This window comes from Chelatococcus reniformis (genome assembly GCF_014640075.1).
Classification (GTDB): domain Bacteria; phylum Pseudomonadota; class Alphaproteobacteria; order Rhizobiales; family Beijerinckiaceae; genus Camelimonas; species Camelimonas reniformis.
Map to the genome: position 1 here is coordinate 340,961 of NZ_BMGG01000009.1, position 57,671 is coordinate 398,631.

Genomic DNA, 57,671 nt, shown 5'->3' on the forward strand with positions numbered 1-57,671 from the left:
TCGGCCGTGAGCTTCGGCGCTCTCATCGGGCCAGCTCAGGTCGGGGCGCGGGTGCTGGAAATGGCGGGGCGCGGCCGGCACCATCCGCTGTGGACGCTGACCATGGCGATGGGCCTGATCGCCATCGGCGTGGGCGTGCTGGCCTTGGGGCTGCCGGCCGTCGCGCTGGCGCTGATTCTCTACGGGGCCGGAAACGGCATCTATTCCATTGCGCGCGGAACCGTGCCGCTGGCGCTCTTTGGCGCTGAGGGCTATGCGCCGCTCATGGGCCGCCTGGCCCGGCCGGGGCTGGTCGCCGCCGCGCTTGCGCCGCTTCTGGGCGCATTCGTGCTGGCGCACGGCGGCGCGGACGTCCTGTTGACGGTCCTGGCCGGGCTCGCGGCCGCCAATGCTGCATTGGTCGGCCTGCTCTGGCGCGCCACGGCCGCAGCCGGATCAGGGTGACGGAGCGCGCGGCGCCATCGACCGGAAGGGACGCCTCATAGCCCACCCCTCCGCACGGCACCGTTCTCGCCAAAAACCCGCCGGCTGTCCGCACACCCGTCGATCGTGTCGGCAAGCTCCCGCGCTTTACGGTTGGAGCGTGCCTTGGCCGCGTAGCAGCCCTTGCCGTCCCGAATGGCGAACACCAACAGCCAATCGGTATCGTCTCGGCGGCGGGCGCGGATGATGGCGCTGCGAGGCTGGCCGCGCTCGAGGCGCCATTCGACGGTCGGTCCGAAACCCTCGTCCCGCGCCGGGAACATCACGGGAGCACCTCCGCCGACCGACACGTCGACCATGTTGCCTTCATCGGCGAATTGGATGGAGACGCCGCCTGGGCCGCGGCACGACCAGATCCTCATCCACGCTTCGCCGGGCTTGATGCGGGCCGGATCGGCATCGGTCCTGCAGCCCTTCGCGCCGAAGTGCACGGGTTGGAACACGGCCCGCGGCTCCGCCGCCACGCTCGTACCGGCCGCCGCCATGCTGGCGAGCGCGGCAATTGCGGCCATCATGCACGACCTCGAGCCCATAGCCGAAGGGAACCACGAGAGCCGCGCGTCTGTCGAGGCGGCTCATCTGTCCCTGCCGCGGTGGCGCGCTACTTGAAATCGGTACCGATCGTGGAGTGGACCTATTCCATGCGCGCACTGATCATTGCCATCGTTTTGATAGCTCTGCCGCCGCCCGGCGGCATTGCGCGGGCGCTGGACGCCTCGCCGGCGAACCCAGCCTTCACGCTCTACCGGAAGGGCACGGTGAACTCCGGCGAGCGCGTCCGCTGGGCGACATTCAATGCGGGCCAGCCGGGCAACGACAATCTGGCCAACTGCGAGCTCGCCGCTCGGTTGCTCAACATCAACCTGGCCCAGGCCCAAGGGGCCGAGCAGGTTAGCTTCAGCGTGTTCTGGTGCGAACGCGGCGACGATCGGCCGTAGGCGGCGTGGTGCGGTCCGCCAACCGGCCCCAGCGGTGGCCACCTCGTTCGGGCGAGTAAGGTCGCCCTCGTTGGCCGGAGGCCCGGTGGACCCACAGGCGTAGCGATCTTGCCCGAGGAGCGCGTTGCGTCGGCCTGCAACACGAAAACGCCCCCGAAGCGAAGCGCCACCTAACCCGCTGAAAATGACTGAATTTTTAGTTTGGCTGGGGGACCTGGATTCGAACCAAGACTAGCGGAGTCAGAGTCCGCTGTTCTACCATTAAACTATCCCCCACCGAAGCACTTGAAATCCCTCAACTTTCGTTGAGTTGCCCGACCATCTCGAGCCAGGGACTTCGGCAGGCCGCCGCAGCGAGGGGGGCTCTATAGCCCCGAATTCGTCGCCGGTCTACCCCCGTTCGAGACTATCGGGGCCATCGGCGGCGCTGCCCGCCGATGGCCCCAGGATATCCGCCAATCGCGCCCGCTCAGTAGCCCCAGCGAGGGTGCGGCCCCCGGCCGCCGTGGGGACGGCCGTAGGCGCGCCCGTATCCATAACCAGGGGGGCGGGGGCGATGGCCGTAGCCATAGCCGTAGCCCGGCCGCGGTGCATAGTGAGGCCTCGGCGCGTAGTACGGTGCCGGTGCATATTTCCACGTGCCAGTGCGGCGTCCAGCCCAGGCCTCGTCCGGGGCGACACTGACGCCCAACGTCAGGGCAAGGGCAAAGGCGGAGCAAAAGCGCAGCATGAGGTCTCCATCGTTGCGATCCGCGGCGCGGGCGGCGCCGCGGTCATTCTGATCCACATCGAACAAGCCTATACCATGGCCGAAGGTTCCGACGGCCCCGTGACTGCGTCGCGCGGCGGTCTACGAGCGGTCGCGCATCGCACCGGTGGTCGTGCCGCGGCTCAAGCCGTCGACGAGGTAATGGAACAGTGAACGGCTGCCGATATGGACGTCGGCCACGATCGTCATGCCAGGGGTCAGCCGAAACGCGTCCGGCGTATCGTGGAAGTCCATCTTCGTGATCCTGGCGCGCGCCTTGTAGAATGGGGCGACCGTCTGGCCGCCGTCCTGCTTCGTGAACGATCCCTCGCTGATCCACTCCAATTCGCCTTCGGCCTTGCCGTGGGAGACGGAGTCGTAGCTGTCGACCTTGATCGTGCAGGGATCGCCGGGCCGAATGTAGCCGACGTCGGACGAGGCGATGTCCATCTCGACCTCGACCGGGCCGTTGAGCGGGGCCAGCGTCATCAGGATATCGCCTTCCTTCAGCACCGAGCCGACCGACAGCTCCGATTCGCTCAGCACCACCGCGTCCTCCGACGCCCGGATCGCGACCAGATCCTTCATGCGGTTCGCCTTGGAGAGCTGTGCCAATGCCGTGTCGCGCGAATTGCGCGCGGTGACGATCTCCTGGCTGAGCTGTGCCTGCCATTGCTGGATGAAGGCGTCGCGATCCGCCGTCAGGCTCGCTACGGAATGGCGCTCTTCGGCGAGCTGCTGCTGGTCGCTTTCCATCGTGCGGAGCATCTCGACCCGTTGGTCGGCCGCGCTGAGCAGGTTGAGCAGGCTGCCGGCCTGTCTTTCCACGAGGGTCGCGCGCATGTCCTCGATCTGCTTCATGATCCGGTCGCGCTCCTTGTAGCGAGCTTCGTCCCCCTCGAGGCGCTGCACGGTCATCTGCGCCTGGTCGATCTTTTCCGTGTAGCTGCGCAGCTGCGCGTCGTACTGGGCCAGCCTCTGCGTGTTGAGGCCGACCTGGAGGGCCACGTAAGGCGCCATCGCCGCGGAGGGCTCGGCCGGAAACTGCGGGGTTTCGCCGCGGCGCTCCGCTTCGGCGCGGATCATCTGGGCGTCGAGCGAGGCGATCTGCTGCTCCAACTGCCCGGCATCGGCCGCCGCGAAGGTGGGATCGAGGGTGGCCAGCAACTGGCCCTTGGCAATCCGGTCGCCTTCGTGGACCTCGACCGTCTTGATGATCGAGGCGTCGAGAGCCTGGATGGTTCTGACGCCGTCGGTCGTGACGATCTTGCCGCTTTCGCTTTCGATGTCGCGGTCGAAGTCGACGACCGTGGACACAGCGATACCGCCGGTCAGGAGCGCAGCGAGCGCCCAGACGATCAAGCCGGACGTTGGCGGGCCACCCCGGTTGATGAGCCGGTGAGTCTCGGATTGAAAGCTGCGGATGATCTGGTCCGTGGTCAGTTTGCGCGGCATGGCGCCTCCTCGGCTGTTCGCAGTACTGCTCCCACCGCGGCTCCGGTCCCCCGGCCCGACTCCCGAGCGCCCGGGACGGCGGCCGGTGGCCTTGGGCTCAGCGCCTCGCGAGCCCGGGCGAAAGGCAGCCATCGTCCCGCATGCGGCTCCCGCCTTGCTAGCACAGCGCCAGCTCGGCGAAGTGTGCAGAGGGCGGGGCCCTGGAATGCGTGACGGCTAGCGCGGGATGATTTTTCGCCGAACCATCGTTTCGCTCGACGTCTTTGTTTCGAGCACGATCTTGTCCAAAAGCCGGCGTCCACTTCTTGGCGTTCCGCCCGAGCGGGTGACCATGGCAACACGTGGGACGACGGCGGCCCTCATGACAGCGGCTGTCGGTCCAGCCGCCAGCCGTCGCACGCGTCGATCTCCGTGCGCAGTTCCACCGCCGGCGCCCACGGCCTGGCGGCGACGTCTTGCGGTTGGGCGCTCGCCGGAACGAAGGTCCCTCCCGCAGCCAGGAGCTCCACGACGCGGACGATGACCTCGACGGCAAGCCCCGCGGGCAGGACGGCGCTGGCGCCGCAATTCATGGCACGGCCGACGAGATCGGCCCCGCAACTGGCGGCCAAGATGGCGATGGCCGGCGGGGCAGGGCGATCCTGCGCCCGATGCAGGCTGTCCCATATGTCGTCCGGCGCGGACCCAACCGACAGGATCAGCACCGACGTCTCCAGCGCAGCTGCATCTCGGTCCCAGGCCGCGATGTCAGCGAACGCGCAGAAGCGGCGGCGGGGCGCCGCGGCTCGCAAGGCGGCGATCGTCTGCGCGCGGAGCGCGGGGCCGCCCTCGATCAGGGCGACGAGATGTCGGGTCCTCCGCTTGTCCACGCGGCGGCCACCGGCCGTCGCACATTCCGTCCGGCTCAAGCGGCGGTCGTCGTTCACGGCACCCAACTGCGCTTTCCCATTACGCCAAAGCTCCCGCCTCCAACCACTCGCCCCGCGGTTTGGGACGATCGATTTAGACGTACAATCGCAGATCATCAAACGCCATCGCATCACCCGTTTGGGGGGTGCGCAGGGATCGGTTCCGACTATCCTGGATTGCGTTCAGCGGGCAGGGGAGTGCCGCCATTCACGAGGTGCGGACTGCGTCGACGCGGCGAGGGACGTGCGACGTCATTTCTAAAGCCGCGACGTGACATCGAAGTGGGACCTCGAGCGCATTGCGGCGGCATTCGCCGAGGCGGCGCTGAACGCGAACCGGTGGACCTTTGCCCTGCAAGTGGCGGGCGAGGCCGTCGGTGCGCGCGGCGCAGCGCTGCTCGGCCTGAATGGCCCGCTGCCCCAGCCCTTCAACAGCCCGTCGCTGCACGAGGCGACGGACGCCTACATCAAGGAGGGATGGGCCGAGCGGGACGAGCGCTACCGAGCCGGCCCGCTCATCGCCCGTCAAGGCATCGCAACGGACCTCGACTTCATCTCGCCGGAGCTGATGGCGAGAAATCCCTACTACCAAGAGTTCCTGGCGCGCTTCGATCTGCGCTGGTTCGCGGGGTTACGGATCGCGAGCGGCGGGGAGCTCTGGTGCCTGCGGATCAATCGCGGACCCGCCGAGGGGCCTTTTTCCCATGAGCAGCTGGCACAGCTCGGCGCGTTGTCTTCGCAGCTGTCGAGCTCGGCAGTCGTGGCCCGCGCCTTGGGGTTCGCGCAAGCCGAGGCGGTGGAGCAGTCCTTCGATACCAGCGGACAGGCCGTTGCCCTGATCGGCTGGCAGGGGGAGGTGATCCGGACGAACCGAACGGCCGAGCGGTACCTGGCGCAGGGGCTGGTCCAGCTGCGACAGAACCGATTGACGGGGACCCATCGCGACGACACCGCCGCCCTCGACCGGGCACTGCATGGCCTCGTTCGGGGGGCGCATGCGCTCGCCTCGCCGGTGGTGCTGCGCCGGGACGGGGCGCGGCCGCTCATTGCTCACGGCGCGCGGCTCGCCTGCTTCAGCCGCAATCCCTTCGCCGCCTGTCGGGCCATCGTCGTGCTCACGGATCCGGAACAGCGCGGCCGGATCTCGGCGGTCCATCTGCGCAAGCTGTTTCGGCTGACCCCCTCCGAGGCGCGGCTGGCGGCGCTGCTGGCGTCGGGAGACAGCCTCGAGACGTTGGCGGCCCAACTGGGCGTCAGGCGCGAGACCACACGCTCGCTGCTCAAATCCGTGTTCCTGAAGACCGGAACCAACCGGCAGGCCGAACTGGTGGCCCTGCTGCTGCGGCTCGGGCTGCCGTCGGAGTGAGCGCGGACCTATCTGCTGCCCACACCGGTCGCGACGGCGCCGGCAAGACGGCTCAGGCGCGAATGGATTCGCTCGGCACGAGGCGTCCACCGTCCGTCTGCGACCACGCCCAGTTCGACCGCTGCGTCCCGCTGCCGTCGAACTCGGCGCAGCAGCGCACGCAGAAGAATCTCAGCGGCCGGGCGTATGGCACTGGCAGGCGGCCGCAGCAGCGGCCTCGAGCATCCAGCTGTCGCGGCGGGTGGCCTTGCGTCATCCTTTCCTCCCGGACGATTGTGACCGTTGCACCTCGATTCGGTGGAGTTTACCGTTGGTGGCCCTTGCTGGGCCATTCGCGCCTTGGTGGTGGGGCTTCACGATGCGGCGAGCCGGCTCTGATCCGGGTCCGGCGGATGTCGCTCCGTCGGCGCGCGCCGGCGATCTGGCGCGGCGCCCGCGTGCAGCCCACATAGGGGACGGAGCAGCCCGGTTGGGTGCTCGGGCGCCGGCTCCGGCGAGTGCCCTGGCGCTGATTGTCCGAGACGAGAGGGACGGGAGTGATGATATGACCACAACGACCGAGCGCGCGGTTCTGGCCGGCGGCTGCTTCTGGGGCATGCAGGATCTGATTCGCCGCTACCCCGGCGTCGTGTCCACCCGGGTGGGCTACAGCGGCGGCGACGTGCCCAACGCGACCTACCGTCATCATGGCACGCATGCGGAAGCCATCGAGATCATCTTCGATCCTGCCAAGGTGTCGTACCGCGCGGTGCTGGAGTTCTTCTTTCAGATTCATGATCCGACCACGCGCAACCGCCAGGGCAACGACATCGGCACCAGCTATCGCTCGGCAATCTACTACACGAGCGAGGAACAGCGGCGGGTTGCCGAGGACACCATCGCGGACGTCGATGCGTCGGGCCTGTGGCCGGGTAAGGTGGTGACCGAGGTCGCGCCGGTCGGCCCCTTCTGGGAGGCGGAACCCGAGCACCAGGACTACCTGGAGCGCCTTCCGCATGGCTATACCTGCCACTTCGTACGCCCGGGCTGGAAGCTGCCGGTGCGGACGGAGCGGAGCGACGTGTCGAGCGCGGCGGGGTAACGACGGCCCAGCCGCCGACGCGCTGTCCGATCCGGCGGAGCCGTCTGTCGAAGGAGAAGCTGATTTCGAACCGCCGGCCGCGGCGAGGCTCGTTTTCGCCGGCGGCACGAACGCTCGTAACCGCGGCGGCGCGCGGCGTTGTTCATTGACGCCGCGGCCACCGTACCGACAGAGCGCTACGCGCCCCGCGGTCCCGACGCGCGTGGCCGCTCCAAGCTCAGATTCCGCTGCCCTGGTCGTTGAACAGCCGGTCGAGGATGCGGCCTTCCAGCGCCGCCAGGGCCGGGTCGCCCCGGTGGCGCGGGCGCGGGGCGTCGATGGGGAGGTCCGCGGCGATCCTGCCCTCGTCGATCACCAGGATGCGGTCCGCCAGCGCGATCGCCTCGGCGACGTCGTGGGTCACCAGCACCGCGGTAAAGCCCTGCTGTTGCCACACGCTCTCGATCAGCCGCTGCATGCCGATGCGAGTCAGGGCGTCGAGCGCCCCGAGCGGTTCGTCGAGGGCGAGCAGCCGCGGATGGCCGGCGAGCGCCCGAGCCAGTGCGACGCGCTGCTTCTGACCGCCGGAGAGCACTGCCGGCCACTCGTCGCCGCGGTCGTCGAGGCCGACCTCGGCGAGAGCGTCCTGCGCCTTCAGGCGCCGCTCCGATGTCGCCAGGCTGCGGTCGAGCCCGACCTCGACGTTGCCGCGCACGCGCGCCCAAGGCAGCAGCCGCGGCTCCTGGAACATGATGCGCGCACCTGACGGGCGCCCCTCTTCGGCGTCGATGAGAACGCGGCCGGCCGTCGCCTGCTCCAGGCCGACGATGAGGCGCAGCAGCGTGCTCTTGCCGCAGCCGCTCTTGCCGACCACGGCGACGAACTGCCCGGCGGGGATATGCAGGTCCACGGCCTTGAGCACCTGCTTGGGGCCGAAGGATTTGGCGAGACCGCGCAGCGTCACCGGTACGCCGCGGGCGTTGCCGTGGGCTTGGACGGGGGCGGCGCTGGGGAAGCGCCCTTCGCGCCGGCTGATGGCGGCTGCGACCGCATTCATGGTGTTGTCCTATCCTTGTCGTTGCAGCGGACCGACGCGGCTCGGCCACATCGCTCCGCTCGCCGTACCCTGTCGATCCGGAAGCCTTCCCTCCGGACGGATGGAGCCTTGAGGCGCGTGCTTCAGCGCCGGTAGGCCGGGTGCCATTGCAGAGAGAGCCGCTCCAGCAGCCGGGCGATGCTGTCCGCCAGCTTGCCGAGCAGCGCATAGATCAGGATCGACAGCACGACCACGTCGACGAGCAGGAACTCGCGCGCCTGCATGGCCATGTAGCCGATGCCCGAGGAGGCGGCGATGGTCTCGGCGACGATCAGGGTCAGCCACATGATCCCGAGCGCGTAGCGCAGGCCGACGAACATGGACGGCAGGGCGCCGGGCAGGATCACCCGCCAGAACAGCTCCCACGAGCCCATGCCGTAGATGCGGCCCATCTCCACCAGCTGCGGGTCGACGCTGCGGATGCCGTGCAGCGTGTTGATGTAGATCGGGAAGAACACGCCGAGCGCCACCAGGAACAGCTTGGCCTCTTCGTCGATGCCGAACCACAGGATGACAAGCGGGATGAGCGCCAGGTGCGGCACGTTGCGCACCATCTGCAAGGTCGTATCGGTGAGCTTCTCGCTCAGTGCCGACAGTCCGTTGGCGAGGCCGAAGATCAGCCCGACGGTCCCGCCGACCACGAACCCGCTCAGCGCCCTGAGCGCGCTGACGCCGATGTTGTGCTGAAGCTCGCCGGACGCGGTGAGTCGCACCGCTGCGGCGGCGACGGCGCTGGGAGCCGGCAGCACGTTGGCGGGGATCTGGCCGAGGCGCGACAGCAGCTCCCAGACGGCGATCAGCAGCGCCGGCACCAGCCAGCCGATGGCGCTGCCCGGCAGCCATCGCGTCAGCGGGCGGCTGCGGGATTTGTCGACCGCCTCTTCGGCAGCCGTCTGCAGGGTGGTGTCGCTCATGATGCCGCCGTCAGTCTGGCGGCGCCGACCGCGAACTCGTTATGAACGCTGGGCCGGTAGCTCGCCGTTTGCCGTTGGATGCCGAGCTGCGGGAACAGGAGCTCGGCGACGCGGTAGGATTCCTCCAGGTGCGGGTAGCCCGAGCCGATCACCGTATCGATGCCGGCCGCCTGGTACTCGCGCAGGCGCTCAGCCACAGTTGCCGGATCGCCGACCAGCGCCGTGCCCGCTCCGCCGCGCACCAGCCCGACGCCGGCCCACAGGTTGGGCGCCACCTCGAGCTTGTCGCGGCGCCCGCCGTGCAGCTCCAGCATGCGCCGCTGGCCGACCGAATCGGAGAGCGCCCGCAAACGGCTTTGCGCATGGGCGATCTGCTCGTCCGAGATGCGGCTGATCAGCCGGTCGGCGGCAGCCCACGCCTCGTCGCTGGTCTCGCGCACGATGAAATGCAGGCGGATGCCGAAGCGCATGCGGCGTCCGCGCTTGGCCGCGGCAGCGCGCACGCGCTCGATCTTGCCGGCCACTGCGTCGACCGGTTCGCCCCACGTGAGGTAGAGTTCGGTGTGCTCGGCCGCCAGCTCGATGCCGGCGTCCGAAGAGCCGCCGATATAGAGCGGCGGATGCGGCTGCTGGGCGGCAGGGAAGTCCAGGCGGCTGCCCGCGACCCGGTAGTGCCTGCCGTCGAAGTCGACGGTCTCGCCTTCCAGCAAACGGCGCCAGATGGTCAGGAATTCGGCAGCCTGGGCATAGCGCTCGTCGTGATCAAGGAAGACGCCGTCGCCGGCGAGCTCGGTAGGATTGCCGCCGACGACCACGTTCAGCAGCAGGCGGCCGTTCGTTTGGCGGTCGAGCGCTGCGGTCTGCCGCGCTGCGAAGGAGGGCGAGACCACGCCGGGCCGCAGTGCCACCAGGAACTTCAGCCGCTCGGTCGCCGCGGCAAGGCCCGCGGCGGTGATCCAGGAATCGACGCAGTTCTGGCCGGTCGGCAGCAGCACGCCCTCGAAGCCGAGGCGGTCGACGGCGCTAGCCACATCCTTGAAGTACCCGAAATCCGGCGGCCGCTGCTGCGTCTCGGACCCCAGATAGGAGCCGTCGCCGTGGGTCGGGATGAACCAGAAGAAGTTCAGTGGATCGGCCGGCCGGGCGGCGATGGGGACAACGGACACGGGATTCTCCACCGAAGGAAGGGTTCGTTTGGTCGACATGGTTCCACGGGGGTCATGCGACGTCGCGGGCCGGCGCCGGGGAGGCGATCGCGAGCGCGGCGAGCTCGGCGGCGGCCTGGTCGAGCCGGTCGAGGATGGTTGCGTCTGTGAGCCTCCCGTCGACGAAGTCCGGGTCGCCGGCATAGACGGCGGTGGGCACCGACAGGGCGCTGAAGAAGCCGAACAGCGGCCGCAGCTGGTGCTCGACGACGAGGCTGTGGCGGTGGCCACCGCCGGTGGCGCCGAGCAGCACCGGCTTGCCGATCAGCGCCGGCGGGTCGACGAAGTCGATCAGGTGTTTCAGCAGGCCGGCGTAGGAGCCCTTGTAGACCGGCGTGGTCACGATCAGCGCATCGGCATTCTCGATGGCGGACAGGATCGCCGCACCGGCCGGCGGCAGTCGGTCGCGGCTGAAGGCGCCGAGGCCGGGGCCGATGTCGACCAGATCATACAGCTCCAGCTGCACGCTGCGCCGGCGTGCCACTGCCCGGGCGGCGGCAGCGGCGAGCTCACGCGTTTTCGACGGGCGGCGGGTATTGCCGCTCAGGGCGACGAGCCTGAGCGCGCTCATCGTACCGCCCCCGCGGCGGGGCGGACGTCGGCGCGCCGGTGGAACAGCCGCCGAGCGGCTCGCTCGGCCTCGGCCGGCGTGCGGAAGCTGTGCCCGTCGATGGCGTTGAAGGGGCCAGCCGCGGCATGGAAGCGGAAGCCGCGGCGATCGGCGGCGACGATGCCGGCGGCCGTCCCGGCAATCTCGATGATGTAGGCGTTCGCAGCGCCCGCCTCGACGGGGGCGGCTGCCTCGGAAATCAAGGTCGACATGGTCTCTCCTGCCGCCGGCACGCACGCGCCCACCGACCAGCGCCGCTGTGGAGGGCGGGGCCTGGATCTGACAGGCGACATGGGCCTGCGGGACGCAGCTCGTGAGCGGCGCTGTACGGTCAAGGTTCTCGGTTCTGCTGTGGTGAGGACCTTACGACCGACAACGATCGCGCGACGTACGAGCCCGCCGCAGGGGCAGCGGCGACGGAGCAGGCCGGGGCAAATCATGCATCAATGCTACTCCGGCTATCGACCAGCTGCGGGCTCTCCGCGCAGGCGCTCGGGTACGTCGCCACCAGCCCGCGGCTCGGTGCGACCGCGTTCATATGAGTACAGGCCACCGCCACCGTCAATAAAAGTTGCGGAGCAATGCGGCCGGACCAAACAATTTGAAAGATAGTCTTGCTCCGCAAGGGCGGCTATAGAGAATTTTTTCTTTAAGACCCTCTCGCGAGAAATTTTCTTCCCGCCTTCACGGGGCCGAGCGGGCCGGGGCGCGTCCATCCGGGCACGTTCGCGCAACCGGCAGCGGGAGCGTCACGGCACCAGGATCAGGCCTTCGTCCGGGCGCAGCGCGATGGTGGCGGCGGGCCGGGCCTCCTCGCGATCGAGGTGGGTGGACAGGATCGCCCGGTGCTGTCCCAGGCCGTCGACCGCCACGGGCTCGTGGCCGAGGTTCAGCACGATCAGAAAGGTCTCGCCGCCGCGGCGGCGGCGATAGGCGAGCACGTCGCCGGTGGCGGCGACGCTCTCGAAGCTGCCCAGCGACAGGGCCTCGTGCGCCCGCCGCAGCGCCAGCAGGCGGCGGTGCAGCGCCAGCATCGAGCGCGGATCGCCCGTCTGGTCCGCCACGTTGGCTTCGTGCGCCGGTCCCACTGGAAGCCAGGGCGTGCCGGTGGTGAATCCGGCGTCGTCCGCGGCCGTCCAGTGCATCGGGGTCCGCTCGGGGTCGCGGCCAAGGCCGAGGCCCGGCTCGTTCTTCTCCCACGGGTCCTGCACGGCCTCGGGCGCGATCTCGCCGTCCGTCATGCCGATCTCGTCGCCGTAGTAGATCGTCGGCGTGCCGCGCAGCGTCAGCAGCAGCATGGCGGCGACGCGCGCCTGGGCGGCCCCGATGCGGCTCGCCACGCGGTGCTGGTCGTGATTGCCGAGGACCCAATTGGGCCAGCCGCCGTCCGGCAGCGCACGCTCGTAGGTTTCGATCAGCTCCGCCAGGCCACGGGCGTTCCAGGCGGAGAGGATGAGCTGGAAATTGAACGGCAGGTGCACGCCGGAAAGGTCATGGCCGTAATAGGCCACCAGCCGCTCGAGCGGCAGGTAGATCTCGCCGATCAGCACGCGGTCACCGTAGGCCTCGATCGTGGCCCGCATCTCGGCGATGACGTCGAAGACCTCCGGCTGGTCGGCGGAGTGGACCGGCAGGACGCGGGCGATGTCCGGCTGCCCCTCGGCGAAGCCGGGGTTATCTGGATTGTCGCGGAATCCGGCGTCCTTCATCAGGTGCCAGATCACGTCGACGCGGAAGCCGTCGACACCGCGTTCGAGCCAGAAGCGCAGCACGTCGTTCATGGCTGCGCGCACCTGCGGATTGCGCCAGTTGAGGTCGGGCTGCTCCTTCAGGAAGGCATGATAGTAGTATTGGCCCGACGCCTCGTCGTATTCCCAGGCGCTGCCGCCGAAGTTGCTGGCCCAATTGTTGGGGGGGCCGCCGCCGGAGGCCGGGTCGCGCCAGATGTACCAGTCGCGCTTGGCGCTGCCGCGCCCGGCCCGGCTCTCCGCGAACCACGGATGGCGCTCGGAGGTGTGGTTGGGCACGAAGTCGAGAACCACCTTCAGGCCTTGGCCGTGGGCATCGGCGATCAGCCCGTCGAAGTCCTCGAGCGTGCCGAACATCGGATCGACGCCGCAATAGTCGGCGACATCGTAGCCGAAGTCGGCCATCGGCGAGGGATAGAAGGGCGAGACCCAGACGGCGTCGACACCGAGCGCGACGAGGTGGCCGAGCCGCTGCCGGATGCCCTCCAGGTCGCCGATGCCGTCGCCGTCGCTGTCCTGGAACGAGCGCGGATAGACCTGATAGATCGTCCCGCTCTGCCACCATCGCGTCATGTCGGTCGTCCCCACTCTCGAACCCGGCATTCACATCTCGGTGCGGCGAACGGCGTCGTCGAGCCCGCCGACGCGGTACCAGCGGTAGCCGTAGGGCTCCAAGGTGACGTGGTGGCGACCATCCCCGTCCGCCTCGCTGTGGTCGTCGGAGAGCAGGTTGACGAGCTTGCCGGGTTCGCCCCGGCGCGGGCCGCTGCGGAAGCTGACGGCGCTGCCCTCGGCGTGAAAATTGTGCAGAAAGAGGACCGCGTTGTTGCGCCAGTCGTAGCGCAGGCCCAACACCGCGGCGTCGCGGATGTCGATGATCCGGAACTCGCCCCAGCCGATCTCCGGCACCTCCTGGCGCATGCGGATGATCCGCTCCAGCCAGTTGAGGAAGGAGTTGGGGTCGCGCCGCTGCTCGGCGACGTTGACGTGGGCGTAGTCGTAGCCGCTGTCGGAGATCACCGGCAGGAAGGTCTTCTTCGCGGTGCTGAAGCCGGCTTGCGGCTCGTCCGACCACTGCATCGGCGTGCGCGCGCAGTTGCGTTCGGGCAGCGCCAGGTCGTCGCCCATGGCGATCTCGTCGCCGTAGCGGATCACCGGGGTACCGGGCAGGGTGAACATCACGCTGTAGGCGAGCTCCAGCATGCGCCTGTCCCCCTTCAGCATCGGCGCCAGGCGGCGGCGGATGCCGCGGTCGTAGAGCTGCATGGACTTGTCGGGCCCGAACGCGTCGAACACGGTCTGGCGCTGCCCGGCCGTCAGCCGGCCGAGATCGAGCTCGTCGTGGTTGCGCAGGAACAGGCCCCACTGCGCGGTGTCGTAGTCCGGCCTGGTCTGCTTGAGCGCCGTGCGGAGCGGCCCGGTGTCGCTCGAGGCGAGCGCGTAGAACAGATTCTGGTTGACTTGGAAGTTGAACATCATCTGCATGCGGTCGCCGTCGGCGCCGAAATACTTCATGTCGTCCTTGGGCAGGATGTTGGCTTCCGCCAGGATGATGCTGTCGCCCTTGCGCCATTGCAGGAACTCCCGGAACGAACGCAGCATGTCGAAATGCTCGACCGGCTTCTTGCCGACCTTGGCTCCCTTCTCGGAGATGACGAAGGGCACCGCGTCCATGCGGAAGCCCGAGACGCCGAGCTGGATCCAAAAGCCCATGATCTTCAGGATCTCGGCCTGCACGCGCGGATTGGCCGTGTTGAGATCGGGCTGGAACTCATAGAAGCGGTGGAAATAGTAGGCTTCGGCGACGTCGTCCCAGGTCCAGGTGGTCGTCTGCACGCCCGGGAACACCATGCCTTGGTCGGCGTTGGCCGGCTTGGCCTTGGACCAGACGTACCAGTCGCGGTAGGGCGACTTGGGGTCGGACCGGGCGGCCTTGAACCAGGGGTGCTCGTTGGAGGTGTGGTTGACCACCAGGTCGATCAGCACCCGCATGCCGCGCTGCTTGGCACCTTGGGTAAACTCGACGAAGTCGCCCAGCGTGCCGTAGCGAGGATCGACGCTGTAGTAGTCGCTGACGTCATAGCCGTCGTCGCGGCCGGGCGACGTCTGGAACGGCATCAGCCAGATCGCGGTGACGCCGAGGCCATGCAGATAGTCGAGCCGCCGCATCAGGCCGCGGAAGTCGCCGACGCCGTCGCCGTCGGAATCCATGAAGCTCTCGACCGAGAGACAGTAGAGGATGGCGTTCTTGTACCAGAGGTCGGTGATCAAGTGTTGCTCCGCGCCCGCGCATATATCCTCCTCGCGAACGCAGTCGGTAGCGACCTGTTCCCCCGAGCCTCGCCGCAGCTATTGCCGCTGCCCCGCAAGCGCAGAATGGCATTGGAAGTGCACGGCATCACACCATGCGTCGGACGAAGCGAGGGATCGTCATGCCCACAGTGTCGTTTCGCCCCGAATCAGCCCGCGAGCGCAAGGGCGAACGGATCGAACTGCGCGTCGGCCGGCGGCCAAGACATTGATCCTGCGGGCCATGGCCGTTACCGGTCCGACGGCACGCGACCTCGCCCACGAAGCTGTGCGCCGGGGCTGGAAGCGGACCAATAGTCCCTCAGGCCGGAAGGACCACGCTTTTACCGCCATCAGCCATCGCAATCGATCCGACCATGAAGCTGGCCTGATCGGACGCCAGGAAGGCGATCACCTTGGCAATCTCCTCGGGCTGAGCCGCGCGTCCGATCGGGGCATGCCTGCCGTAGTCGGCGAGCGCCGAGGGGCCGTCGGCATGGATATGATTGAGGATATTGGTCACGGTATCGCCGGAGCCCACGGCGTTCACACGGATGCCGTGGTCGATCGCTTCCACCGCCAGCGTCCGGGTGAACTGGGCCAGCGCGCCCTTCGATGCGGCGTAGGCTGCGATCGACGGAAATGTCTGAAAGCAGGCATAGGAGCCCACGTTGACGATCGCCCCGTTCCCGGCGGGCATCATCGCGCGCATCGCTTCGCGCGAATGCAGGAACACGCCGCGGATGTTGACGGCAAAGATGCGGTCCCAATCGTCAAGGGTCATGTCCACCACGAGCTTGTTGATGATGATGCCGGCGTTGTTGACGAGGATATCCAGTCGGCCGAACCGTTGGGTCGCCATCGCCACGGCCTGCTGGGCGGCGCTCTCGTCCGTCACGTCGGCGATCAGCGGGACGATTCCGGGCCGAGCGAGCGTAACGACATGCGGATCACGGTCTTCCGCGATGATCGATGCGCCGCGCGCGTGAAGCAGTTCCACCGTGGCGCGGCCGATGCCGCTCGCCGCGCCGGTGACGAGCGCGACCTTGCCCTCAAAGTCTCTTCCTGTGCGTTCCGTAGTCATGACAGCCTCCTGCGATGTGCTGGCTGCCATTTGGGTCTCTTGGATCGTGCGGTGAATGACTCACATTCCGCATGGGTTGTTCGGTAGCGGCGGCATAATCAGTCATGTCTTGGCCGCTTCGCGCACCGCGGCGATGAATGCGGCGACCGCCGCCGATCGATGGCGGTGGGGCGGGTAGTAGAGCGCGAACCCAGGGAAGGCCGCCGAATAGTCCGTCAGAAGCGGCACGAGCCTGCCGTCCTCCACATACGGCCGAACCTCGCTCTCGACCCAGAGCGCGATACCCGCGCCGGCAATGGCGGCGTCCAGCGCCGCCCGCTGATCGTTGAAGGTCAAGGGGCCGGACACCGGGACGGAGAACCAGACGCCGTTTTCGGCAAACTCCCAGTTGTAGAGGGCATCATGGCCCGGCCACCGAAAACAGATACACAGATGATCGCGTAGCGCGCGAGGATGGTGCGGCAGGCCATGCCGATTGAGATAGCTGGGTGCGGCGACGGCGATCTGGCGTATGGCGGGCTGCAGCGGAAAGGCGATCACGTCCTGGTCCAGCATCTCGCCCAAGCGTATCGCCACATCAAAGCGGTTGGAGACGATATCGATGCCGGCATCGTCGATCTGGACCTCCACGCCGATCCGGGGGAAGCGGCGGACGAATTCGGGCAGGAGCGGCCGCAGGAAGAGCTCGTAGCCCAGACGCTGGGCGTGAACGCGCACCGGCCCCGCAACGTCCGCGCCCATGGCGCCGGCTTCGTCGATGGCCGCCTCGATTTCCTCGAACGCCACCCCGAAACGTGCGGCCAGACGTTCGCCCGCCGGCGTCGGGCTGACGCTGCGCGTCGTCCGGTTCAGAAGTTGGACGCCGATATCCCGCTCAAGCCGGCGGATCGTCTCGCTCAACGCGGAGCGAGACACCCGGAGCTCTCTGGCCGCCGCGACAAAGCTGCCATGGTCGATGATGCAACGAAGGGCAAGAAGGTCGGAGTAGTTACCGCTGGTCATGATATATCGTCACAGCTGTCGGCCAAACCGATCGCCACCTTCACTGGTCAGCCGGGGCGCAATCAAGGCGAGAACGGCGGGGATTCACCACGACACTATCCCTTCCGGCGCTCTAGCGGAGCCGCCGTCATGGCGGACCACGGTATGACTGTCGCAGCCCCAATTGATGGCGATCAGGGGCGACCACCGCCGGCGCTCACGCCGAGAAGCGGGCGTGCGCGGATATAGCGTCGCCTAGACCGGCGAATTGCCGCGATTGTCTGGCCCTCGCAACCTCCTCGACCATGGCGACGACCGCATTCGCCAATTCCCCATCATGATGGGAAACGCGGATATGAATCCGGGGCAGGGCGGGCAAGCCAGCGGTCTTCGGCACCTCGACAAGTTCGCCCTGGGCCAAAGACAGCGGCAGCGGGGCAACGGCCAGGTCGGCCCGCAAGGCCGCAGCCTGCCCCAGCAGCGTGTCACTGTCGTACGCGATCCGGTACGACCGCCCCGAGGCATCCAGTGCCTTGAGCGCGGCGGCGCGCCACGTGCATCCCGCCGCCGCCACGGCCAGCGGCAGGGGATCGTCCGAGGCGGCGCGACCGCCGCGCGCCATGAGCCAGACCAGCGGTTCGGACCAAATCTTGCGGGCGGCCACGGCCGGCGATCCGACTTCGTTGAAGAGAACGACATCGCTCTGCCCTGCCGAAAAGCCATTCCTGACCTCAGCCGATGCGCCGAGCCGCACGTCGACGCGGATGCGCGGATAGCGCTCCGCCACCCGGCGCAGCAGGGCCGGCACCAGTGAAATGCCAAGATCATGCGGTGCCGCGAGCGTCAATCGCCCTTCAAGGGCAGATCCGCGAAACAAGGTCAATGTCTCGTCATTGAGCGACAGGAGATGGCGCGCCTGCGGCAGCAGCAGCTCGCCGTGCTCGGTCAGCGCCACCCGCCGTGCGTTCCGTTCCAGCAACCTGTAGCCAAGCACCTCTTCGAGCTTGCCGATCTGCAGGCTGACCGCAGACGGCGACAGGCTGACCCTCGCCGCCGCATGCCGGAACGACCCCGTGTCGTGGATGGCCACGAAGCTGCGCAAGGCGTCGAGGCTCATGGTCCGGGCCGGCCCGGCAGGATGAATGGTTGAGAATTTCTGATTCATACGGCCATTTAATATCGTTTTTATAATCCATTGTCGCCCCCTATGGTTCGGCCAGCCCATGGAGGCGCCCATGACTTCGTCTCGCAGCGTTGCCCTCGGCCTGTTCTGGGCCGCTGCGGCGATCCTCATCTGGTCCGGTTCGCTCGTCCTGCTTCGCCTGGGGGTCACCACCGGCCTGACGGCCTATGACCTGACGGCGCTGAGGTTCGGCGTGGCCGGGGCGCTGCTGCTGCCGGTGCTGATCCGGAGAGGCGCAGGCGCCGGCAGGCCGGGCCCGATCAGCGTGCTCCTGATGATCACGCTGTTCGGAGCGCCCTATGTCCTGCTGCTATCGCTGGCGGTGAAGACCGCCCCAGCTGCGGCGGCGGGCGCTCTCAACCCGGGTGTCATGGCGATCGCCGCGGCGCTCATGGCCCGCGTGTTCTACGGCGAAGCGCTGGGGCCGGCGCGCCTGTTCGGCATTGCCTTGACGGCGCTGGGTGTTGCGGCCTTCCTCCGCGGAGAAGACGTCGGGTTCGGCCACGCTGTCCTATTGGCCACGGGCGTCATGTGGGCAGGCTACGCGGCCATCATGCGGTCCCGGCGCGTGCCGGCCCTCACCGCGACAGCTTTCATCGCCGTCGGGTCCGCCGCGCTCTATCTGCCGGTCTATGTCCTGGCGCTGCCCAAGCAGATCGCCGGCGTGCCGGTGCTGACCATCGTGCTGCAGGCGGCCTTCCACGGCGTTCTGGTGACCACCATCGCCGTCTACGCCTTCAGCCGCTCGGCAGAGCTGCTGGGTCCTGCCGCGGGAACCAGCCTGCCTGCCCTGATCCCGGTGGCGACGCTTGGCCTCGACGTCCTCGTGCTGGGAGAAGCGCCGGACGCGGGAAGCATCGCGGGCGCAGGCCTGGTGACCTTCGGGCTCGCCTTTGTCCTGGCGGGAAGAGCGTTTGCGCGAGGGCTGCGCACCAAGCTGATCGTGGGGCGGTGACGGCGTTTCATTTTCGCGCCGCAAGCTGTTCACGGTTAATCGAGGTAGATATCCGTCGCGCCGCGCCTTTAGTTAGTAATGACCAAGCAAATGAACTTGATAGAGATGGCAGCATTCGTTCTGGTCCATGGCGCGTTCCAGGGGGACTGGGTTTAGGCGCGCGTGGCCCGTCTCCTGCGCGAGGCGGGGCACGAGGTGTACACGCCGACGTTGACCGGGCTTGGCGAGCGCGCCCACCTGGCGGATCGCGCCATCAACCTCGACACGCATATTCAGGACATTGCAAATGTCTTCAAATATGAAGGCATCACCGATGCGATCCTGTGCGGCCACTCCTACGGCGGCATGGTGATCACTGGCGCTGCCCATGAGATCGGCAAGCGCGTCCGTGCGCTCGTCTACATCGACGCTTATGCCTCGGCCGATCGCCAGTCCCTCGTCCACATCACCGGCGCCGAAACCGGCTTGGCCTTTCTCGACCAGGCGAACGGACACAGTGGCATGATCCCGCCCATTCCTGCGGCCGTCTTCAACGTGAATGCGGCCGATGCGGCCTGGGTGGATGCGATGTCGGTGCCGCAGCCGCTGGCGACCTTCGTCCAGGGTGTGGCGCCCCCGACACGCCTCGACCGTGACGCCTCGCCCCCGGTTGGCGGCGCTCAGGGCCGCTCGGCCAGGAACTCCAGCACCGCCGCCTTGTAGGTCTTGTCGCCCACGGCGAGGTTGTGGTCGCGGCCGACGATGTCGAAGGCGCGCGCATTCGGCATGAGGGCCGCGAGCTCGTGCGGGGAGCCGGCGATGTCGTCCTTGGTGCCCACCGCGATCAGGGTTGGCACGCCGATCTGGTAGGCCTCGTCGCGGGTAAGCGTCTGCCGGGTGCCGCGCATGCAGGCGGCGAGTGCCTTGAGGTCGCTGCGCGTCTGCTCGGCGAAGGAGCGGAACATGCGCTGCTGGGGGTCGGTGAGGCCCTCGGCGGAGGGCGCCTCGAGCGCATCGGCGATGCCCACGGGCAGGCCGACCCCGTCGACGAGGCGGATGCCGAGGCCGCCGAGCACCGCCGAGCGTACCCGGTCGGGGTGGTGCAGGGCGAGGTGGGCGGTGATGCGCGCACCCATCGAATAGCCCATGACGTCGGCCCGCTCGATACCGAGGTGGTCGAGCAGGTTGCGGCAGTCCTCGGCCATCAGCTCGGAGGCGTAGCGGGCCGGCTCGTAGAGCTTCTGGCTTTCGCCGTGCCCGCGGTTGTCGAGCGCGACGACGCGGAAGCCCGCCCGGTGCAGGGTCGTGCTCCAGCTCGGATAGACCCAGTTGACCGAATGGTTGGAGGCAAAGCCGTGGACGAGCAGGATCGGATCGCCGGCGGCGCCCTCGGGCGCGGGCCGATCGATGAAGGCGATGTCGACGCCGTTGGAGCTGAAGTGGAGCATTGCGCTCAGCTAAGGCAGGCCAGCTGGGACGGCAAGCGCACGGTTGCGCCGCACGTTGCGGCGTTGTCGCGCGGCGGGGCAGGGCGTAGGCTCCCGCGCGCATCGGGGATGCGCGTCGTGCGTGGGGCAAGCCCGACAATGGGGGGCGCACGGCTGCCGAATCGGGGGATGAGCATGGCGGCAATCATGGTCGGGTTGCGGGCGGCGCGGGCGTGCGCCGCCGCCGCGCTGGTGCTTGCCGTGGCGTTCGCCCGGCCCTCCGGCGCCGCGGCGGAGGACGGCGTGACGACGGACCGGATCCTGTTCGGCCAGGCCGCCGTGCTCGAGGGGCCGGCGCGTGGCCTCGGCCAGGGCATGCGCACGGGGTTGCTGGCCGCGTTCGCGGAGGTGAACGCCGCGGGCGGCATCCATGGCCGCATGCTCGAGCTCAAATCCGTGGACGACGGCTACGAGCCGGACCGGGCGATCGCCGCCGCCAAGCAGCTGATCGGCGCCGACCATGTGTTCGCGCTGATCGGCGCGGTCGGTACGCCGACCTCCGCTGCCACCAAGCCGATCGCCGCGCAGGCGGGCGTGCCCTTCATCGGCGCCTTCACCGGCGCGGAGCTGCTGCGCACGCCGTTCCAGCGCGGCGTCGTCAACGTGCGCGGCTCCTATGTCCAGGAAACCGAGGAGATGGTGAAGCGGCTCACGGGCGACCTCGACATGACGCGCATCGCCATCCTCTACCAGGACGACGCCTTCGGCCGCGCCGGCTATGACGGCACCGTCCGTGCGCTCGCCAAGCGCAACCTGAAGCTGGTGGCCGAGGGCACCTTCGAGCGCAACACCACGGCGGTGCGCGCCGGGCTGCTGCAGGTGCGCCGGGCCGATCCGCAGGCGGTGATCGTGATCGGCCCCTACCAGCCGGTGGCGGAGATCGTGCGCCTGGCCAAGCGTGTGAAGCTCGATGCGGCGATGCTGACGGTGAGCTTCGTCGGCGCCGACAGCCTCGCCCAGGAGCTCGGGCCGGAGGGCGACAATGTGGTCGTCACGCAGGTGATGCCCTTCCCCCACGATCGCTCCATCAAGATCGTCGCCAGCTACCTCGACGCGCTCAAGCGGTCGTCGCCCGAGGCGGAGCCCGGCTATGTCTCGCTCGAGGGCTATGTCGTCGGCCGCATGGTCATCGACGTCCTGAAGCGCACCGGCCCGGACGTCACGCGCCAGGGATTTCTCGACACCATCTACGCGCAGCCGCAGTTCGATCTCGACGGGCTGCGCCTCACCTTCGGCCCTGCCGACAACCAGGGCATGGACGAGGTCTACCTGACGATGCTCAAGGGCGGGCGGGTGGTGCCGGTCGCCGATCTCAGCGGATGGCGCAAGTGAAGGCCATCGCCGAGGCCCTGGGCGGGCCCCAGCCGCGCCGCCGCTGGTACGAGAGCATCGCCGGCCGTCTGCTGCTGGCCTTCGCGCTGATTTCGGCGCTGACCGTGGTGGCCACCATCGTCGCCTGGGTGCGCCTCACCGACCTCGGCCGCGTCATCGACCGGCTGACCGGCCGCAGCCTGCCTGCCGTCAGCCTCTCGCTGGAGCTGGAGACCGCGACGGCACAGGCGGTGGCGGGCGCCGCGGAGCTGGCCCGTGCGACGGGCGACAGTCAGCGCACGGCGCGGCTGGCGACGCTCCGGGCCCAGACGGCGGAGGTGGGGCGGCTGCTCGACCAGCTTCAGCGCACCGCCGGCATGTCGCCCCAGGTCGGGCGGCTGCGGCCGCTGGTCGAGGACATCGCCGGCGAGACGGCCCGTCTCGACGAGACGGTGCAGCAGAAGGTGGCCATCGCCGTCAGGCGCGCCGCAGCGACGGCGGCGGTGACGCCGGCCACCGATGCGCTGTCGCGCCTGCTGGCGCCGCTCGCCGACGAGATCATCTTCGACGTGACGCTGACGCTGGAGGATGTCGCGAAGGGGCGCAGCCAGGCGGTCGAGGGCATCAGCACCGACCAGCTGCCGCTGCTGCAGGCGATCTACGAGGCGCGCACTACCATCGCCACCGTCGCCACCCTGCTGAAGCAGGTGCCGACGGTGGAGGAGCCGGAGCTGCTGGTGCCGTTGCAGGACCAGTTCCGCGCCGCGGGCGACCGGCTGTGGCGCAGCCTGGACATGGTGGCCGCCAAGTCGAAGGTCGCCGCCGAGCGCTTCCAGCAGGTCAGGGGCGCCGTCGACGGTCTGCTCCGCCTCGGCGAAGGGCAGGGCGGCCTGTTCGATCTGCGCCGGGCCGAGCTCGCTGCCCAGGCGGCGGCGACGGTGCGGCAGGCCGCCTTCCAGGCGATCGGCCGCCGGCTGAGCGACGATGTGACCAACCTCGTCGGCGCCGCCGAGACCGAGGCGGGCGAGGCCTCGGCCGCGACCGTGCAGGGCATTCGCGCCAGCCGCCTGTGGCTGCTCGTCATCGCCGGCCTCAGCCTGGCGCTGGGCATCCTCGTCGTCTGGCTGTTCGTGATCCGCTACATGGTGCACCGGCTGGTCGAGCTCGCCGGCAGCATGCTCGCCATCGCGCAGGGCGACCTCGCCGCGCCGATCCCGCCGGCGCGGCCGGACGAACTCGGCGACATGAGCCGGGCGCTGACGGTGTTCCGCGACAACGCCCGCGAGATCCACACGGCGCGCGACGAGGCGGAGCGCGCGCGCGCCGCGGCCGAGGAGGCCTCGCGCACCAAATCGTCCTTCCTCGCCAACATGAGCCACGAGCTGCGCACGCCGCTCAACGCCATCATCGGCTACAGCGAGATCCTGCTGGAGGACGCCGTCGACCGCGGCGACGAGGACAGCCAGCCCGACCTGCGCAAGATCCAGACCGCGGGCAAGCACCTGCTCGGGCTGATCAACGACATCCTCGACCTGTCGAAGATCGAAGCGGGGCGGCTCGACATCTACCTGGAGGACGTCGACGTCCAGAAGCTGGTCGGCGACGTCTCCACCCTGGTCCAGCCGCTGATGCAGGCGAACCAGAACCGCCTGGTGATCGACTGCCCGGCGGACATCGGCGCCATGTCGACCGACCTGACCAAGGTCAGGCAGAGCCTGCTCAACCTGCTGTCCAACGCCGCCAAGTTCACCAAGGCCGGCGACGTGAAGCTCGATGTGACGGCGGAGCCCGGGCCGGACGGCGTGCGCCGCATCCGCTTCGCCGTCACCGACAGCGGCATCGGCATGAGCGAGGAGCAGATGGGCCGGCTGTTCCAGGCCTTCACCCAGGCCGATTCGTCGACCACCCGCAACTACGGCGGCACCGGCCTCGGCCTCACCATCACCAAGCACTTCTGCGTCATGCTGGGCGGCTCGATCGATGTGACGAGCGTGCCCGGCACGGGTTCCACCTTCACCATCGTGCTGCCCGACACCGGCGCCGCCGCCCCCGCGGCCGCGCCGGGGCGCTCACCGATCGCCGGCCGTGCGGCAGCGGCCACCGGGCCGACGGTGCTGGTGGTCGACGACGATCCGGTGGTGCACGACGTGCTGACGGCGACCCTGGTGCGCGACAACTACCGCATCCTGCACGCGCGCAACGGCGAGGAGGCGATGCGCATCGCCCGCGCCACGCCGCCGGACGTCATCACCCTCGACGTGGTCATGCCGCGCGTCGACGGCTGGTCGGTGCTCGGCATGCTCAAGTCCGATCCGATGCTGGCACCGATCCCGGTGATCATGATCAGCATCGTCGACGACCGGGCGCTGGGCTATTCGCTCGGCGCCTCGGAGTTCATGACCAAGCCCATCGACCGCCAGCGCCTGCTCACCGTGCTTCGGGCCGTCGTCGACAAGCCGCGCGGCGGCCTCGTGCTCGTCGTCGACGATGCGCCCGAGGTGCGCGAGTTCATCCGCCACGTGGTGGAGAGCACCGGCCTCAAGGTGGCGGAGGCGGTCAACGGCCAGGAGGCGCTGGCCTGGCTGGAGGCCAACGGCAACCCGTCGCTGATCCTGCTCGACCTGATGATGCCGGTGATGGACGGCTTCGCCTTCCTCGACGCCATGCGCGCCACACCGGCGCGCCTGGACGTGCCGGTGGTGGTGTTGACCGCCAAGGAGCTGGCCGACGAGGAGCGCACCTTCCTGGCCGAGCGGACCATGCATGTGTTCACCAAGGGCATGCAGTCGGGCCAGAGCCTGGCCGCGGCCCTCGCCGCCATTGTCGCGCGCCGGCCGGAGCGGGCCGCCGAGTGAGCGCACCTTCGCGCGACGGAGCCTTCGAGGAGACGATGACACGGATTTTGCTGGTCGAGGACAACGAGATGAACCGGGACATGCTGTCCCGCCGCCTGGCGCGTCAGGGCTTCGAGGTGGCGATCGCCGTCGACGGGCAGCAGGGCGTCGACATGGCGCGCGCCGACCGGCCGGACCTGATCCTGATGGACATCAGCCTGCCGGTGCTCGACGGCTGGGAGGCGACGCGCCTGCTCAAGGAGGATGGCGCCACCAGCGCCATCCCGATCATCGCGCTCACCGCCCACGCCATGGCGCAGGACCGTGAGAAGGCGCTGGCGATCGGCTGCGACGACTTCGACACCAAGCCGGTGGAGCTGCCGCGGCTGCTCGAGAAGATGCGCGCCCTGCTGGGCGTCGCGGGGGCGGCGTGAGCTCAACACCCGCTCCGGACGGCGCCCGCCGGGCCCTGCTCGCCCACCTGCGCCAGGAGTTCAGCGCCCCGGCCAACGCCATCGCCGGCTATGCCGAGATGATGGTGGAAGATGCCGACCGCGCCGGCTACGCCGACGCCAAGGCGGATCTCGTGCGCATCCTCAGCGCCGCGGGATCGCTGCAGGGGCTGCTCGCCGATCTGCTCTCGGGCGAGGGCGGCGACGGGCTCGACGTCGCCAAGGTTCGCCACGACCTGCGCACGCCGATCAACGCGATCAAGGGCTACGGCGAGATGCTGCTGGAGGATGCGGCCGACGGCGCCTATCCGGAGTTGATCGACGATCTGACCGGCGTGCTCGCCGCGGCCGACGACATGCTGCGCCGCATCGACGAGCTGGTGAGTTTCGCCAGCGGGGGGCAGGGCGCCGCGGGCGATCTGGGCGCGGAGCTTGCGGGCGGCGCACTGGGGCTCGGGTCCGCTTCCACCCTGGCGCCGCTCCAGGACATGCTGTCGCCCCGTCCCCCCGGGCCGGGCGCCCACGCGGGAAAGATCCTCGTCGTCGACGACAACGGCCTCAACCGCGACGTCATCGGCCGCCGCCTGCGCCGCGAGGGCCATGAGGTGGAGCTGGCCGAGAACGGCACCGCAGCCCTGGCGGCGATCGCCGCGCGGCCGTTCGACCTGGTGCTGCTCGACCTGATGATGCCCGACATCACCGGCTATGACGTGCTGACTCACCTCAAGGCGGACGCGCGTACCCGCCACATCCCGGTCATCATGATGTCGGCGCTCGATGCCATCGACAGCGTCGTGCGCTGCGTGGAAGCCGGCGCGCTCGACTACCTGCCCAAGCCCTTCGACACGACGCTGCTGCTGGCCCGCATCGCCGCGGCGCTCGACACCAAGTTCCTGCGCGACCGCGAGCAGCTGATGCTGAGCGAGCTGGAGCGCGAGCGCGACAGGAGCGAGCGGCTGCTGCTCAGCGTGCTGCCGGCGGCGGTGGTGGAGCGCATCAAGCAGGGCACCTCGCTGATCGCCGACCTGGTGCCCGAGGCGACGATCCTGTTCGCCGACATCGACAATTTCACCCCCATGGCCGGCCGGCTGGAGCCCAGCGTCCTCGTGCAGCTGCTCAACACCGTGTTCTCCGCCTTCGACCGCCTGGTCGACCGATTCGGCGCCGAGAAGATCAAGACCATCGGCGACGCCTACATGGTGGCGGTGGGGCTGCCGCAGCCGCGCGCCGACCACGCGCCGGCGGCGGCGCGCCTCGCCCGGGCCATGCTCGACGAGCTGCCGGGCCTGAGCGTCGCCTGCGGGCAGCCGCTCGGCATCCGCATCGGGCTGCATTCCGGGCCCGTGGTGGCCGGAGTCATCGGCGAGCGCAAATGGGCCTACGACGTCTGGGGCGACACCGTGAACATCGCCAGCCGCATGGAATCCCACGGGCTTGCCGGCCGCATCCACCTGTCCCAGACGACGCAAGGGCTGCTCGCCGGGCGCTTCGCCGTGGAGCCGCGCGGGCCGATGCCGATCAAGGGCGCCGGGCTGATGAGCACCTTCTTCCTGGGCCCTGAGCAGGCCGTCTGAGCTGCGCCCCGCGGTGCCGTCCGCGCGAGCGCGTCCTGATCGGGAATGCTCTTCGTCGCTCATCGCGGTGAACTTGGGCCTTGACCCGACCATCCATCGGATCGAAATCCAAGCCCGTCACCGGAGCCCGATCGGACACGATCCCCGTGGTGGGCCACACGGCGTCGCTCGGCCCGGTGACGGGCTGGCATGCGGGCCACACCGCTGCTAGGCTGGCGCCAACTTGCGTAGCGTGGGCGGCTGCGCCGAAGGGTGTGTCAGTGTCGGCGAGTGACGAAGCAGGCGCCGCGGAGATTCGGGCCGATAGTGCTGCCGCGCCGGCATCGCCTGAGGCGTCGCTTGCCTTTGATGGCGCGACCGGCCCCGCCGTGGGGTTGCTGTCGTCCGCCAGCCGGGGCTATGCCGGGCGCGAGCGCTGGCCGGTGCCCGCGCGCGGCGTCGCCTACGGCGCGCTCGACCTCGGTACCAACAACTGCCGCCTGCTCATCGCCGAACCGGCCGAGCCGCATTTCCGCGTCGTCGACGCCTTCTCCCGCATCGTGCGCCTGGGCGAGGGGCTCGGCGCCGCCGGCCGCCTCGGGGAGGGCGCCATCGAGCGCGCCATCGAGGCGCTCAAGGTGTGCCGGGCCAAGATGGATCTGCGCGGGGTCTCGCGCGCCCGGCTGATCGCCACCGAGGCCTGCCGGGCGGCGACCAACGGGGAGGCCTTCGTCGCCCGCGTCGAGCGCGAGACGGGCCTGGCCCTCGAGGTGGTGGACCGCAAGACCGAGGCGTTCCTGGCCGTGTCGGGCTGCGCCAGCCTGGCCGATCCCGGCGCCCACGCCGCGCTCGTCTTCGACATCGGCGGCGGCTCCACCGAGGTCGCGTGCCTGCTCGGGCCGCGCATCGGCGCCGCGGCCGACCCGTGCGAGCGCATCGAGGACTGGGTGTCGCTGCCGGTGGGCGTGGTCACTTTGGCCGAGCGCTACGGCGGCTACGACGTGACGCCGGCGGTCTACGAGGACATGGTGGGCGAGGTGATGGACCTCCTGGCGCCGTTCCGCGCTCGCGTGGGCTGGGCCGCCCGCCGCCGCGGCTTCCACCTGCTCGGCACCTCCGGCACCGTCACCACCATCGCCGGCGTGCACCTGCGGCTGCCGCGCTACGACCGCCGCCGCGTCGATGGGCTGTGGATGTCGGACCGGCAAGTCGACCGGGTAGTCTGGCGGCTGCGCCAGGCCGGCTATCCCGAGCGCGCCGCCAATGCCTGCATCGGCCGCGATCGGGCAGACCTGGTCCTTGCCGGCTGCGCCATCCTCGACGGCCTGCGCCGCTCGTTCCCCTCGCCGCGCCTGCGCATCGCCGACCGCGGCCTGCGTGAGGGCATCCTGATGGCGCTGATGCGCGCCGACGGCGTCTGGCGCCAGGGCCGGCCGTCGTGAGCGAGGCCTCGCGCGGCGGCGCCCGCAGCCTGAAGGTCCGGCTGAAGACCGCCAAGAAGCGTTCGACGGCCTCGCAGAAGTGGCTTGAGCGCCAGCTCAACGACCCCTATGTGGAGCGCGCCAAGCGCGAGGGCTGGCGCTCGCGCGCCGCCTTCAAGCTGATCGAGATCGACGACAAGTACCGTCTCCTGAAGCCCGGCCAGCGCATCGTCGACCTCGGTGCGGCCCCCGGCGGGTGGTCGCAGGTGGCGGCCAGGCGCATCGGCGCCGCCGACGGCAAGGGCCGCATCGCCGCCATCGACCTCCTGGCCATGGACCCGGTGCCGGGCGTGGAGGCTTTGCAGCTCGACTTCCTGGCGCCCGAGGCGCCGGAGAAGCTGATCGCCATGCTCGGCGGCCCGGCCGACGTGGTGCTGTCGGACATGGCCGCCAACGCCACCGGCCACAAGAAAACCGACCACCTGCGCATCGTCGGCCTCGCCGAGGTGGCCATCGACTTCGCCCGCCAGGTGCTGGCGCCGGGCGGCGCCTTTCTCGCCAAGGTGCTGCAGGGCGGCACCGAGCACACCCTGCTCGCCGACCTCAAGCGCGACTTCGCCACGGTCCGCCACGTCAAGCCCGCGGCCAGCCGCGCCGATTCCGCCGAACTCTATGTGCTGGCGACCGGGTTTCGGGGGCGCGGCCTCGTCACGACGTCCGCCGACGACGAGGCGGCGCCGGATTCCTGAGTCGATGAATGGCCGGGCTTGACCCGACCATCCATCCAAAACCGACAATCCCCTCACGTCTCGCCGGCGGTGGGGTGCTGCTGCACCGCCTCGGCGGTGAGGCGGCGGGCGCCGCCGGGGGCGGCGACGCGCTCGCGCGGCACGTGGCCGGAGACCTCGGTGCCGGCGTCGCGGGCGAGGAACAGGGTGACCAGGGCGGAGCTCGCCGACACCGCCGCCACCACCACGAAGGCCGGCCAGAAGTCCTCCGTGCGGATCTCCGTATGGCCGCTGAGGTCCGACGCGAATTGCAGCACCAGGGCGCCGAGCGCCACGCCGAACGACAGCGACAGCTGCTGGGCGACGCTCGACAGGCTGGTGGCATAGCTCATGTCGCGCGGCTCCACGTCGGCGTAGCCGATGGCATTGATGGCGGTGAACTGGAGCGAGCGCAGGCAGCCGCCGGCGAACAGCACGGCGAGCATCAGCGTCATCGACGTCGTGGGCGTGAAGAAGCCGTAGATGGCCAGCGTCGCCGAGGCCAGTACCGCATTCACCGTCAGTACGGTGCGAAAGCCGTAGCGGCGCAGAACGCGCGTGGCGAGCGTCTTCATGAACAGCGCCCCGACTGCCGAGATGAAGGTGATCAGGCCCGACTGCACCGGGCTCAGCCCGAAGCCCAATTGCAGCATCAGCGGCAGCAGGAAGGGAATGGCGCCCACGCCGATGCGGAAGAGCGAGCCCGCCACCACGTTGGCGCGGAAGGTGGGGATCTTGAGCAGGTCGAGCTTCAGCAGCGGCGCCGCGACGCGCCGGGAATGCACGTAATAGAGCACCAGCGAGACCGCGCCGGCGACCGCCAGCGCCACCGAAATGCCGGGGGGGATGAGGTGGCGGCCGCCGCTGGCGAAGCCCATCATCAGCGCGGCGAAGCCGAAGCCGGCCAGCACGAAGCCGCCGATGTCGAGGGGCACCACGTCCTCCTCGCGGATGTTCTCGATGAACACGCTGGCGAGCACGATGCCGAGGATGCCGATGGGGATGTTGATGAAGAAGATCCAGCGCCAGTCGAAATAGGTGGTGATGAAGCCGCCGAGCGGCGGCCCGACCACCGGCCCGACCAGCGCCGGCACGGTGAGATAGGCGAGCGCCGAGACGAGCTGCGACTTGGGGATCGAGCGCAGCAGCACCAGGCGGCCCACGGGCACCATCATCGAGCCGCCGATGCCCTGGAGGAAGCGGGCGGCGACGAAGCTGCCGAGCGAGTTGGAGAAGGCGCAGGCGAGCGAGCCGCCCATGAACACGACGATGGCGAGGCGGAACACCGTGCGCGCGCCGAAGCGGTCGGCCATCCAGCCGCTGATCGGGATGAAGATCGCCAGGCTGACGAGATAGGAGGTGAGGGCGAGCTTCAGGGCGATGGGGTCCTCGCCGATGTCGGCGGCGATGGCCGGCAGCGACGTGGCGATGACGGTCGAATCCGTGTTCTCCATGAACAGCGCGCAGGCGACGATCAGCGGAATGAGCATCTGCCGGTCGAGCTTCACCCCGGCCAGCCTGTTGGAGAGCGCCTGCAGCATTCCTAGGGTCCGATCCTCGCGCCCCGGGCGATGACCACGGCCGGGGAGAGCCGGCGCGCGCTCCTTTGCGGCCCGCGGATTGAGCGGGTTGCGGCGCGCTTGGGCATCCCCTGTGGATAGCCGCAACATAGGGACCGGGGTAGGCGCTGCACGGGGCCGCGTCACAGGGCTTTCATGCGCTGGGTGCACACCGGCTGAGACCACCTGGGCTGCGACCGCTTGTGCTTTTGCGCGATGCAAACCGACGTGCTATGGGCCCCCGTCAACTTCGCCCGCGCATCGACGCCCGTTTCCGGGGGGTCGGCGGACCAGGGCGGCCACCATCGGCGATGCCGGATCGGAAGTTGACCATGGCAGAATTCGACACCACCGGGCGCATCCGCGAAGGCCTCACCTTCGACGACGTGCTGCTCCAGCCTGGCCCCTCGGACGTGATGCCGGGCGAGGTCGACGTGGCGACCCGTCTCACCAAGACCATCAAGCTCTACCTGCCGATCGTCTCCTCGGCCATGGACACGGTGACGGAAGCGCCGATGGCCATAGCCATGGCCCAGCACGGCGGCATCGGCGTCATCCACCGCAACCTGGAGCCCGAGCAGCAGGCCGACGAGGTGCGCCGGGTGAAGAAGTTCGAATCGGGCATGGTGGTCAACCCGGTGACCATCCACCCGGACGAGACGCTGGCCGACGCCTTCGCCCTGATGAAGCGCCACGGCATCTCGGGCATCCCGGTGGTGGAGCGCGGGCCGGAGGGCCACAACGGCAAGCTCATCGGCATCCTCACCAACCGCGACGTGCGCTTCGCCAGCAACCTCGGCCAGCCGGTCTCCGAGCTGATGACCAAGGACCGGCTGATCACCGTGCGCGACGGGGTCGGCCAGGACGAGGCCAAGCGCCTGCTGCACCAGTTCCGCATCGAGAAGCTGATCGTCGTCGACGATCACTACCGCTGCACCGGCCTGATCACCGTCAAGGACATCGAGAAGCAGGTCGCCTATCCCAACGCCGCCAAGGACGAGCGCGGGCGCCTGCGGGTCGCCGCTGCCACCACCACCGGCGACGACGGCTTCATCCGCTCCGAGCGGCTGATCGATGCCGGCGTCGACGTGGTGGTGGTCGACACCGCCCACGGCCATTCTCGCCGGGTGCTGGAATCGGTGACCCGCGTCAAGAAGCTCTCCAACGCCGTGCAGGTGATCGCCGGCAACGTCGCCACCAGGTCCGGCGCCCAGGCGCTGATCGATGCGGGCGCCGACGCCATCAAGATCGGCATCGGCCCGGGGTCGATCTGCACCACCCGCGTCGTCGCCGGCGTCGGCGTGCCCCAGCTCACCGCCATCCTCGACGCGGTCGAGGCGGCCTCGGCCCAGGGCATCCCGGTGATCGCCGACGGCGGCATCAAATATTCCGGCGACGTCGCCAAGGCGCTGGCGGCGGGCGCGGAATGCGCCATGGTCGGCTCGCTGCTCGCCGGCACCGAGGAGAGCCCGGGCGAGGTGTTCCTCTACCAGGGCCGCTCCTACAAGGCCTACCGCGGCATGGGCTCGGTGGGCGCCATGGCCCGCGGCTCGGCTGACCGCTACTTCCAGCAGGACATCAAGGACACCCTGAAGCTGGTGCCCGAGGGCGTCGAGGGCCAGGTGCCCTACAAGGGCCCCGTCGCCAACGTGCTGCACCAGCTCGCCGGCGGCCTGCGCGCCGCCATGGGCTACGTGGGCGCGGCGAACCTCGCCGAGCTGCGCGAGAAGTCGACCTTCGTGCGCATCACCGGCGCGGGCCTGCGCGAGAGCCACGTGCACGACGTGACCATCACCCGCGAGAGCCCGAACTACCCCTCGGCGATCTGAACCGGGTAAGGGGAGGGCGCCCCCTTCCGACATCATGGCCGGGTCAAGCCCGACCATGACGGCTGGAGGACGGTTTGCGGGCGCTGGAACACGGCCGCGCCGCCGCTATTGTTCAAAGGCGCCCCGTTTATCAAAAGGCTCCGCGTGCCATGACCGTCCAGGCCGTTCTGCTCCCCGTCTTCGTCCTCGTCGCGCTCACCTTCGCCCTGCTCATCGGGCTGATGCTGGTGCGCGGCCGCGCCATGAAGGGCGGCGACGTCCGCGTCGGCGAGGTCGCCCTCGACGCCGACCGCTGGCCCGAGGATTCGCGCAAGTTCAACAACGCCTACGACAACGTGCTGACGCTGCCGGTGCTGTTCTACGCGCTTGTGATCCTGGCGCTGGTGACGCGCAAGGCCGACTTCCTGTTCGTCGCCATGGAGTGGATCTACGTCGCCGCCCGCGCCGTCCAGATGGGCGTCCACGTCACCACCAACACCGTGCCCCTGCGCGGCGCCGCCTTCGCCGTCAGCACCGTGGTGCTCGGCATCATGTGGATCATCTTCGCCGTGCGCATCCTGGTGTCCTATGGGCCGTGAGTTGTTCCTTGCGATGGATGGCCGGGTCGAGCCCGGCCATGACGGTGGGAAGGTCGCGCCCCGCCTTATGGCGGCATGGCCGGGCTCGACCCGGCCATCCATCCGCTTTGAGGCCCGCCCATGACCCCCGGCGCCCGCATTGCCGCCGCCGTCGAGGTGCTGGACGACATCGCGGAGCGCCGAAGGCCGGCGCCGGATGCGCTGAAGGACTGGGGGCTGAAGCGGCGCTTCGCCGGCGCCAAGGACCGTGCCGCCATCGCTTCGCTGGTCTACGACACCCTGCGCCGCAAGGCCTCGGCCCAGTGGCTGATGGGGGCGCAGACCCCGCGCGCCTCCGTGCTTGGCATGCTCAGGCTCGACCGCGGCCTCGATCTTGCCGCCACGGAAGCCTTGTTCAGCGGCGAGGGCCACGCGCCGCCGTCGCTCACCGGCGAGGAGCGCGAGCGCTTCGCCCACGCCAGCCTCGATGCCGCCCCGCCCGAGGTCGCCGGCGACTATCCGGACTGGCTGACGCCGGCGCTGGCGCAGGCCTTCGGCCCGGACGCGGTGGCCGAGCTCGCAGCGCTCGCCGCCCGCGCGCCTATCGACCTGCGTGCCAACACCTTGAAGGCGACCCACGCCGAGGTGCTGGCCGACCTCATGCACCTCGGCATCGCCGCTGCGCCCTACGCGCCCGAGGGTCTGCGCATACCCGCCCCGCGCGACGGCCGCGGCCCCTCGCTGCAAGGGGAGGAGGGCTTCATCAAGGGCCGGTTCGAGGTGCAGGACGAGGGCTCGCAGCTCGCGACGCTCCTCACGGGGGCCCGGCCCGGCGAACAGGTGGTGGACCTCTGCGCCGGCGCGGGCGGCAAGACCCTGGCGCTCGCGGCCCAGATGGAGAATTCCGGCCAGATCTACGCCACCGACATCGACGGGCGCCGGCTCGCGCCCCTCTATGCCCGCCTGGAGCGGGCCGGCGCCCGCAATGTGCAGGTGCGCGCGCCCAAGGGCCGCTGGCGGCCGGACGGGCCCGATCCGCTGGCCGACCTCGCCGGAGGGATCGACCTGGTGGTGGTGGACGCCCCCTGCACCGGCACCGGCACCTGGCGCCGCAACCCGGACGCCAAGTGGCGCCTGCGGCCCGGCAGCCTCACCGAGCGCCTGCGCGACCAGGAGGTGGTGCTCGACAGGGCGGCGGCCCTGGTGAAGCCCGGCGGGCGCATCGCCTACATCACCTGCTCGCTGCTGCCGCAGGAGAACGAGGAGCAGATCGCAAGCTTTCTCGCCCGCCACGAGGACTTTTCGCCGGCGCCGCTGCCGCCGCTGCCCGGCGGCGCGCCGCACCTGGCGCGCCCGGGCGGCGCCGTGCAACTGACGCCGCGCACCACCGGCACCGACGGCTTCTTCGTCGCCGCCCTGGTGCGGCGGTGATCGCGCTCACGTCGAAAGAGCGCGCTGCACAGAGATTTTTGAGCCGTTGAAGGGATGGATGGTCGGGTCAAGCCCGACCATGGCGGGTAGAGGAGAAAGCTCTTTACCTGCAACGTGATGGTCGGGCTTGACCCGACCATCCATCCTCCTAAAGAGCCTGACCGGTTGCCACTGCCCAAACCGTTGAGATTTCTCTCGTCAACCGCTCAGCCCGGCGTTCGGCTCAAAGAGCGCGCCGGCGGCCTTGCCGGCGGCATAGGCGTCGCCGTGAACATAGCGCCGAGACCTCGCCGCGCGGCTGATGAAGTCAAGCCCCAGCTTGGCGAATTCGTCGTCCACGACGGCGTGTTTGGCGACGACGAGGTCGAAGCCGGGGCGCCTGGAGGTGGAGCTCCGACGGGCGGCCTTGAGCGTGCCGAGCTTGGCGGATATGCCGCTGGCGAGGCCCACTTGGAACGAATAGAGTGCGGTTCGGCGATCGCCGCCACGCAGTGACTGATAGATTTCGCCACGCCGGAAGGCCATGCCTTCAGTCTCGAATGTGACTTCGATCAACTCGTGCAGGAAGCGCGCGGCTTCGACATCGGCCTTGAGGCCGAAGAACACGTAGCGCAATGCGCTATCGCCGCCGCCTTCCGACCAGGCCCGACAATCACAGAATTCGGCCAGCGACGGCATGCAGGAATCAACTGGAGCGCGACGCTTGCGGCCCGTGGCGATGCTTGCCCCCTCGCAGGTCGAGCCACGCACCGATACCTCGTCGAGGGTCAGATCGTGGCGATCCAGCAGCTCTGCGACTTTGGCGGCGGCGGCCATGGCTTCATCCTCCGTGCAGCCGCGGTCGACGGTCTTGGCGCGGAGGGCCTGGATGCGCTGGATCACCCGGTCGGTCTCCGCCACCGAGGATGCGCTTGCGGCCGCTCTCTCTGAAGCCGAAAAGGCCCATCGCGCGCGCAGCCGCTCGAACAATTCACGTGCGCCGGCCTGCATTGCGCCTTGGGTGACAAAATCCGCGATAGCCGTGGCCGCTTCATCGAGCGCGTCGGCATGCCCTCCCACACCGGCCCGGGCGCGCTGGGCGATCGTCTCCACCTGCAACTCGGCAATCCGTTCAAAGGCCGCCTTGAGCCCCTGCGGCGCGTCCGCGCCGGCCTGGCCGAAATGCCCGCAGGTGTCGACGAGAGTGTCCACGGACGCAAGCCGGCGAGCCTCCAGGACGAGATCCGCTGCCTCGTCCGCCCCGTGATCACCGATCCACCGGCACGCCAGGATTTCGACCGCGGTCATACGCTCATCGACCTCCCCGATCGCGTCGATGAGCGCCGCCTCGTCGACCTGCTGCGGGATGGGGAGGCAACCATGCCGCGCCACATCCCGGTACAGGCTGGCAGCGCAACGGTCACTGAGGGGACGGCCGGGACGGGCAAATTTCGCTGCGGCCGCAACCATCGCCTCGTCCAGCGCGAACAGCGGCGCGATGTGGGCGTGGCGGCCGCTGGTCAGCGGGCAGAGCCGCATGGCCGTCGTCAGGCCGGCCGCCTCGGGGGCTATGTACGTGTCGAGCAGCAGAAGGCTCTCTCCGGTGACGCGATCCTCCAGACGGACCACGTTCGCGTCCTCCCGCCCCACGATCTTGACCACCCGGAATTGCGCCGCCCCGAGGGCTTCGAGCCCTTGGCGCTCCACCTCCGTTTGCGGCCGGCTGCCGCTCCGGTGGCGGTCGATCATGGTCCGGCCGCTGATCGATGGCGCGAACAGCTCCAGATCGGTGGCCATCGCCACGAGGTCGACCCGGGCGCCATCGCTTTCGGGCACATCGGCATGGCCGGCAAACCACCGTCGCAAGGTCTTGAGAAGTGCGCCGCTCGCCACAAGGCGTTCGGCCAACCCGTCGATTTGTCGCGCAATGGACTCTTGAACGGCAAGGTCGGTGTCGATGTCGGCCTGCAGGGGCATCTTCAGGCGGCTCCTTGTCCGCTAAGCCGGTGAATTCGATGAGGAGATTTGACCACGATTCGTCCTCTACGCGTAAGGACGACCTGGCCAGGCGGCACCGACGCCATGCCGGGATCGGCCGCGTCCGCGCGATCGGCTCGACGCGGCGCGGTGCCCACGGCATGATGCGGGCGGCATGGCGTTGACGCGACGCACACGCGCCGCCGCCGATGGCGCGCTATGTTCGCGGTTGCGAACCCCTCGCGCATGGCTTAGCTGACCGCGATGACGGACCTTCCTTCCACCGCCTCCGACACCGCGCTCGCCATCGGCGAGGGCGGCGGCCACGACAAGATCCTGATCGTCGATTTCGGCAGCCAGGTGACCCAGCTCATCGCGCGCCGGGTGCGCGAGGAGAAGGTCTATTCCGAGATCGTGCCCTACCAGAAGGCGGCGGAGGCCTTCGCTGAGATGCGGCCCAAGGCCGTGATCCTCTCCGGCGGCCCGTGCTCGGTCCTCGACGCCGACGCCCCCTCTGCGCCCGCGGAAATCTTCGCGGCCGGCGTGCCGGTGCTCGGCATCTGCTACGGCGAGCAGACCATGGCGGTGCAGCTCGGCGGCACCGTCGAGGGCGGCCACCACCGCGAGTTCGGCCGCGCCGAGGTGGAGGTGGTGGCCCCATCGCCCCTCTTCGACGGCGTCTGGAGGACGGGTGAGCGCTACCCCGTGTGGATGAGCCACGGCGACCGCGTCACCCGCCTGCCCGAGGGCTTTACCGCCATCGCCACATCCGACAACGCGCCCATCGCCGCCATCGCCGACGAGGCGAGGCGCTACTACGCCGTGCAGTTCCACCTGGAGGTGATCCACACCCCGCACGGCGCGGCGCTGATCCGCAACTTCGTGCGCAATATCGCCGGCTGCGCCGGCGACTGGTCGATGCGGGCCTTCCGCGAGGAGGCGGTGGCGCGCATCCGCGAGACGGTGGGGCCGGGCCGGGTGATCTGCGGCCTCTCCGGCGGCGTCGATTCCGCCGTTGCGGCGGTGCTGATCCACGAGGCGCTCGGCGACCAGCTCACCTGCGTGCTCGTCGACCACGGCCTGATGCGCACCGCCGAGGCCGAGCGCGTCGTCACCATGTTCCGCGAGAGCTACAACATCCCCCTCGTCAACGTGGACGCGGAGGCGCTGTTCCTCGGCGCCCTGGAAGGGGTGACCGACCCCGAGCAGAAGCGCAAGATCATCGGCAAGCTGTTCATCGACGTGTTCGAGGCGGAAGCCAAGAAGCTCGCCGACGCCGGCGGCGGCCCGGCCGATTTCCTCGCCCAGGGCACCCTCTATCCCGACGTGATCGAGAGCGTCTCCTTCACCGGCGGCCCCTCGGTGACCATCAAGAGCCACCACAACGTCGGCGGCCTGCCGGCGCGCATGAACATGAAGCTGGTGGAGCCGCTGCGCGAGCTCTTCAAGGACGAGGTGCGCGCGCTCGGCCGCGAGCTCGGCTTGCCCGAGGTGTTCGTGGGCCGCCACCCCTTCCCCGGGCCGGGCCTCGCCATCCGCTGCCCCGGCGCCGTCACCAAGGAGAAGGTGGAGATCCTGCGCAAGGCCGACGCCATCTTCCTGGAGGAGATCCGCCGCGCCGGCCTCTACGACGACATCTGGCAGGCCTTCGCCGTGCTGCTGCCCGTGCGCACCGTGGGCGTGATGGGCGACGGCCGCACCTACGACCACGTCTGCGCCCTGCGCGCCGTGACCTCGGTGGACGGCATGACGGCGGACTTCTACCCGTTCGACATGGGCTTCCTGGGCGCCGTGGCGACGCGCATCGTCAACGAGGTGCAGGGGATCAACCGGGTGACCTACGACATCACGTCGAAGCCGCCCGGGACGATCGAGTGGGAGTGAGGGCGAGAGAAAAGGCGGCTGTCGGCGGTTCTGGAATGTGCGAGCCGAGTAGCTACCGATGCGCGCCGCACATCGTCATGAGCCAGGTGGCGACCCATACTGCTTCGATCTTTCGAGGCCGAACGAGACGGAGGGGTTCGCCATGACGAAGGTGCGCGTCGCAGGCTTTTCGATCTCGCTCGACGGTTTCGGAGCAGGGCCTGAGCAAAGACTTGAAAATCCGCTCGGCAAGCGCGGCGAGGAGCTGCACGAGTGGATGTTCGGTACGCGTATGTTTCGGGCCATGATCGGCCAGGACGGCGGCTCGGACGGCGTCGATCAGGCCTACGCCCATCGATCGATGGACGGGTTCGGCGCGTTCATCCTTGGCCGCAATATGTTCGGGCCGATCCGCGGCTCCTGGCCGGATGAGAGCTGGACGGGCTGGTGGGGCGACAATCCGCCCTATCACGCGCCGACCTTCGTGCTGACGCACCATCCGCGCGATCCGATCGAGATGGACGGCGGCACCACTTTCATCTTCGTGACCGAGGGCATCGAGGCGGCGCTCCAGAAGGCGCGGCTCGCCGCCCAGGGCCGCGACGTGAAGATTGGTGGGGGCGCCGCGACGGTGCGCCAATATCTTCTCGCCGGGCTGATCGACGAACTGCATGTCGCCTTGTCCCCGGTGGTGCTCGGACAGGGTGAAGCGATGTTCGCCGGGATCGACCTGCCGGCGCTCGGCTACCGCGTCACCGAACATCAGGCGACCGATCACGCCACCCACATCGTTCTCAGCCGATAGGGAGCGCCGAAAGGGCCGAGCTGAATACCGATGGATTGTGACAGTGGGACGTCTTGCGAAAGATGAAATGCCCATCTGACATCAAGAGCGGCGCTTATTGACGGTCTGAGTGACGGCCGTTTCGCGAGAGAACGGGATATTCTCCTTATAAGTCAAATGTTTGGATTGATGGCGACAATCGAGTAAAAGTGATTCCAAGCTTTCAGCGACTTTCGCTTGTGACCGCTCCCGCTTTGTGCGATCCGCTTGTCGGCACGGCCATCCGCGCCGGGTCGTGGCGATCCCCGCCGCAGACGATGAAGCAAGGCAGGTCGACTGTGAAACAAGTCGTTCGCGCCGCGGCCGTACAGGCGTCGCCGATCACGCTGGACAGCGCCGCCACCACCGATAAGGCGTGCGACCTGATCCGTGAGGCCGGCAGAAACGGCGCCGAGGTCGTCGTCTTTCCCGAATGTTTCATCTCCGCTTATCCCGCTTGGTTTCAGTTCCTGCCGGCGGGATCGAAGGCGCTGAACGACCTCAACGTGCGCTTGTACAAGAGCGCTGTCGATGTTCCCGGCCCCGAGACGGCCAAGCTCGGCGAGGCCGCGCGCAATGCCAATTGCTACGTGGTGATCGGCGTGTGCGAGCGCTCGCGCACCAACTCCGGCTCCATGTTCAACACCCAGCTCTTCTTCGCGCCCGATGGCCAACTGGTGGGCAAGCACCAGAAGCTCACGCCCACCGGCTACGAGCGGATGGTGCACTGGGGCGGCTGGGGCGACACGCTGACCGTTGTCGACACGCCCTTCGGCCCGCTGAGCGCGTTGTGTTGTTCGGAGAATTCAAATCCGTTGGCGGGTTTCGACATCATTTCGCGTGGGCCGCGCATTCACGCGATGAGCTGGCCGCCGCATTTCATCATGGTCGACAAAGACGCCCCCAATCTGGCTGAGATATCCGTGCTCACCGCCCGGCATTTCGCACTCATGTCGAAAGCGTTCGTCATCAGCGCCTGCGCCGTCATCGACCACGCCTTCTACAAGGAGCTCGCGGCGATGACCGGCAACCCGGAGCAGGACCTGGCCGCTGGCATCGCCGACGGCGGCTCGTCCATCGTGTCGCCGAGCTTGGACGTTGTCGCCGGCCCGCTGACCGGCGGCGCCGAAGGGATTTTGTACGCGGACCTCGATCTCGACCAATGGATCAGCGCGAAGCTGCTCCAGGACTTCGCCGGCCACTACAACCGTCCGGACGTCTTCACCCTGGAGGTCGATCGCGCCGGCGGCCGCTACGAAGACCCGGATGCGGGGCGGCCGCGGCCCAGCGGAGCCTGAGGGAAACGGGTGCCCGCAGCCGGCCGATGTCCTGGCCCGGGGCACCTTCTAGAGCATTTTCGAGCGAAGTGGCCGCCGGTTCGGCGGGCATGAACATGAAGCTGGTGGCGCCGCTGCGAGCTCTTCAAGGACGAGGCGTATGCGCTCGGCCTGCCGGAGGGGTTCGTGGGCCGCCACCCTGTCCCGGGGAAGGGCCTCGCCATCCGCTGCCCGTCATCCGGTCTTGATTGACGCGCGCGAAGCCCATAAGCGCTTACGACAGATTGATGCTCGCTTGTGGCGCTGCGGTTCAGCGCCGGGCAACTCATGACGTTGGGATCGCGATGAGCCTCTACCTGGATTATCTGACCGAGATCGAGAGCAGACAAAGCCAAGGGCTCGCCCCCAAGCCGATCGACGACGGCGGACTGACCGCCGCAATCATCGCCATCATCGAGGATGCCGGCAGCGCGCAGCGCACGGACGCGCTCAAGTTCTTCATCTATAACACGCTGCCGGGCACCACCAGCGCGGCGGGCGTCAAGGCCGCGTTCCTGAAGCGGATCATCCTCGGCCAAGCGCTCGTCCCGGAGATTACCCCGGCGTTCGCCCTCGAGCTGCTGTCGCACATGAAGGGCGGCCCCTCGGTCGACGTGCTGCTCGACATCGCGCTGGGCGAGGCCTCCACCTTGGCCGAGCAGGCCGGCGAGGTGCTGAAGACCCAGGTCTTCCTCTACGACGCCGACATGTTCCGGCTGCGCGATGCCTTCAAGGCGGGCAATGCCGTCGCCACAGGCATTCTGGAGAGCTACGCCAAGGCCGAGTTCTTCACCAAGCTCCCGGACGTTGAGGACGAGATCAAGGTGGTGACCTTCGTCGCGGCCGAAGGCGACATCTCGACCGACCTTTTGTCGCCGGGCAACCAGGCGCATTCGCGCTCGGACCGCGAGCTGCACGGCCAGTGCATGATCACGCCCGCGGCGCAGCAGGAGATCGTGGCCCTGCAACAGCGCCACCCGGACAAGCGGGTGATGATGATCGCCGAAAAGGGCACGATGGGCGTCGGCTCCTCGCGCATGTCCGGCGTCAACAACGTGGCGCTGTGGACCGGCAAGCAGGCCAGCCCCTATGTGCCCTTCGTCAACTACGCGCCCGTGGTGGCCGGCACCAACGGCATCTCGCCGATCTTCGCGACCACGGTGGACGTGACCGGCGGCATCGGCATCAACCTGAAGAACTGGGTGAAGAAGACCGGCGCGGACGGCAAGCCGATCCTCAACAACGACGGCAATCCGGTGCTCGAGCAGACCTATTCGGTCGACACCGGCACCGTGATCGCCATCGACGTCAAGGCCAAGAAGCTGCGCGACGAGAGCGGCCACGAGCTGGTCGACATCGCCTCGGCCTTCACGCCCCAGAAGATGGAGTTCATGAAGGCCGGCAGCTCCTATGCCATCGTCTTCGGCAAGAAGCTCCAGACCTTCGCCGCCCAGACCCTCGGCGTCGAGCCGACGCCGGTGTTCGCCCCCAACAAGGAGATCGCCATTGCCGGCCAGGGCCTGACCGCGGTCGAGAAGATCTTCAACCGCAACGCCGTCGGCGTGACGCCGGGCAAGGTGCTGCACGCCGGCTCGGACGTGCGGGTTAAGGTCAACATCGTCGGCTCGCAGGACACCACCGGCCTGATGACCGCCCAGGAGCTGGAGGCGATGGCCGCCACCGTCATCTCGCCGCTGGTGGACGGCGCCTACCAGTCGGGCTGCCACACCGCCTCGGTGTGGGACAAGAAGGCCCAGGCGAACATCCCCAAGCTCATGGCCTTCATGAACACCTTCGGCCTGATCACGGCCCGCGACCCCAAGGGCGCCTACCGCGCCATGACGGACGTGATCCACAAGGTGCTGAACGACATCACCGTGGACGACTGGGCCATCATCATCGGCGGCGACAGCCACACCCGCATGTCCAAGGGCGTCGCCTTCGGCGCCGACTCCGGCACCGTGGCGCTGGCGCTGGCCACGGGCGAAGCCACCATGCCGATCCCGCAATCGGTGAAGGTGACCTTCAAGGGCACCATGCAGCCCTATATGGACTTCCGCGACGTGGTGCACGCCACCCAGGCGCAGATGCTCAAGCAATGCGGCGACAACGTCTTCCAGGGCCGCATCATCGAAGTCCACCTCGGCACTTTGCTCGCCGACCAGGCCTTCACCTTCACCGACTGGACGGCCGAGATGAAGGCCAAGGCCTCGATTTGCATCTCGCAGGACGAGACGCTGATCGAATCGCTCGAAATCGCCAAGTCGCGCATCCAGATCATGATCGACAAGGGCATGGAGAATGCCGCGGGCACGCTGAAGGGCCTGGTGGCCAAGGCCGATGCGCGCATCGCCGAGATCCGCTCGGGCGACAAGCCCGCGCTGGCCCCCGACGCCAACGCCAAATACTTCGCCGAAGTCGTCGTCGATCTCGACCAGATCGACGAGCCGATGATCGCCGACCCCGACGTGAACAACGCCGACGTCTCCAAGCGCTACACTCACGACACCATCCGCCCGATCTCCTACTACGGCGGCACCAAGAAGGTGGACCTCGGCTTCGTGGGCTCGTGCATGGTGCACAAGGGCGACATGAAGATCGTGGCGCAGATGCTCAAGAACGTGGAAAAGGCGCAAGGGAAGGTGGAGTTCAAGGCCCCCCTGGTCGTCGCCGCGCCGACCTACAACATCATCGACGAGCTGAAGGCGGAAGGGGACTGGGAGATCCTCCAGCGCTACTCCGGCTTCGAGTTCGATGACCTGAAGCCCAAGGGGCAGGCCCGGACCGAATACGAGAACATCCTTTACCTGGAGCGCCCCGGCTGCAACCTGTGCATGGGCAACCAGGAAAAGGCGGAGAAGGGCGACACCGTGCTCGCCACCTCGACGCGCCTGTTCCAGGGCCGCGTCGTGGAGGACAGCGCCGAGAAGCGGGGGGAATCGCTGCTGGCCTCGACCCCGGTCGTGGTGCTGGCCGCCATCCTCGGCCGCACGCCGAGCGCCGAGGAGTACCGGGCTGCGGTGGAGGGGGTGGATTTGACGAAGTTCGCGCCGGCGAAGGGCGGGGCGATGGGGATGTCGGTGCATTATTGAGAGGGGCGGCTGATTAGGCGTCTTCTTCACCGGCGGCCGAACAGGAACTGCGCCGTGGCCGCTCGCCTGCCTCGGCCAAGAAGCTGGCCGACGCCGGTCGGCGGACCGTTCCATTTCCCGACGCAGGGCGCCTTGTTCGAAACCGTTCCCCTTTCTGGCCGCCGGTGACGATTTAGAGCTACCACAATATCGGCGAGTCAGCGGCGCGCACCAACATTGGAATGGTGGAGCCCGGGAGTGGATGTCTGGGTGCTCCGGCTTGCCCAGGGCTTTGGTCAACTGCGCCTCGTGCATCGGTCAGGCGCTGGCGATCACCTTCACTCGCATGGCCCGTGTCTCAAGAAGATAGGTCTCCACGCTCGCCAGCAGGTGAAGTCCTTCTTCCGTGATGGCCGCACGCGACAGGCCGGGTTGGACGATTCGTACATCGAACTCGTAGCGATAGTCCTGCCAACTCGCCTTCAGCTTTTTCAGGAAGGCGGCGTTTCCCTGCTCGAAACGGGAGTTCTGGCCCTTTTCGAGGCGAAGCTTTTCGCGCTTCAGCATATGCGTAAACATCCGATTGGGACGGTCGCGCCAACGCGCAGATTTCTGAGCCTGACCACAGACCTCGTAAAGATCCTTGACGCGAGCCCCGGGAGCCTCCGCGCTGGAATATTTGCAGTGATGGAGCGTCACCTGCACGAGTCCTTCGGTCAACCGGCTTGTTCCTCGGAACGGGTGACGAAGATGGCGACGCGCTGGTGCGGGTTGACCTTCATGCCCAGATAGACGCCCGGGTTATACAGATCCTCTGCCCGCAGCGGCTCCCAGCCATCGCAGCTCGTGCGATAGACCACTGCGTTCATCTTGGGTTCGAGCGTCTGCAGGGGAATGTCGCTGAGGTCGCCGACAAAACCCTTGAACATATCGGCGCGGCGGACCTGGCGGTCGATCTTCGCGGTGCTGAGCGCTTCGACGAGCGCATTCCAGTCGGCGTCTTCAGCATAGAGCTTGGCCAGGGATCGATCGATGTCGTCCACGCCGGTGTTGGCGATTACGGTCGCGTCGCCCAGGCGTGGGTCCTGGCGGGTAAAGCGGCCGACAAACTGGATCGTGACGGCGATGCTCTTGTGCGGGTCGTGCAGAGCCGCGATCTTCAGTTCCGGCAGATCGAAGCCTTCACCCAGCATGTCGACGCAGACGATGATGCGACTATCGCAGCGGCGCAGTGCGGCGAGGTTATCGCGCCGCTCGCGGACCGACTGCTGGCTATGAACGATCACCGGCCGGAGCTCTGGATACAGCACGCTATACAGCTGTTGAAGATCATTCGCGCGCGCGATGGTCTGGCACCGCGCCATGGCGAGATGATTGAGTCCGGCAGTTAGATCGCCCTTGAGGACTTCACCAAGCTTCTCCGCGATCGCCAAATCGGCGTCCGCTTGGTCGAGGCCGAACACGGCTTCGAAGCGGATCGGCTTGAAATAGCCTTCGGCCTGCGCCTTCTTGAGCGGATAGATGTAGATGAATTCGCCATCGACGCGCCGGCCGTCTTCCCGGAAGGGCGTGGCGGTGAACTGCACGATCGGGAGCGGCGGTTCGCGGTCGGTGAAAAGGCCGCGAAAGCGAGCCCAGGTCGGGGCACCGATGTGATGGGCTTCGTCGATGAACAGCGCTGAGGCTCGTGCCGCCATCTGCTCCTGGACAGCCGCTTCGGCGCGGCCAGCGATCTGCATCGTGGTGACCACGACATTAGCGCTGTCGAAGATCTCATCGACCTCTGCAGTGGTGGTTGGAATATGCGAGAGGCGCATGACCAGCGGGAAGGCCGCCTTTTCGTCGAGGCATTGCTGTTGCCGCAGCACGCCAAAGGTCTCGAACTTGCCGGCAATCTGCGCGCGCAGGGCGTCGGTCGGCACCACCACCAGCAGGCGCTCGAAGCGCCGGTAGGCATTGAGCGCGAGCATGGTTTCGGTCTTGCCGGTGCCGGTCGGCATGACGATGGTCGCGGGATCGGTTGATCGCGTCGCATGGGCGAGCGCGGCGTGAAGCGCGCCAATTTGCGGACGCCGCAACCCTGGCCGCGAGACCTGGCCGGCGGTGGCGGCTCGTCCCTCGCGTAGATGAACCGCGTCTATCCAAGACGTGGATACTGCGGTCAGCCGGTCGACGCGTTCGTTGCGGTCCAGCGCGTCGATCCGGATCGGCGATGGGTTGATCCATCGACCTTCGCCGAGCTCCAACGCCTCGACGATTCGCTCAGGTGCCGTCACGCCTGCCACCAGCAGAATGAGATCGGCTTGCAGCGGCGTTGCGGTCTTCGCGCTGATGATCTTCAGCGTTTCACCGGACCGGAGAGTGGTTTCGTATCCGACGACCTGGCGGATCGCGAATTGCCGCAGCCGGCAACGCAGATGCAGGGCCGGAACCGCCAACTGCCGTACCGGGCTCCTCAGCACCTTGCCCTCGACCGCAAGCCGGGGCGGCAGCAACAACTCGACCTCCGGGTTGAAGAGATCGTCTTGGCCAGAGGCGGTGGGACGGCCGCGAGAGAGCATCTCCGTTGCCCTTCCAGATTACTTCTTGTTCGGGCGTTGGGTCATAGACGCGGCGCTAGCCGCCCTCTTGCGGGTCACTTCGCGGTTGGGACTGCGCTCGGTCATTGCCTTTCCTCATGATTTTCGCGTTCGCCACCATTGACGATCTGTGCCGATAAGAATATTAATTATACGGATCGCGTGGTTATGTCCATATAGTTTTTATCCCTATCGGCGGTTAGAGAAGGATTGCGATGTTGGAGAGCGCCACGGCGTTGAAGTGGGGTGTGGAACGGCGCCTCGAATTCATCGAGTTCCGGCTGTTCTGGGAGGGCGGCGTCAACCGCTCGGACATCATGGAGATGTTCGATGTCTCCGTGCCTCAGGCGTCGAAGGACCTGACGCTCTATCAGGAGCGGGCGCCCCACAATGCGGTCTATGACAAGAGCGCGAAACGTTACGTCGCAGCGCCCGACTTCTCGCCGATCTTCCTGAAGCCTGATCCGGGTAGCTACCTTTCCCGCCTGCGTTCCTTGGCGGAGGGTCTGACCGAAACGAGCGAATCGTGGATCGTCAGCCCACCTGTGACGGATATAGCGCTCACGCCTCGACGGCGGGTCGACTCTGGTTCGCTGCGTGCAGTCCTCGACGCGATACGGGACAGGAGATCGCTAGAGGTTCACTACCAGTCGATGAGCAAGGAGCGGGCTGCGCCTGTGTGGCGGCGCATGACGCCGCATGCGCTCGGCTATGACGGCCTCCGCTGGCACGCGCGCGCTTACTGCCACATCGATGACAGGTTCAAAGATTTCCTGCTGCCTCGCATTCTAGGCGTCCGCAATCCCGGCGAGCCGGGAGCATCTGGCGCCGATGACCGGCAATGGAGCGACACTTTTGATGTTGAAATCGGGCCGCATCCCGACCTGACGCAGAGCCAGAAGGATGTGGTCGCCAAGGATTTTGGAATGAAGAACGGGCGCGCTGTTCTGACGGTGCGCTACGCCATGCTCTTCTACGTTCTCAAACGCCTTGGACTGTTGGTAGATGCGACGAAACTGAGTGCGCGAACGCAGCATATTGTGGCGCTCAACCGCGTAGAGACGGATGAAGCACTCAAGGCTGCGGATTTCCAGATGTGACGGATGGGCAAGGTGTAGGGACAGAAATGGCTCGGCTGGAAGATATCAAGAATGGCGCATCCGTTCGGGGCATTGCCTCGGCGCAAGCCGCGCAGGTCGTATCCGTAGACTGGATCGGCGATCAGGCGATCAACGTCGTTTTTCGCGACCACAACGGCACGGTGGCCGAGGCTGTTCTTTATCGCGACGATGAGCACCGTCTCGAGGTCGAGCAGAACGGCCGACCGTGGTCGTTCGATGCCGACGGCGCGTTGCTGCGCCTGGTGACGGAAGCCAACCGCATCAAGCTGGCGCACTATTTCGACCCGTATCTGGCGATTCACACGAGCCTGGTCGATCCGCTGCCGCACCAGATTTCGGCGGTCTATGGCGAGATGCTGCCGCGCCAGCCGCTTCGTTTCCTCCTCGCCGACGATCCCGGCGCGGGGAAGACGATCATGGCCGGGTTGCTGATGAAGGAACTGGTCGCCCGCAGCGATCTGGAACGCTGCCTCGTCGTTGCGCCGGGCAGCCTCGTGGAGCAGTGGCAGGACGAACTCGGCCAGAAGTTCAATCTCGAGTTCGACATCCTATCCCGCGACATGATCGAGAACTCGCGATCGGGCAATCCATTCAGCGACCGGGATCGGTTGATCGTCCGCCTCGACGTGTTGGCGCGCAATGATGAGCTTCAGGAGAAGCTCCTTAGCGCGCGCGAATGGGACCTGATTATCTGCGACGAAGCCCACCGCATGTCGGCCACCTATTTCGGCGGCGAGGTCAAATATACGCGGCGCTATCAGGTCGGCCAGAAGCTCGGCCAGGTTTGCCGCCACCTGCTGCTGATGTCGGCGACGCCGCACAACGGCAAAGAGGAGGATTTCCAGCTCTTCATGGCGCTCCTCGACGGCGATCGGTTCGAGGGCCGGTTCCGCGACGGTGTTCACTATGCCGACACCGAAGACATGATGCGGCGGCTGACCAAGGAGGAACTGCTCAAGTTCGATGGCCGGCCGCTGTTCCCCGAGCGGCGGGCGCGCACGGTCAAGTATCAGCTCTCGGAAGGAGAGGCCGGGCTCTACACCGCCGTCACCGAATATGTGCGCACCGAGATGAACCGCGTGCAGCGCTTCGCCGAAGGCGATGGGAAGAAGCGCAACAATGTCGGTTTCGCCTTGCAGATTCTTCAGCGGCGCCTTGCCTCGTCACCGGCCGCCATCTACCAGTCCCTCAAGCGCCGCCGGGAACGTCTGGAAAACGAGCTGGGCGAAGCGCGCCTTGCCGCCAAGGGTCGCCGTGCCGGCGCAACCGAGCCCGCGATCAACGCCGACATGCTGCCGAACATCGAGGAGTATGGCCAGGAGGAGATCGACGAGCTTGAGGATCTGATCTCGACGGGCGCGACGACGGCCGAGACGGTCGAGCAACTCGCCCTGGAAGTCGAGACCCTGAAGGAGCTGGAGACGATGGCGCTCGGCGTGCTGCGCTCGGGCGTGGACACGAAATGGAGCCAGCTCAATCGGATTCTCGACGACGATCTGATGGTCGACGCGGCCGGCAATCGCCGCAAGCTGATCATCTTCACCGAGCCGAAGGACACGCTGCACTACTTGCTCGAGAAGGTGCGGGCTCGGCTGGGCAAGCCCGAGGCCGTGGAAGTGATCCACGGCGGCGTTTCGCGCGAAGAGCGGCGCAAGGTCGTCGAGCGCTTCATGCAGGACAAGGATATGTTGGTCCTGATCGCCAACGATGCGGCTGGCGAAGGCGTCAACCTTCAGCGCGGCCACCTCATGGTCAACTACGATCTGCCGTGGAACCCTAACAAGATCGAGCAGCGGTTCGGCCGCATCCATCGCATCGGCCAGACCGAGGTTTGCCACCTCTGGAATCTCGTCGCGGCCGATACGCGCGAAGGCGAGGTCTATGCGCGGCTGCTCGAAAAGCTGGAAGCCGCGCGAGAGGCGCTGGGCGGCCGTGTCTATGACGTGCTCGGCGAATTGTTCGACGGCGTGGCGCTGAAGGATTTGCTGTTCGAGGCGATCCAGTATGGCGAGCAGGAGGACGTGAAAGCGCGTCTTTTCCAGCAGGTCGATGGTGCGGTGGATCAGGCGCACCTGCTCGAACTGCTGCGCCGCCGCGCCCTGACGAACGACACCATGCCGGAAGCGAGGGTTGAGGAATTGCGGCTGGAAATGGAGCGCGCCGAGGCGCTGCGCCTACAGCCGCACCACATCCAGAGCTTCTTCGTCGAGGCGTTCCAGCATCTGGGCGGGCGGATCAAGCGCCGGGAGGAAGGGCGTTGGGAGGTCACGCATGTCCCGGTGCGCATCCGCGAGCGGGATCGCCAGATCGGGACCGGCGCGCCGCTCCAGACGCAGTATGAGCGCATCTGCTTCGAGAAGGACAAGATCAACCAGCAGCCTGTCGCGGCCTTCGTCTGCCCCGGCCACCCGCTGCTCGAAGCCGTGATCAGCCTGATCCGCGAACAGTATGAGCAGATCATGCGGCAGGGCGCGATCCTGGTCGACGACACCGACGCGGGTGATGCGCTGTCGGCGATTTTCCTGCTGGAACATACGGTCCAGGACGGCCGCGTCACCAGCGCCGGCAAGCCGCATGTGATCTCGCAGCGCCTCCAGTTCGCCGCGATCGACAAGGCTGGAAAAACCGTCAACGCGGGCATCGCGCCGCATTTGAATCTGCGGCCGGCAACGTCGGGGGAAGTCGGCAGCGTGCGGGAGCTTCTGGACGAGAGTTGGCTGACCACCGATCTGGAGAAGGTCGCGATCCGGTTTGCGACGGTCGAACTGGCCCAAGGCCACGTCGCCGAGGTCAAGGCGCGGCGGCTGCCTGAGATCGAAAAGGTCGAGCAGGAGGTTCGCGCACGTCTCAAGAAGGAGATCAATTACTGGGACTCGCGCGCCTTCGAGCTGAAGGAGGAGGAGCGCGCCGGCAAGAAAACGCGGGTGAACTGGCAGAACGCACAGCGCCGCGCAGAAGACCTGGCGGATCGGCAGAAACGCCGCATGGACCAGCTTGAGCGGGAGCGTTTCATCTCGTCGCAGCCTCCGCGCGTGCGGGGCGGCATGGTCGTCATCCCGCGTGGTCTGCTTGAACGGCGTCAAGCGCCAAACGTCCCGAACCATTTTGCGGAAGACCCCGCTGCGCGTCGGGAGATCGAGCTTGCGGCGATGGAAGCCGTCATGGCGGCCGAGCGTGCGCTTGGTAACGAACCGGCCGACGTCTCGGCCCAGAAAATCGGTTACGACATCGCCTCGCATGATCCGAGGTCGAGGCATCTGCGCTTCATTGAGGTCAAGGGGCGCATCGACGGCGCGGACAGCGTGATGGTCACTCGGCAGGAAGTCATCACTTCCCTGCACGAGCCGGAGAAGTTCATTCTGGCGATCGTCTCCGTCAACGCTGGTTTCGCCCGTGAACCGCGCTACGTGCGCGGGCCGCTTGTGGAGCGGGAGCCTTCGTTCCTGGAAACAGCGATTCAGTTCGACCTGCGACGCCTGTTGGAGCGTGCGGGGGCGCCGCTATGAAAATTGCAAAGGGACTGATCATCGCTGATCCTTGGATCGGATACATTCTCGACGGCACCAAAGACTGGGAGATGCGGTCGTCGGTGACCTCGCATCGCGGTTGGTTCGGCCTTATCCGTAAAGGGACCGGCGCCGTGTACGGCGTAGCGAGGTTGACCGATGTCGGCCGGCCGCTATCGCCTGTAGAGATGATGGCGGCGTATGAGCATCATCGTATCCCCGATCATATGGTCCGTTCGGGCGAAGTCGCCAAATGGAATACGCCGTGGGTCTTGGCTGATGTGCGCGGGCTCAGCCGCCCTGTGTCCTACAAACACAAGAGCGGGGCTGTCACCTGGGTCGAACTGGACGAAGCTGCGACCGAGGGCTTGGCCTCCGCCTTACGCGGCATCAAATCTTTTGACAGCAGGGCTACCGACCAATTGTCCGAGGCCTTCGTCGAAAAGTCGCAGTCGGAGGCGCTCTCCCAACCATCGGCTGAGCCTCGCAGACCGATCTCGCCGGCGGTAATGATTTTTGAGTCTCGCTGGATTGGGGAGATCGAGATCAACGAGGCCAATCTGCGGAACAACCATTTCTATCTGCGTCCGCTGATTGATCGCTTTCCGGCCGATGTGATCGGAGGCTCGAACAAAGCATCTGCTGCGCGCAGGGAAGTGACAATCGATTGGGGCGGGCCGAAGCCCGTGCAGACGGACATAGACGGCAAGGACAAAAAATTCTTCCGTGCGCGCGGCTGGATCGGAGCGTTCTACAGGCTGAACGGCGCGCAAGCGGGCGATGTCGTTGTGATCGAGGAGACGGCTCCCTACCGCTATCGCGTTCGTGTGCAAAAGGTGGGTGTGGTCGGAGGAGGATCATGACCCCGGCAAACCGCCTTCCACCAACGCCGCCCTTGAAAATGGAAGCTTTTCTGAACGGAGACCTCGATTGACTACACAGTACAAAAAAAAGCTTATCGAGGTTGCGATCCCTCTTGAGAAGATCAACGAGGCGTCGGCGCGAGAGAAGTCGATCCGGCACGGGCATCCTTCCACGCTGCATCTGTGGTGGGCGCGCCGGCCGCTGGCGGCGTGCCGGGCCGTGCTCTTCGCCCAGCTTGTCGATGATCCGTCGAGCGATCTTGAAAAATTCCCCACCCATAATGCGCAGGAGGTCGAGCGCAAGCGCTTGTTCGGTATCATTGAGGAGTTGGTGAAGTGGGAGAACTCGACCAACGAGGAGGTGCTGGAGCGCGCTCGCGCTGAAATCCGCAAGAGCTGCGGCGGCGAGCTTCCCCCGGTTTATGACCCGTTCTCAGGCGGCGGGTCGATCCCGCTGGAGGCGCAGCGTCTCGGTCTGCCGGCCTATGGGTCTGATCTGAACCCGGTCGCGGTGATGATCGGCAAGGCGATGATCGAGATCCCGCCGAAGTTCAAGGACAAGGAGCCGATCCATCCCGGCGCGAAGGACCGGCAGTTCTATCGCAACGCTGAGGGCCTGGCGGAGGACGTCAAATATTATGGCGAGTGGATGCGCGAGAAGGCGTGGGGGCGCATCGGGCACCTCTACCCGCAGGTGGACCTGCCGAAAGAACAAGGCGGAGGCAAGGCGACGGTAGTCGCATGGATTTGGGCGCGAACGGTGTCAAGTCCAGACCCCGCCTTCGCGGGCGTTCAGGTTCCGCTGGTTCGCTCCTTTCAGCTCAGCGATAGCGCTTGGGTTGAGCCGATAGTCAACGGAAAGCAATACTCATTTCAAGTGCGGACGGGTGGGCTGCCCGCAGCGAATAAATTGGAAGGCACTGTGAATAGGCATGGTGGGAAGTGCCTATTCACAAATAGTGCTATGCCTCTCAATTACATCCGAGAGGCTGCCCGTAAAAATGGGCTTGGTCAGCGACTTATGGCAGTCGTCGTCGAGGGTGTGCGCGGGCGTGTTTTCGTTTCCCCGACAAGCGAAATGGAGCAAGCCGCTTTCCTGTCCGAGCCAGAATGGCTGCCCGAAGAGTTGGTTACAACTCCGTCTCACGAGGTCGACAGACTGCCCATGTATGGCATGACGACTTGGGGAGAGGCATTCACTAAGCGGCAGGCCACGGCGCTGACAACATTTGTCGATGTTGCAAAGGACCTAAAGTCGCAAATCATAAAGGACCTTGAGGCCGGAGGCGTGAAGAATTCGATTGATGCAACGGAATACGCCAATGCCGTGCGAGTTTATTTATCCTGCGCGCTAGATAGATGTGCAGACGCATGGAGTACGATTGCGACATGGTCCACCAGCGGCTTTATTCGTTTCACGTTTGCTCGCCAAGCAATCGCGATGACGTGGGATTTTGCTGAGTGTAACGTATTTAGTTCGTCAACCGGGAATTTTGGTGGGGCCGTTGAGTGGGTCGTGAAGTCTCTGTCTGAACTTCCGGCGATCGGATCTGGAAACATTAAGCAGTTGGACGCTAGACATGTAAGCATGCCAACGGAGAGCTGCCTCTCAACTGATCCGCCATACTACGATAACATTGGATATGCGGATCTCTCGGATTATTTTTACGTGTGGCTGAAACGGTCCGTTGGAGATATTTTCCCTGATGTATTTTCCACCATCACCGTCCCGAAGTCGGATGAGTTGGTGGCGATGCCCCATCGGCACAAGAATCGGCGAGCCGCAGAAGATTACTTTCTGAATGGAATGTCGGAGGCATTTTCTAATATTTCGTCGCAATTGAATCGCAAGTTGCCGGCGACAATATATTACGCTTTCAAGCAAAGCGAAATGTCAGAGGAAGGGCTTACATCTTCTGGATGGGCGACTTTTCTAGAGGCTGTTATCTCCTCGGGCCTTTCGGTTGTCGGCACATGGCCGGTTCGTACCGAACGTGCAGGGCGAACAATTAGCGTTGGCACTAACGCGCTTGCGACCTCAGTGGTCCTGGTTTGCCGCAGAAAAGAAGCAATGGCTGAGAGTATTACTCGAGCCGAGTTCATTCGTGCCCTGAAACGCGAACTGCCGCCGGCTATCTCCGAGCTTCAGGCGGCTAATATTGCGCCAGCGGATATGCCGCAGTCGGCCATCGGCCCCGGCATGGGTGTATTCTCGCGCTACAGAGCCGTTCTAGAGTCCGACGATAGCCCGATGAGCGTGAAGACCGCGCTTCAGCTCATCAACCGGGAGCTCGATGAATATCTCGGCGGTATCCAGGGTGAGTTCGACGCGGACACGCGGTTCGCCATCACCTGGTTCGAGCAGAACGGGGTTGGCAAGGGAGACTATGGTGTCGCCGACAACCTTGCCCGCGCGCGCGGTATTTCTGTCGACAGCGTCAAGCACGCGGGCATCGTCGAAAGCACCGCGGGCAAGGTCCGCATTCTCTCGCGTGATGAACTCGACGAGGATTGGGACCCGGAAGACGATCGTCATCTGACGGTGTGGGAGTGCCTCCAACACCTGGTCCGACAGCATGAGAAGGACGGCATTTCCAATGATACCGCCGTTCTGCTGAAGAAGATCAACACCCAGGCCGAGGCCGTGAAGGATCTCGCCTACTGCCTCTACGACATCAGTGCCAACAAGCGGAAGGATGCGAAGGAGGCTACGGCCTACAACGCCCTTATCGCCGATTGGGCCGAGCTGACGAAGGCGGCGGCGGCCATCCACGACACGCGCGGCGATCGCCAGATCCGGCTGGACATCTAAAGGGGGAACGGGACGTGGCAAAAAGTACGCGCCAGTATGTGTTTGAGGGTATGGAGCTGCTGCCCGCGGCGCTGATCCCCTTCGTCGAAAAGCGCCTCGAAACCTCGCTCAAGGGGCACTGGCAAGTTCAGGTCCTGGAGAAGCTGCCGAACCTGCGCCCCAACAGCAGCGGCGAAGTCGGCTGGGACCAGGCCGCGCTCTTCAACGCCATGGATCGGTTCTGGAGCGAGGCGTTCAAGGCCGTGCTTGGCCGTGCCGAGCGCTCACTGGTCAACGAGCTGGGGGATGTCCGCAACAAGCTCTCGCACAACGAGACCTTCACCTACGACGACGCCGAACGTGCTCTCGATTCCATGCGCCGGCTGATGGAGGCGATCAGCGCCGGTGAGACGGCGGAGCAACTCGGTAAGATGCGCGACACCATCTTGCGCACGAAGTTCACGGAGCTTCAGCGCAACGAGGAGCGGCGGAAAACCCAGCGCCTTGAGATTTCGGTCGAGACCGTGGCGGGGCTGTTGCCGTGGCGCGAAGTGGTCGAACCCCATCAGGATGTCGCCACCGGCGAGTTCCAGCAGGCCGAGTTCGCGGCCGACCTCGCCAAGGTGCATTCGGGCAGCGCGCCGCCGGAATACCGCGATCCGCGCCAGTTCTTCAGCCGCACCTATCTGACGGAGGGATTGAGCACCCTGCTGGTCGGGGCTGCGAAGCGGCTGTCCGGCAGCGGCGGCGATCCCGTGGTCGAACTGCAAACCAATTTCGGCGGCGGCAAGACGCACTCGATGCTGGCGCTCTATCACATGGCGGGGCCGACCCCGATCCAAGACCTCTCCGGCCTCGATCAACTGCTCGAGAAGCAGGGGCTCAGCGTGCCACAGGGCGTCAACCGCGCCGTGCTCGTCGGCACGTCGCGCGGGCCACAGGACGTGCTCCATGCCGAGGGCGATCGGAAAATTCGCACGACCTGGGGCGAACTCGCCTGGCAGCTTGGCGGCGCCGACGCTTTCGCCATGGTCGCGGAGAATGACGCCAGCGGTATCGCGCCGGGCTCGAACCTGCTTGAGGCGCTCTTCAAGAAATATGCGCCGTGCCTGATCCTGATCGACGAATGGGTCGCGTACCTGCGTCAGATCTACAAGGTCGAGGGGCTGCCGTCCGGGTCGTTCGATGCGAATCTATCCTTCGTCCAGTCGCTGACGGAGGCGGTCAAGGCCAGTCCCGGCACGCTGCTCGTCGCATCTTTGCCGGCCTCGCAGATCGAGGTCGGCGGCGAAGGCGGTCAGGAAGCGCTGGCGCGTCTCAAGCAGACCTTCAGCCGAGTGGAATCCTCGTGGCGGCCGGCGAGCCAGGAGGAGAGCTATGAAATCGTCAGGCGGCGGCTGTTCAAGGACATCCCTGGCGACAAGTTCCATCACCGCGATAACGCCCTGAAGCAGTTCGCGAAGCTCTACCGCGAGAACGCCAACGACTTTCCGCAAGGCTGCGCGGACGAGGACTACCGGCGCAAGCTGGAGAAGGCGTATCCAATCCATCCCGAGTTGTTCGACCAGCTCTATACGAGCTGGGGTTCGCTTGAAAAGTTCCAGCGCACGCGCGGCGTGCTGCGCCTGATGGCGCAGGCGATTCACGAGCTGTGGATGAATGCCGATCCATCGGTGATGATCATGTCCGGCAGCGTCGCGGTGAGTTCGCCGCGGGTGGAGCCGGAATTGCTCCATTATCTCGACGTGAGCTGGCAGGCGATCATCGCCGGCGATGTCGATGGCACGACATCCACGCCCTACAAGGTCGACCAGTCGGCGCCGAACCTGAATCGCTATTCGGCGACGCGGCGCGTCGCGCGCGCGATCTTCATGGGGACCGCGCCTACGGCGCAGCAACAGAACACCGGCCTCGACGACAAGCAGATCAACCTCGGCGTCGTGCAGCCCGGCGAACGTCCGGCGATCTTCGGCGATGCGCTGCGGCGGCTGACCAACCAGGCCAAGTTCATGCACGCCGATCTTGGCCGGTACTGGTACTCGATGTCGGCGAGCCTCAATCGCATTGCGGCGGACAAGGCGGCACAGATCGAGGCGGCGCTGGTCGATGTGACGATCGATGCGGAACTCGGAAAATATGTGAACGGTCTTGCCGATCGCGGGCATTTCGACGCCGTGCAGGTCGCGCCGGCCTCGTCGGCCGAAGTCCCCGATGAAGCGGGCGGAGTGCGCGCCGTCGTGCTGGGCGTCAAATATCCGCACAATGGGCGCGAGGGCTCCGAAGCGCTCGTTGAGGCGAAAGACATCCTCACGCAGCGCGGCAGCACGCCGCGAGTTTATCGCAACATGCTGGTTTTCATCGCCGCGGAAAGCCGCCAACTCGATTATCTGAAAGACGCCGTGCGCGCTTCCCTTGCGTGGGGGGAGATCGTCCGCGACACGGAGCGGCTGAACCTCACCCAGAGCGACAGCGCGCTCGCCAAGGCGAAACTGGCCGAAGCCGCTGAGACGACGAAGACACGCCTGAAAGAGGCGTGGTGCTATCTGCACTATCCGGCCCAGGAGAGCGCCGAGGCGGATTGGGAGTGGGTGTCCGGCAAGATCCCGGCGCAGGACGGGCTGCTGGCGCGGGCCAGCAAGAAGCTGGTGGCCGAGGAAGGTTTGCTCATCGAGCTGGGGCCGTCGCGTCTCGACCGCGATCTTCAGAAATACATCTGGAACGACAAGCCGCGGTTGTCGCTGAAGGATCTACGGGAATACCTCAATCGCTACATCTATCTGCCCCGCCTCAAGGGTCAGGACGTCCTGATCAAGGCCGTGCAGGCGGCCGTCAGCGGCATGTTGCCCGGTCCCTTCGCCTATGCGGAGCGATGGGAAGAGCAGACGGATATCTATCTGGGGCTCGCGATCGAGCGGGCTGATAGCGCAGCCGTGGTGATCGATGGCGACAGCGTCATCATCAAGCCTGCGGTAGCGGAAGCGCACCGGCCAGCGTTGCCGCAACCTGTTGCCGGCGGCATCACTGGTGGACCCGGTGGCACGGCCCCGGGATTTGAGGAACAACCTATGGGCGGCGCGCCGCCGCTGGCCGCGGACAAGAAGCCGACGCGGTTCACTGGCGCGGTGATGATCTCGCCGGATCGGCCGGCAAAGGACATTCATAAGATTGTCGAGGCGATCATCGAGCAACTCACGACGCTACCGGGCAGCCAGGTGAAGCTCAGGCTCGAGATCGAAGCGGAAGTGCCTGCCGGTCTCGAGCGCGCCAAGGTGCGGACGCTGGTGGAAAACGCCAACACGCTTGGGTTTATTGAGAAGTTGGTCGAGTAGTTCTAGGATCCGAATCATGCTTATTTAACTGGAGTTGCGATGACTTTGGGTGTGATGGCAGGCGCGTGTTGGGCGCCTGCCATCACTCCCAAAATCACCTTAGTCTTCCGAATAATGCTCTACCGGTTCACCTCCCCATTCAACTCCCCCACGCGCAGTTCGCCCTCGCGGGTCTGGCCGCCGATCTCCAGGAAGCGCGTCATCGCCCGCTTGGCCGAGTCGTTCCTGAGCAGGCGCTGGAACTGATAGG

Annotated in this window: 43 protein-coding genes, 1 tRNA gene and 1 pseudogene (2 of these 45 running past the window's edge); 25 read left to right on the top strand and 20 right to left on the bottom strand. The window is 67.0% G+C overall.

All coding sequences use genetic code 11. From position 1 onward, the window contains the following. On the top strand, nucleotides 1-444 hold the 3' end of the coding sequence (locus IEW34_RS24270) for an MFS transporter (protein ID WP_188611807.1). It extends 753 nt beyond the left edge of the window; the window shows 444 of its 1,197 coding nt (coding positions 754-1,197); the start codon falls outside the window, past its left edge; it ends in the stop codon at nucleotides 442-444. 35 nt (nucleotides 445-479) lie between these two features. Here the strand turns inward: IEW34_RS24270 and IEW34_RS24275 are convergent, their stop codons facing one another. Next, nucleotides 480-968 carry a hypothetical protein gene (locus IEW34_RS24275; RefSeq protein ID WP_188611808.1) on the bottom strand — a complete coding sequence of 163 codons (489 nt, stop codon included), beginning with the start codon at nucleotides 966-968 and terminating at the stop codon, nucleotides 480-482. 120 nt (nucleotides 969-1,088) lie between these two features. On the opposite strand from IEW34_RS24275, the gene IEW34_RS24280 reads away from it, so the two are divergent. Next, nucleotides 1,089-1,421 (top strand): hypothetical protein, encoded by a 333-nt coding sequence (locus IEW34_RS24280; protein ID WP_188611809.1) that lies wholly within the window; start codon nucleotides 1,089-1,091, stop codon nucleotides 1,419-1,421. A gap of 202 nt (nucleotides 1,422-1,623) precedes the next feature. Here IEW34_RS24280 and IEW34_RS24285 read toward each other — a convergent pair. The 3 genes from IEW34_RS24285 to IEW34_RS24295 all read right to left on the bottom strand — a co-directional run bounded on the left by IEW34_RS24285 (nucleotide 1,624) and on the right by IEW34_RS24295 (nucleotide 4,493). Continuing rightward, a tRNA-Gln gene (locus IEW34_RS24285) sits at nucleotides 1,624-1,697 on the bottom strand. 574 nt (nucleotides 1,698-2,271) lie between these two features. Next, complete coding sequence (locus IEW34_RS24290) at nucleotides 2,272-3,624, bottom strand: HlyD family type I secretion periplasmic adaptor subunit (protein WP_188611810.1); 1,353 nt, start codon at nucleotides 3,622-3,624, stop codon at nucleotides 2,272-2,274. A gap of 359 nt (nucleotides 3,625-3,983) precedes the next feature. Continuing rightward, a complete protein-coding gene (locus tag IEW34_RS24295) occupies nucleotides 3,984-4,493 on the bottom strand; it encodes a hypothetical protein (RefSeq protein ID WP_188611811.1) in 510 nt (169 codons plus the stop codon). A 310-nt stretch (nucleotides 4,494-4,803) separates the two neighbouring features. Between IEW34_RS24295 and IEW34_RS24300 the strand changes: the two genes are divergently transcribed. Both IEW34_RS24300 and msrA read left to right on the top strand, forming a co-directional pair. Continuing rightward, nucleotides 4,804-5,898, top strand: a complete 1,095-nt coding sequence (locus tag IEW34_RS24300) for a helix-turn-helix transcriptional regulator (protein WP_188611812.1) — start codon at nucleotides 4,804-4,806, stop codon at nucleotides 5,896-5,898. Between the two features lie 544 nt (nucleotides 5,899-6,442). Beyond that, nucleotides 6,443-6,979, top strand: a complete 537-nt coding sequence (gene msrA / locus IEW34_RS24305; RefSeq protein ID WP_188611813.1) for a peptide-methionine (S)-S-oxide reductase MsrA — start codon at nucleotides 6,443-6,445, stop codon at nucleotides 6,977-6,979. Between the two features lie 217 nt (nucleotides 6,980-7,196). Here msrA and IEW34_RS24310 read toward each other — a convergent pair whose 3' ends face one another. The 10 genes from IEW34_RS24310 to IEW34_RS24355 form a co-directional block, all read right to left on the bottom strand. Then, nucleotides 7,197-8,015: an ATP-binding cassette domain-containing protein gene (locus tag IEW34_RS24310; RefSeq protein ID WP_188611814.1), complete on the bottom strand. Its 819-nt coding sequence runs from the start codon at nucleotides 8,013-8,015 to the stop codon at nucleotides 7,197-7,199. Between the two features lie 122 nt (nucleotides 8,016-8,137). Further along, on the bottom strand, nucleotides 8,138-8,968 hold the full coding sequence (locus IEW34_RS24315) for an ABC transporter permease subunit (protein WP_188611815.1): 831 nt from the start codon (nucleotides 8,966-8,968) through the stop codon (nucleotides 8,138-8,140). Beyond that, entirely contained in the window at nucleotides 8,965-10,134 is a 1,170-nt protein-coding gene (ssuD, locus tag IEW34_RS24320) for an FMNH2-dependent alkanesulfonate monooxygenase (RefSeq protein ID WP_244642173.1), read from the bottom strand. The genes IEW34_RS24315 and ssuD overlap by 4 nt, the downstream gene beginning before the upstream one ends. Nucleotides 10,135-10,186: 52 nt before the next feature. Continuing rightward, nucleotides 10,187-10,744, bottom strand: a complete 558-nt coding sequence (gene msuE / locus IEW34_RS24325; protein ID WP_188611817.1) for an FMN reductase — start codon at nucleotides 10,742-10,744, stop codon at nucleotides 10,187-10,189. Further along, nucleotides 10,741-10,995 (bottom strand): hypothetical protein, encoded by a 255-nt coding sequence (locus IEW34_RS24330; RefSeq protein WP_188611818.1) that lies wholly within the window; start codon nucleotides 10,993-10,995, stop codon nucleotides 10,741-10,743. Before IEW34_RS24330 ends, msuE begins: the two co-directional genes overlap by 4 nt. 537 nt (nucleotides 10,996-11,532) lie before the next feature. Further along, nucleotides 11,533-13,134, bottom strand: a complete 1,602-nt coding sequence (locus IEW34_RS24335) for an alpha-amylase family glycosyl hydrolase (protein ID WP_188611819.1) — start codon at nucleotides 13,132-13,134, stop codon at nucleotides 11,533-11,535. Next, nucleotides 13,135-14,802, bottom strand: coding sequence for an alpha-amylase family protein (locus IEW34_RS24340; RefSeq protein WP_188611820.1), 1,668 nt, complete (start codon nucleotides 14,800-14,802; stop codon nucleotides 13,135-13,137). It abuts the gene before it with no gap. Nucleotides 14,803-15,142: 340 nt separating this feature from the next. Further along, a complete protein-coding gene (locus IEW34_RS24345) occupies nucleotides 15,143-15,934 on the bottom strand; it encodes an SDR family NAD(P)-dependent oxidoreductase (protein ID WP_244642174.1) in 792 nt (263 codons plus the stop codon). A 72-nt stretch (nucleotides 15,935-16,006) separates the two neighbouring features. Then, entirely contained in the window at nucleotides 16,007-16,906 is a 900-nt protein-coding gene (locus IEW34_RS24350) for a LysR family transcriptional regulator (RefSeq protein WP_188611821.1), read from the bottom strand. 196 nt (nucleotides 16,907-17,102) lie between these two features. Continuing rightward, the gene (locus IEW34_RS24355; protein ID WP_188611822.1) at nucleotides 17,103-18,050 is read right to left on the bottom strand and encodes a LysR substrate-binding domain-containing protein; all 948 of its coding nucleotides are present in this window, start codon (nucleotides 18,048-18,050) and stop codon (nucleotides 17,103-17,105) included. Between the two features lie 70 nt (nucleotides 18,051-18,120). Here IEW34_RS24355 and IEW34_RS24360 point away from each other — a divergent pair, with 70 nt between their 5' ends. Both IEW34_RS24360 and IEW34_RS24365 read left to right on the top strand, forming a co-directional pair. Continuing rightward, on the top strand, nucleotides 18,121-19,023 hold the full coding sequence (locus tag IEW34_RS24360) for a DMT family transporter (protein ID WP_188611823.1): 903 nt from the start codon (nucleotides 18,121-18,123) through the stop codon (nucleotides 19,021-19,023). 162 nt (nucleotides 19,024-19,185) lie between these two features. Then, complete coding sequence (locus tag IEW34_RS24365) at nucleotides 19,186-19,725, top strand: alpha/beta fold hydrolase (protein WP_210324570.1); 540 nt, start codon at nucleotides 19,186-19,188, stop codon at nucleotides 19,723-19,725. On the opposite strand, the gene IEW34_RS24370 is transcribed toward IEW34_RS24365, so the two are convergent. Beyond that, entirely contained in the window at nucleotides 19,683-20,450 is a 768-nt protein-coding gene (locus tag IEW34_RS24370) for an alpha/beta fold hydrolase (RefSeq protein WP_188611824.1), read from the bottom strand. The two genes, IEW34_RS24365 and IEW34_RS24370, sit on opposite strands and share 43 nt — an antisense overlap. A gap of 174 nt (nucleotides 20,451-20,624) precedes the next feature. Between IEW34_RS24370 and IEW34_RS24375 the strand changes: the two genes are divergently transcribed. From IEW34_RS24375 to IEW34_RS24400, 6 genes are all read left to right on the top strand, one after another. Further along, nucleotides 20,625-21,821 carry an ABC transporter substrate-binding protein gene (locus IEW34_RS24375; RefSeq protein WP_373288313.1) on the top strand — a complete coding sequence of 399 codons (1,197 nt, stop codon included), beginning with the start codon at nucleotides 20,625-20,627 and terminating at the stop codon, nucleotides 21,819-21,821. Continuing rightward, nucleotides 21,809-24,655, top strand: a complete 2,847-nt coding sequence (locus IEW34_RS30730; protein ID WP_244642176.1) for a response regulator — start codon at nucleotides 21,809-21,811, stop codon at nucleotides 24,653-24,655. The genes IEW34_RS24375 and IEW34_RS30730 overlap by 13 nt, the downstream gene beginning before the upstream one ends. A gap of 35 nt (nucleotides 24,656-24,690) precedes the next feature. Continuing rightward, a complete protein-coding gene (locus IEW34_RS24385; protein WP_188611825.1) occupies nucleotides 24,691-25,068 on the top strand; it encodes a response regulator in 378 nt (125 codons plus the stop codon). After that, nucleotides 25,065-26,660, top strand: coding sequence for an adenylate/guanylate cyclase domain-containing protein (locus IEW34_RS24390; protein ID WP_244642177.1), 1,596 nt, complete (start codon nucleotides 25,065-25,067; stop codon nucleotides 26,658-26,660). Before IEW34_RS24385 ends, IEW34_RS24390 begins: the two co-directional genes overlap by 4 nt. Before the next feature lie 293 nt (nucleotides 26,661-26,953). Then, on the top strand, nucleotides 26,954-28,081 hold the full coding sequence (locus IEW34_RS24395; RefSeq protein ID WP_188611884.1) for a Ppx/GppA phosphatase family protein: 1,128 nt from the start codon (nucleotides 26,954-26,956) through the stop codon (nucleotides 28,079-28,081). Then, a complete protein-coding gene (locus IEW34_RS24400) occupies nucleotides 28,078-28,809 on the top strand; it encodes an RlmE family RNA methyltransferase (RefSeq protein ID WP_188611826.1) in 732 nt (243 codons plus the stop codon). The genes IEW34_RS24395 and IEW34_RS24400 overlap by 4 nt, the downstream gene beginning before the upstream one ends. A gap of 53 nt (nucleotides 28,810-28,862) precedes the next feature. On the opposite strand, the gene IEW34_RS24405 is transcribed toward IEW34_RS24400, so the two are convergent. After that, nucleotides 28,863-30,368, bottom strand: a complete 1,506-nt coding sequence (locus tag IEW34_RS24405; RefSeq protein ID WP_244642178.1) for a DHA2 family efflux MFS transporter permease subunit — start codon at nucleotides 30,366-30,368, stop codon at nucleotides 28,863-28,865. A 350-nt stretch (nucleotides 30,369-30,718) separates the two neighbouring features. Between IEW34_RS24405 and guaB the strand changes: the two genes are divergently transcribed. The 3 genes from guaB (at nucleotide 30,719) to IEW34_RS24420 (ending at nucleotide 34,203) form a co-directional block, all read left to right on the top strand. Then, nucleotides 30,719-32,215, top strand: coding sequence for an IMP dehydrogenase (gene guaB / locus IEW34_RS24410; protein WP_188611827.1), 1,497 nt, complete (start codon nucleotides 30,719-30,721; stop codon nucleotides 32,213-32,215). Between the two features lie 149 nt (nucleotides 32,216-32,364). Beyond that, a complete protein-coding gene (locus IEW34_RS24415; protein WP_188611828.1) occupies nucleotides 32,365-32,793 on the top strand; it encodes an MAPEG family protein in 429 nt (142 codons plus the stop codon). Nucleotides 32,794-32,913: 120 nt separating this feature from the next. Beyond that, nucleotides 32,914-34,203: an RsmB/NOP family class I SAM-dependent RNA methyltransferase gene (locus tag IEW34_RS24420; protein ID WP_188611829.1), complete on the top strand. Its 1,290-nt coding sequence runs from the start codon at nucleotides 32,914-32,916 to the stop codon at nucleotides 34,201-34,203. 198 nt (nucleotides 34,204-34,401) lie between these two features. Here IEW34_RS24420 and IEW34_RS24425 read toward each other — a convergent pair whose 3' ends face one another. Next, entirely contained in the window at nucleotides 34,402-36,159 is a 1,758-nt protein-coding gene (locus tag IEW34_RS24425; protein ID WP_188611830.1) for a DUF7168 domain-containing protein, read from the bottom strand. Nucleotides 36,160-36,414: 255 nt separating this feature from the next. Between IEW34_RS24425 and guaA the strand changes: the two genes are divergently transcribed. From guaA to IEW34_RS24445, 5 genes and pseudogenes are all read left to right on the top strand, one after another. Then, complete coding sequence (gene guaA, locus IEW34_RS24430) at nucleotides 36,415-38,043, top strand: glutamine-hydrolyzing GMP synthase (RefSeq protein ID WP_373288314.1); 1,629 nt, start codon at nucleotides 36,415-36,417, stop codon at nucleotides 38,041-38,043. 142 nt (nucleotides 38,044-38,185) lie between these two features. Beyond that, a complete protein-coding gene (locus tag IEW34_RS24435; RefSeq protein WP_188611832.1) occupies nucleotides 38,186-38,827 on the top strand; it encodes a dihydrofolate reductase family protein in 642 nt (213 codons plus the stop codon). Between the two features lie 317 nt (nucleotides 38,828-39,144). After that, complete coding sequence (locus tag IEW34_RS24440) at nucleotides 39,145-40,143, top strand: carbon-nitrogen hydrolase family protein (protein WP_188611833.1); 999 nt, start codon at nucleotides 39,145-39,147, stop codon at nucleotides 40,141-40,143. A 26-nt stretch (nucleotides 40,144-40,169) separates the two neighbouring features. Further along, nucleotides 40,170-40,356 (top strand): annotated as a pseudogene (locus IEW34_RS31155) (glutamine-hydrolyzing GMP synthase); the annotation flags it as partial. A gap of 110 nt (nucleotides 40,357-40,466) precedes the next feature. Then, nucleotides 40,467-43,253 carry a bifunctional aconitate hydratase 2/2-methylisocitrate dehydratase gene (locus tag IEW34_RS24445; protein WP_188611834.1) on the top strand — a complete coding sequence of 929 codons (2,787 nt, stop codon included), beginning with the start codon at nucleotides 40,467-40,469 and terminating at the stop codon, nucleotides 43,251-43,253. A gap of 297 nt (nucleotides 43,254-43,550) precedes the next feature. On the opposite strand, the gene IEW34_RS30735 is transcribed toward IEW34_RS24445, so the two are convergent. Then, entirely contained in the window at nucleotides 43,551-43,952 is a 402-nt protein-coding gene (locus IEW34_RS30735; protein ID WP_244642179.1) for a hypothetical protein, read from the bottom strand. Beyond that, the gene (locus IEW34_RS24450; protein WP_244642180.1) at nucleotides 43,949-45,793 is read right to left on the bottom strand and encodes a DEAD/DEAH box helicase; all 1,845 of its coding nucleotides are present in this window, start codon (nucleotides 45,791-45,793) and stop codon (nucleotides 43,949-43,951) included. The genes IEW34_RS30735 and IEW34_RS24450 overlap by 4 nt, the downstream gene beginning before the upstream one ends. 233 nt (nucleotides 45,794-46,026) lie before the next feature. Between IEW34_RS24450 and IEW34_RS24455 the strand changes: the two genes are divergently transcribed. The 5 genes from IEW34_RS24455 to IEW34_RS24475 all read left to right on the top strand — a co-directional run bounded on the left by IEW34_RS24455 (nucleotide 46,027) and on the right by IEW34_RS24475 (nucleotide 57,421). Continuing rightward, complete coding sequence (locus IEW34_RS24455; RefSeq protein ID WP_188611835.1) at nucleotides 46,027-46,911, top strand: helix-turn-helix transcriptional regulator; 885 nt, start codon at nucleotides 46,027-46,029, stop codon at nucleotides 46,909-46,911. Between the two features lie 26 nt (nucleotides 46,912-46,937). After that, on the top strand, nucleotides 46,938-50,438 hold the full coding sequence (locus IEW34_RS24460) for a DUF8742 domain-containing protein (protein ID WP_188611836.1): 3,501 nt from the start codon (nucleotides 46,938-46,940) through the stop codon (nucleotides 50,436-50,438). Beyond that, entirely contained in the window at nucleotides 50,435-51,301 is an 867-nt protein-coding gene (locus IEW34_RS24465) for an ASCH domain-containing protein (RefSeq protein ID WP_188611837.1), read from the top strand. Before IEW34_RS24460 ends, IEW34_RS24465 begins: the two co-directional genes overlap by 4 nt. Nucleotides 51,302-51,368: 67 nt before the next feature. Beyond that, entirely contained in the window at nucleotides 51,369-54,113 is a 2,745-nt protein-coding gene (locus IEW34_RS24470; protein ID WP_188611838.1) for a DUF1156 domain-containing protein, read from the top strand. Nucleotides 54,114-54,127: 14 nt separating this feature from the next. Continuing rightward, the gene (locus IEW34_RS24475; RefSeq protein ID WP_188611839.1) at nucleotides 54,128-57,421 is read left to right on the top strand and encodes a DUF499 family protein; all 3,294 of its coding nucleotides are present in this window, start codon (nucleotides 54,128-54,130) and stop codon (nucleotides 57,419-57,421) included. A 119-nt stretch (nucleotides 57,422-57,540) separates the two neighbouring features. On the opposite strand, the gene IEW34_RS24480 is transcribed toward IEW34_RS24475, so the two are convergent. Then, nucleotides 57,541-57,671, bottom strand: the end of a protein-coding gene (locus IEW34_RS24480; protein WP_188611840.1) for an enoyl-CoA hydratase/isomerase family protein. 694 nt of this gene lie beyond the right edge of the window; 131 of the gene's 825 nt are visible here — the last part of the coding sequence; its start codon lies off the right edge, out of view; it ends in the stop codon at nucleotides 57,541-57,543.

Coding starts and splice junctions, on each gene's coding strand:
- IEW34_RS24345 (WP_244642174.1), bottom strand. CDS start 15,934: ATGGCAGCCAGCACATCGCAGGAGGCTGTCATGACTACGGAACGCACA.
- IEW34_RS24370 (WP_188611824.1), bottom strand. CDS start 20,450: ATGCTCCACTTCAGCTCCAACGGCGTCGACATCGCCTTCATCGATCGG.
- IEW34_RS24455 (WP_188611835.1), top strand. CDS start 46,027: ATGTTGGAGAGCGCCACGGCGTTGAAGTGGGGTGTGGAACGGCGCCTC.
- IEW34_RS24360 (WP_188611823.1), top strand. CDS start 18,121: ATGACTTCGTCTCGCAGCGTTGCCCTCGGCCTGTTCTGGGCCGCTGCG.
- IEW34_RS24445 (WP_188611834.1), top strand. CDS start 40,467: ATGAGCCTCTACCTGGATTATCTGACCGAGATCGAGAGCAGACAAAGC.
- IEW34_RS30730 (WP_244642176.1), top strand. CDS start 21,809: ATGGCGCAAGTGAAGGCCATCGCCGAGGCCCTGGGCGGGCCCCAGCCG.
- IEW34_RS24350 (WP_188611821.1), bottom strand. CDS start 16,906: ATGACCAGCGGTAACTACTCCGACCTTCTTGCCCTTCGTTGCATCATC.
- IEW34_RS24425 (WP_188611830.1), bottom strand. CDS start 36,159: ATGCCCCTGCAGGCCGACATCGACACCGACCTTGCCGTTCAAGAGTCC.
- guaB (WP_188611827.1), top strand. CDS start 30,719: ATGGCAGAATTCGACACCACCGGGCGCATCCGCGAAGGCCTCACCTTC.
- IEW34_RS24335 (WP_188611819.1), bottom strand. CDS start 13,134: ATGCCGGGTTCGAGAGTGGGGACGACCGACATGACGCGATGGTGGCAG.
- IEW34_RS24375 (WP_373288313.1), top strand. CDS start 20,625: ATGGCGGCAATCATGGTCGGGTTGCGGGCGGCGCGGGCGTGCGCCGCC.
- IEW34_RS24330 (WP_188611818.1), bottom strand. CDS start 10,995: ATGTCGACCTTGATTTCCGAGGCAGCCGCCCCCGTCGAGGCGGGCGCT.
- IEW34_RS24355 (WP_188611822.1), bottom strand. CDS start 18,050: ATGAATCAGAAATTCTCAACCATTCATCCTGCCGGGCCGGCCCGGACC.
- IEW34_RS24405 (WP_244642178.1), bottom strand. CDS start 30,368: ATGCTGCAGGCGCTCTCCAACAGGCTGGCCGGGGTGAAGCTCGACCGG.
- IEW34_RS24385 (WP_188611825.1), top strand. CDS start 24,691: ATGACACGGATTTTGCTGGTCGAGGACAACGAGATGAACCGGGACATG.
- IEW34_RS24435 (WP_188611832.1), top strand. CDS start 38,186: ATGACGAAGGTGCGCGTCGCAGGCTTTTCGATCTCGCTCGACGGTTTC.
- IEW34_RS24290 (WP_188611810.1), bottom strand. CDS start 3,624: ATGCCGCGCAAACTGACCACGGACCAGATCATCCGCAGCTTTCAATCC.
- msrA (WP_188611813.1), top strand. CDS start 6,443: ATGACCACAACGACCGAGCGCGCGGTTCTGGCCGGCGGCTGCTTCTGG.
- IEW34_RS24310 (WP_188611814.1), bottom strand. CDS start 8,015: ATGAATGCGGTCGCAGCCGCCATCAGCCGGCGCGAAGGGCGCTTCCCC.
- IEW34_RS24420 (WP_188611829.1), top strand. CDS start 32,914: ATGACCCCCGGCGCCCGCATTGCCGCCGCCGTCGAGGTGCTGGACGAC.
- IEW34_RS24460 (WP_188611836.1), top strand. CDS start 46,938: ATGGCTCGGCTGGAAGATATCAAGAATGGCGCATCCGTTCGGGGCATT.
- IEW34_RS24275 (WP_188611808.1), bottom strand. CDS start 968: ATGGCGGCGGCCGGTACGAGCGTGGCGGCGGAGCCGCGGGCCGTGTTC.
- IEW34_RS24415 (WP_188611828.1), top strand. CDS start 32,365: ATGACCGTCCAGGCCGTTCTGCTCCCCGTCTTCGTCCTCGTCGCGCTC.
- IEW34_RS24315 (WP_188611815.1), bottom strand. CDS start 8,968: ATGAGCGACACCACCCTGCAGACGGCTGCCGAAGAGGCGGTCGACAAA.
- IEW34_RS24465 (WP_188611837.1), top strand. CDS start 50,435: ATGAAAATTGCAAAGGGACTGATCATCGCTGATCCTTGGATCGGATAC.
- msuE (WP_188611817.1), bottom strand. CDS start 10,744: ATGAGCGCGCTCAGGCTCGTCGCCCTGAGCGGCAATACCCGCCGCCCG.
- IEW34_RS24450 (WP_244642180.1), bottom strand. CDS start 45,793: ATGCTCTCTCGCGGCCGTCCCACCGCCTCTGGCCAAGACGATCTCTTC.